Here is a 55,602-nt window from a genome sequence, read left to right as displayed (position 1 = left end):
TGGCCCGAAACAAACGTAGGAGCGAGCGCAGCTCGCGATTGCGCCGCGCGGGCGGCGCTCGATCTCACAGGCGCTGCATATCTTCTGACAAACACCAGTCAGCCCTAAGGCGATCCCTGTGGGAGCTGGCTTGCCTGCGATGGGTCGCGGAGCGGCCCCAACTGCTCAAGTGGACAGCACTACGCTCCTGGTGCCGCCCTGCATCGGTGCCAGTGCAACAACCTAGCGCTCCAGGCTGTACATCCGGCATTCCGCCAGCAAGGCCAGCAGGTTCGGCTCCCGCTCCCGCGCCTTCAGAAACACCACGCCGATATGCTGCTGCAAACGGTACTGCGGCTGCAGGGCTATCAGCCTGACGCGGTTTTCGTAGACGGCCGCGATGCGCCCCGGCAGCAGGGCAAAGCCCACGCCCGAGCTGACCATGCTCAGCAGGGTGAAGATGTCGTTGACCTGCATGGCCACCTTTGGCTCGAAGCCGGCTTGCTGGAAGACCCGGGCGCCATCGCGGTGTGTGGCAAACCCTTGGGTCAGGGTGATGAAGGTGGAGTCGGCGAGGTCGGCCAGGTCCACCTCGGCCTGCTCGGCGAAGGGGGAGTCGGTGGGTACGGCGAGGAAGATGTCGTCGGAAAACAGCGGCAGTTGTTCGCAGGCCGGGTCGCTGACGCTCTCGTCCAGGGAGACGAGAATGGCCTCCAGTTCATGGTTTTTCAGGCGCTGCAGCAGGTCGAGGTTGGAGCCCAGGGTGAGGTCGATGTTCAGTTCGCTGCGCCGCAGCTTAAGCCCCATCACCAGCTTGGGCACGGTTTTTACCGTTAGCGAGTACAGCGCGCCCAGGCGAAAGCGCTCGGCATAGAAGCCGGCAGCTTCGCGGGTCTGGCGCACCATCTGCTCGGCGTCCTGGATCAGCAGGCGGGCTTTCTTTTCCAGTACGTAGGCGCTTTCCAGCGGAATCAGCTGCCGGCCTTCGTGCTTAAAAAGGGCGCAGCGCAGGGCGCTTTCCAGCGAGTGGATGGCACGGTGCACGCTGACCGAACTGGTGCACAGTTCGGCGGCAGCGCGGCTGAGGTTGCCGCTGCGCATGAAGGCGAGGAAGGTTTCCAGCTTTTTCAGGGTGAGTTCTTCGTCGATCAGCATGGGGTGGCCTGGGCAGCGCGGTGGTTGGGATGGCTAGGGCTTCAATAGTGCTGTCGAGGATCAAGCGCGCTGGCGTTGCTCGAGCAATGCCCACAACTGGGCGTCGTTGAAATCAGCGATGACCAACTCTGCCCCCGCTGCGCGCAACCGCTCAGGCGTTTGCGTGGTGGCTACGCCGACGGTAAGGATACCGGCCGCAGTGGCTGCAGCCACCCCCGGCAAGGAGTCCTCGAAAGCCAGCGCCTGCCCGGCCGCGGCGCCCAGCCGCTGCAGCCCGGTAAGGTAGGGCAGCGGGTCGGGCTTGGGCCGGGCCAGCTCGTCGGCCACGACCACATGCTCGAAGCGCTGGGCCAAGCCCATGGCAGCGAGCATGTGCTCGGCATTGAGCCGCGGCGCGTTGGTGACCACGCACATGCCCATGGCGTGGGCCTGGGCATGCTCCAGCAGGCGCAGCAGGCCTGGCATGGGCTGCAACGCCGGCGACATCTCCCGAAACAAGGCTTCCTTGCGGTCGGCCAGCCTCGCGCACTGTTCGGTACTGGCGCCGGGGAACAGTTCGGCGAACAGCTCGCCATTGGCCCTGCCGCTGACCTGGGCCTCGAACTGGGCCTGGCTCAGCTCGCGGCCGTCATGGTCACGCAGCAGTTGCCGAAAGGCCTGCAAGTGCAGGCTGTCGGTGTCGGTAAGGGTTCCGTCGAGGTCGAACAGCAGGGCGGTGAGCATGGGGTATCCCGTTCAGAAAGACACAAGCCGGGGGATCATAACCAATGCAGACGACGAAGGGGTCTGTTCAGCACGCGGCGAAAGGAGTACAAATGTGCTCCATGAATAACCTTACCCCCAAACGCCGCGCCATTTTCGACTTCATCCGCGAGCGCATCAGCGACCACGGGCAGCCGCCGAGCCTGGCGGACATCGCCACGCGCTTCGGTTTTGCCTCGCGCAGCGTCGCGCGCAAACACATCACCGCCCTGTGTCAGGCGGGTTATATCGATGTCACGCCCAACCAGGCGCGGGGCATTCGCCTGGCCGACCCCCTGCGCCGGCCAGAAATGCTCGAAGTCCCGGTGCTCGGCCAAGTGGCGGCAGGTGCCCCGATCGGCCCGGATCTGGGCATCCACGAGCAGTTGCTGCTCGACCCCAGCCTGTTCCGGCGCACCCCCGACTACCTGCTCAAGGTGCGTGGCGATTCGATGATCGATGACGGCATCTTCGACGGTGACCTGGTCGGCATCCTGCAACAGGCCGATGCCCGTGATGGCCAGATCGTGGTAGCCCGGCTCGACGGCGAAGTCACCATCAAGCGCCTGCAACGCGTGGGCAAGCACTACCGGTTGTTGCCACGTAACCCAGCCTATGCGCCTATCGATGTGCTCCCCACGCAGGAGTTCTTCATCGAAGGCGTGTTCTGTGGCTTGCTGAGGCGTGACTGATGGGCGCGGTGGTCGACCTCGACCGGCTGTTGGACCAGCGCCGGGTATGGCGCGGCCGGCAGGCCCAGGCGCGACCGCTGGGCCTGCAGCCAACCGGCCATGCCGCGCTGGACGAACGTTTGCCGGAAGGCGGTTGGCCGGCAGCCGCATTGAGCGAACTGCTGTTGGCGAACCCGGGTTGTGGCGAATTGCAGTTGCTGTGGCCAACCCTGGCACGCCTGAGCGCAGAAGCCAGCCGCGTGGTGTTGGTGGCCCCGCCTTTCATTCCCTATGCGCCGGCCTGGCAGGCCGCGGGGGTAGACCTGCGCTGGCTGGTGCAGGTAAACGCCGAACCCGCTGACGCCCTGTGGGCCGCCGAGCAGTGCTTGCGCTCGGGCAGTTGCGCGGCAGTGCTGTGCTGGCCCGAGCGTGCCGATGACCGTGCCCTGCGGCGCCTGCAAGTGGCGGCGGAAACCGGCCAGGCGCTGGCCTTTGCCTGCCGGCCGCAGCAGGCCGCCCACAACCCGTCACCGGCAGCATTGCGCATCGCCGTGGATACCCGCCCAGCCCAATGGCGGGTGCTGAAAAGCCGCGGCGGCATGCCGCCGGCCCTGCCCATTGCCAGCCCGTGGCAGGGCTGATGCAACATGCTCTGGGCCTGCATCCTGCTTCCGCAACTGGCGTTGGACACCGTCCTGCGCGAGCGCGAAGACCCAGCCAACCCCCTGGTCATCATTGGCGGGCCCAGCCAGCGGCGGGTGTTGCAGGCAGTCAACCCGGCAGCGGCAGCACTCGGCCTGCGGGCCGGGCAAACCCTGACCGCTGCACGTGCGCTGGCCGATGGTTTCACCTGTATCGAAACAGACCCCAGGCGCATCGAGCGCATGCAGCAACTGCTGGCCGCCTGGGCCTACCGTTTCAGTGCCCAGGTCAGCCTGCATTACCCGCGTGCGCTGTTGCTGGAGGTAGGCTCAAGCCTGCAGCTGTTCGGCCCATGGCCCGTGATGGAAGCACGCCTGCGCCAGGAACTGGCTGAACTGGGCTTGCGCCAGCGCATCGTGGTGGCCAGCAACCCGGTGGCAGCGCGTATGCTGGCCAATGCCCACGATGGCCTGGTGGTCGCCGATGCCGAAGCCACCCGTAACGCGTTGCTGAACATGCCCATCCAGCGCATCGGCTTGCCGCCAGAGGCTGCCGAAGCCTTTATCGGCATGGGCTTGCGGCAACTCGGCCAAGTGCTGGCGTTGCCGCGCGACACCTTGGCCAAACGCTTTCCCGCCCAGGTGCAACTGCACCTGTATCAGTTGCTCGGCCTGCGCACCCTGGGGTTGGACTTCTACCTGCCGCCCGATCGTTTCGAGAGCCGGCTGGAGCTGAACTTCGATGTTGAATCGCACCAGGCGCTGTTGTTTCCGCTGCGGCGCATGCTCAACGACCTGGCCGCATTCCTGGCCGGTCGCGATTGTGGCGTGCAGCGCTTTTGCCTGCACCTGGAGCATGTCGAAGGCCCGGACACGTTGCTGAAGGTCGGCTTGCTGGCCGCCGAGCGCGACGCCGCGATGCTGTTCGAACTGGCCCGTGGGCGCCTGGAGCCGCTGCGTATTCCGGCCCCGGTGCGCAACCTGCGGTTGGTCGCCGAAGACCTGCCAGCCTTTGTGCCACAACACCAGGCGTTGTTCGACCCACGGGCGCAACAGGCGCAACCTTGGGAGCAATTGCGCGAGCGCTTGCGCGCGCGGCTGGGCGATGAGGCCGTCAAAGGCCTGAGCGCGGCCGCCGATCACCGGCCCGAATGTGCCTGGCAACTGGCAGAGCAGGGGGCGCTCGGGGGCATGCCGGTGGCCCCGGGCAGTCGCCCTGGTTGGTTGCTGCCCGCGCCGCTGGCGCTGGACGAGGCTGGCTACCGCTTGCAGAGCCCTGCCGAGCGCATCGAGTCGGGCTGGTGGGATGGCGGCGATGTACGCCGCGATTACTACCGCATCGAAACCCGCGACGGCCTGCGTGGCTGGGCCTACCGTGACCTGGGCCAGGCTGGCCCGCTTTGGTTGCAGGGCTGGTTCGCATGAACTCCGCCCCGTATGCCGAGCTGCATTGCCTGTCCAATTTCAGTTTCCAGCGCGGCGCTTCGAGCGCCGACGAACTGTTCCGGCGGGCCAAAGAGCAGGGTTACCAGGCCCTGGCGATCACTGACGAATGTACGCTGGCCGGTATCGTGCGCGCCTGGCAGGCGGCCAAGGTGCACCAGTTGCCGCTGATCGTCGGCAGCGAAGTGCAGTTGCACGAGGGCCCCAAGCTGGTGCTGCTGGTTGCCGACCTGGCGGGCTACCAGAACCTGTGCGCACTCATTACCCGCGCCCGACGGCGGGCGGAAAAGGGCGACTACCAGCTTTTTCGGGATGACCTTCAGCAGCACCATCACGGTTTGCTGGCCTTGTGGGTGGCGGGCGACAGGGGCGATACGGCCACCGGCCAGTGGTTGCGCGGGCTGTTTGCTGAGCGCCTGTGGTTGGCCGTGCACCTGCACCGTGGCAGTGACGATGCCCGGCACCTGCAGGGCCAGCAAGCCCTGGCGGCCGAGCTGGGTATACGCGCGGTGGCCTGTGGCGATGTGCATATGCATGTGCGCGGCCGCCGGGCGTTGCAGGACTGCATGACTGCGATTCGCCAGCATTGCCAGGTGGCCGAAGCCGGGCGTTTTCTGTTTGCCAATGGCGAACGGCACTTGCGCAGCCCGGTACAACTGGCAGAACTCTACCCGCCCGAGATGCTGGCCGAGACCCTGGCCATTGCCCAGCGCTGCCAGTTCGACCTCGGTCAACTGCGCTACCAGTATCCACGCGAACTGGTGCCTGAAGCTCATACCCCGGCTAGTTGGCTGCGTGCTCTGTGCGAGCAGGGCTTGCCCGTGCGTTGGCCACACGGGCCGAGCGCCAAGGTGCGGCAGGTGCTGGACACGGAGCTGGCGCTGATCGAAGAACTGGGGTACGAAAGCTACTTTCTGACCGTGCACGACATCGTCGCCTTCGCCCGGCGCCAGCGTATCCTGTGCCAGGGCCGCGGCTCGGCGGCCAATTCGGTGGTGTGCTTCGTGCTGGGCATCACCGAGCTCGATCCCATGCAGCACCGTCTGCTGTTCGAGCGTTTTTTGTCACGCGAGCGCAACGAGCCGCCCGATATCGACGTGGATTTCGAACACGACCGCCGTGAAGAAGTGATCCAGTACGTGTTCCGCCGTTATGGGCGGCACCGTGCTGCGCTGACGGCGGTGGTCAATACCTACCATGCTGCAGGTGCCGTGCGCGATGTCGCGCGCGTGCTGGGTTTGCCCATGGACCAGGTCGATGCCCTGGCCAAATGCTGTGGCCGCTGGAGCGACCGCATACCCGACGAACAACGCCTGGCCGAGGCCGGGTTCGAAGCTGGCAGCCCGTTGTTGCGGCGGGTACTGATACTGGCCGGCGAGTTGATCGGCTTCCCCAGGCACCTGTCGCAGCACCCGGGCGGGTTTGTCATCTCGCAGCAGCCGCTGGACCAGCTGGTGCCGGTGGAAAACGCCGCCATGGCCGAACGTACCGTCATCCAGTGGGACAAGGACGACCTCGACATGGTCGGCCTGCTCAAGGTGGACGTGCTGGCGCTGGGCATGCTCAGTGCCTTGCGCCGTTGCTTCGACCTGCTGCAGCGCCACCGTGGCCGTGAACTGACCCTGGCGACCATCCCCAGCGAAGACCCCGCCACCTACGCCATGATCAGCCGCGCCGAGACCATGGGGGTATTCCAGATCGAGTCGCGCGCGCAAATGGCCATGTTGCCGCGGCTGCGGCCCAACACCTTCTACGACCTTGTGATCGAGGTGGCCATCGTGCGCCCGGGGCCAATCCAGGGCGACATGGTGCACCCCTACCTGCGCAGGCGGCTGAAGCAAGAGCCGGTGACCTACCCGTCGCCAAAACTGAAGGAGGTGTTCGAGCGCACCTTGGGTGTGCCGCTGTTCCAGGAACAGGTGATGGAGCTGGCCATGGTCGCAGCCGACTATTCACCAGGCGAGGCCGATCAGTTGCGGCGCAGCATGGCCGCCTGGAAACGCCATGGCGGTCTTGAACCGCACCGCCAGCGCTTGCTGCAGGGCATGTTGCGCAATGGCTACGAGTTGGCATTCGCCGAGCGCATTTTCGAACAGATCAAAGGCTTCGGCAGCTATGGTTTTCCAGAGTCGCATGCCGCCAGCTTTGCCTTGCTGTGCTATGCCAGCAGCTGGCTCAAGTGCCATGAACCGGCCATTTTCACCTGCGCCCTGGTCAACAGTTGGCCCATGGGCTTCTACAGCCCCGACCAACTGCTGCAGGAGGCGCGGCGCCAGGGCATCGAGGTACGGCCGGTGGATGTCTGCCACAGTGAATGGGACTGCACGCTGGAGCCGGATGCCCAGGGCACCTTGGCCTTGCGCATGGGCTTGCGCCTGGTCCGGGGCCTGGCCGAAGCCGACGCCAGGCGCCTGGAACAGGCCCGGGCGCAGCAGCCTTGGCGCGACGTGGAAGACCTGTGCCTGCGTGCCGGGCTGGCCACCCGCGCGCGGGCCTGCCTGGCGGATGCCGGCGCGCTTCGCGCCTTGGCCAGCGACCGACACCAGGCGCGCTGGCAGGTGGCGGCCGTGCAGGCGCAACTGCCGCTGTTTGCCGATGTGCAGGCCGTGCCGGAGGTGGCGGTGCAATTGCCGGCCCCAACAGTGGCGCAGGACCTGGTGGCCGATTACCAGGCATTGGGTACCACATTGGGGCCGCACCCGTTGACCTTGCTGCGTACGCGTCTGCGGGCACTGGGCTGCCGCAGTTCTGCAGAACTGCAAGGCCTGGAGCATGGCGACAACATCGCCGTGACGGGGCTGGTGGTAGGGCGGCAGCGGCCGCAGACCGCCAGCGGGGTGACGTTCGTCACCCTCGAGGACGAACACGGTATGGTCAACGTGGTGGTATGGCGGGCGCTGGCCGAACGGCAAAGGCGGGCGCTGGTGGGTGCGCAGTTGCTCAAGGTCAGCGGGCGGCTGGAGCAGCAAAATGGCGTGCGCCACCTGATAGCACGGCGCCTGGAAGATGTGACCGCGCTGTTGCAGGGGTTGGACGTGCGTAGCCGCGACTTTCATTAACTTCGCGGGCTTCCCCGCGGCGGCGCGGCCACGCATTCACGAAAATGCCCTGGCGGACTACACCATCGCCAAGCGCTGCTTGCGGGTGGGCGCGGGGAAGGCCAGGTCGATTGCGCGCAGGTCTTCACGGGTCAAGGCCAATGCACCCGCTGCTGCATTCAGCCGAACATGCTCGGGCGCCACGGCTTTGGGGATGGCAATGATGCCATCATCACGGGTGACCCAGGCCAGGCAGACCTGAGCCGGCGTGGCACCATGGCGCTCGGCTATTTCTGCCAGCACCGGGTGCTGCAACAAGCGCCCGGCCTGGGCCAACGGGCAGTAGGCCATGGTCGGTAGCGCGCGTTGTTGGCACCAGGGCAGCAAGTCGAATTCGATGCCCCGCTGGGCCGGGTTGTACAGCACCTGGTTGGTGGCGCAGGCAGGGTTGTTCAATTCGCGCAGGTCGTCGATATCGAAATTGGAAACGCCCCAGCGCTTGATCTTGCCCTGCTCGCGCAAACGCTCGAAGGCGTCGACGGTTTCTTCCAGCGGGTGCTGGCCCCGCCAGTGCAGCAGGTACAGATCGATGCAGTCGGTACCCAAGCGTGCCAGGCTGCGCTCGCAGGCGCTTGCCATGCCCTGCCGCCCGGCATTGTGCGGGTAGACCTTGCTGACCAGGAACACCTGGTCGCGGCGCCCGGCAATGGCCTGGCCAACCACGGTCTCCGCACCGCCTTCGGCATACATTTCGGCGGTGTCGATCAGGCTCAGGCCCAGCTCGATACCCTGTTGCAAGGCCGCTACCTCTGCCGCCTTGCGCCCAGGGTCTTCGCCCATGTACCAGGTGCCTTGGCCAATGGCCGGCACGCTCGCGCCTGCCAGTTTCACGTAACGCATGTCACCTCCGGGGGCTGTGTATTGGACAGTAGAACTTCAAGCAACGCCTGCGCTGCGGTGGACAGTTTGTGCTCGCTCAGGGCAATTACGCCAATGCGCCGCTCGACCGTGGGTTCGACCAGGGGCACGCAGCGTGCACCCAGTTCCTGCATCTGGTTGATGCACAGGGCCGGCACCGCGCTGACGCCCAGGCCGCTGGCAACCATGCGGCCGATGGTCGCCAGTTGGTGGCTTTCGAAAGCCACGGCCAGTTTGCCGTGCTGGGCGGCAACATTCTGCTCCATCAACAGGCGTACCGCCGACGGCCGCTGCAGGGCCACGAAATCTTCGGCCATCAGTTGCGCCCAACTGACCTGGTTCAACAACGCCAAGGGTGAGTCAGCGGGCACCACCGCGACAAAACGGTCCATGTACAGCGGGTGGAAGTGCAGGCCGTCGGTATTGTCCGGCTCGAAACCAATGCCCAGTTCGACTCGGCGGTGGCGCACCAGTTCCTGCACCTGTTCGTTGATCACATCGTGCACGGTGACGTTGACCTTGGGGTAGCGTTGGCGGAAGACCTTGAGCGAATGGGGCAGCAGGTTACCGGCGAACGACGGCATCGCCGCCACCGAGACCCGGCCCAGTTGCAGGGTGAAGCGTTGCCGCAGCATCTCTTCGGTATCGTCCCAGTCGGCCAGCAGCCGCCGCGCCAGCGGCAGCAGCACTTCGCCTTCGGCCGTCAGGCTGACGCTGCGGGTGGTGCGGCTGAGCAGGGCGCCGCCCAGGTTCTCTTCCAGGGCCTTGATGGTCAGGCTCAGGGCCGGTTGCGATACGTGCAGGTGTTCACCGGCCTGGGCGAAGCTCTGGTACTTGGCCACGGCGACAAAGGCGCGCAGTTGCTTGACGTTCATGACGGGCCTATCGTTTATTTTGCGAAATTTATCAATCGATGATGAAAACAAAATTAACAAATCAGTCGCTTGCGGTGAAGATGGCTACACACGCTCACCGACAGCCTCGTCGGTTCAACAACTACAAAAGGCGGATCAGCATGGCCGGACTGGACAAGCGCGTTGCAACCTACGAACAGGCCCTCGACGGGCTGACCGACAACATGACGGTACTGGCCGGTGGTTTTGGCCTGTGCGGCATTCCGGAAAACCTCATCAGCGAAATCAGGCGCCGTGGCGTCAAGGGCCTGACCGTGGTCTCCAACAACTGCGGGGTGGACGGCTTTGGCCTGGGGGTGCTGCTGGAAGACCGGCAGATCCGCAAGATGATCGCCTCCTACGTGGGCGAAAACGCCGAATTCGAGCGCCAGTTGCTCAGCGGTGAACTGGAAGTGGAGCTGACACCCCAAGGCACCCTGGCCGAAAAAATGCGCGCTGGCGGCGCCGGCATCCCGGCGTTCTTCACCGCCACCGGCTACGGCACGCCGGTCGCCGAAGGCAAGGAGGTTCGCGAATTCAAGGGCCGCAAGTACATCCTCGAAGAGTCCATCACCGGTGACTTCGCCATCGTCAAGGGCTGGAAGGCCGACCATTACGGCAACGTGGTGTACCGCAACACCGCGCAGAACTTCAACCCGCTGGCGGCCACTGCCGGCAAGATCACCGTGGTCGAAGTGGAAGAAATTGTCGAGCCGGGTGTGCTGCTGCCGAGCGAGATCCACACCCCAGGCATCTATGTTGACCGGGTGATCGTCGGCACCTTCGAAAAGCGTATCGAAAAGCGCACCGTCAAGGCCTGAGCGGCCTCCACCAGAACAACAAAGAGATCCTGACCATGGCACTGACCCGCGAACAGATGGCGCAACGCGTCGCCCGTGAACTGAAGGACGGCTACTACGTCAACCTGGGTATCGGCATTCCGACCCTGGTGGCCAACTATGTACCCGCCGACATGGATGTGATGCTGCAATCGGAAAACGGCCTGCTCGGCATGGGCGAGTTCCCCACCGAAAGCACCCTCGACCCCGACATGATCAACGCCGGCAAGCAGACCGTCACCGCCCGCCGGGGTGCCTCGATCTTCGACTCGGCGCAGTCGTTCGCCATGATTCGTGGCGGCCATGTCGACCTGACCGTGCTGGGTGCGTTCGAGGTAGACGTGCAGGGCAATATCGCCTCGTGGATGATCCCGGGCAAGCTGGTCAAGGGCATGGGCGGCGCCATGGACCTGGTGGCGGGCGCCGAGAACATCATCGTGACCATGACCCACGCGTCCAAGGACGGCGAGTCCAAGCTGCTGGCCCAGTGCAGCCTGCCGCTGACCGGTGCCGGTTGCATCCGCAAGGTGCTGACCGACCTGGCCTACCTGGAAATTGAAGACGGTGCGTTCATCCTGCGCGAAACCGCACCAGGGGTGAGCATCGAGGAAATCGTCGAGAAGACTGCCGGCAAACTGATCGTGCCGGATGATGTGCAGGAAATGACGTTCTAAGGCGTTACGCCACCCAACCCTGTAGGCGCAGGTTGCACCGCTGAGTGTGTCGGTACATTACCGGCATGGTCGCGAGTCAACCTGTACCTACAGGGTTTTTGCGTTGTCTGTTTCACCTCATAAAACCAATAAAAGGAATGCCACTGTGGCCGCTGAAATTCAAGACAGCCGTAGCGCGCGCTTTGCCTTGCGCTGCTCCAACTGGGCCGAACGCTGGTTCCCCGACTCCTGGGTATTCGCCGCCTTGGCGGTGCTGCTGGTGTGCATCGGCGCGCTGGCCATGGGGGCCAAGCCGACCGACACCGCCAAGGCCTTTGGCGATGGTTTCTGGAGCCTGATTCCGTTCACCATGCAGATGGCTTTCGTGGTCATCGGTGGCTATGTGGTCGCCAGTTCGCCACCGGCGGCACGCCTGATCGACCGCCTGGCGCGTATCCCTGGCAATGGCCGCTCGGCCGTGTGCTGGGTGGCACTGATCTCGATGCTGGCTTCCTTGCTCAACTGGGGCCTGTCACTGGTGTTCGGTGGTTTGCTGGTGCGCGCCCTGGCGCGGCGCACCGACCTGAAGATGGATTACCGTGCTGCGGGTGCGGCCGCCTACCTGGGCCTGGGCGCTGTGTGGGCACTGGGCCTGTCTTCGTCGGCGGCGCAGCTGCAGGCCAACCCGGCCAGCTTGCCGCCTTCGATCCTGTCGATCACCGGCGTCATCCCGTTCACCGAAACCATCTTTCTGTGGCAATCCGGGGTAATGCTGGCGGCGCTGGTCATCGTCTCGCTGGTCATCGCCTACGCCACGGCACCCGGGCCGAACAGCGCACGCAGCGCCGAAGCGTGTGGCGTGGACCCCAGCTTCACTGCACCGGCGGCACCCCAGCGCACCCGCCCCGGTGAATGGCTGGAGCACAGCCCCATCCTGATTCTGCTGCTGGTCGCCCTGGCTGCCGGCTGGCTGTACCAGGAGTTCGCTACCAAACCGGCGATTACCGCCATCTCCGGGCTCAACACTTACAACCTGTTGTTCATCATGCTCGGTGCCCTGTTGCACTGGCGCCCGCGCAGTTTCCTCGACGCCGTGGCGCGCGCGGTACCGACCACCACGGGGGTGCTGATCCAGTTCCCGCTGTACGGTTCGATCGCGGCCATTCTCACCCAGGTGAAGGGCGTGGACGAACAGACCCTGGCCCACCACATATCGTTGTTCTTCACCCAGATCGCCACCCACGACACCTATGCCTTGCTGATGGGCGTGTATTCGGCGGTGCTGGGCTTCTTCATCCCGTCGGGCGGCGGCAAATGGATCATCGAAGCGCCCTACGTGATGCTAGTGGCCAACGACCTGCAATACCACCTGGGGTGGGCGGTGCAGATCTACAACGCGGCAGAGGCCTTGCCGAACCTGATCAACCCGTTCTACATGCTGCCACTGCTGGGCGTGCTGGGGCTCAAGGCACGCGACCTGATCGGCTTTTCCTTCGTGCAACTGCTGGTGCATGTGCCGCTGGTGCTGGTATTGCTCTGGGCGCTGGGCACCACGCTGCAGTATGTGCCACCGGTGATGCCATGAGCGGCGGCTCCACGTATCATGCCCGGGCTGCCTTGGCCTGGGAAACACGCGTCACATGTCTATCCGATTGAAACTGCTGCGCAAGAAACTGGGAATGACCCTGGAAATGCTGGCCGAAAAGACCAGCATGACCAAAAGCTACCTGTCCAAGGTCGAACGTGGCCTCAACACGCCGTCGATTGCTGCCGCCCTGAAGCTGGCGCGCGCATTGAACGTGAATGTCGAGGAACTGTTTGCCGAAGAGCAGGCCGGCCAGAGCCGCTATAGCCTGGTGCGCCACGGCGAGCGCCAGGCGCTGGTGGGTGACGGCCAGGGCCCCGGCTATGCGGCGTTGACCAGCCAGGTGGGGCAGCGCAGCCTGGTACCGTTCCTGATCCAGCCGCCTTCGGAGTTTAGCGACCCGACCTTCAAGGAGCACCAGGGCGAAGAGTTCCTGTTCGTGCACGCGGGCCAGGTGGAGGTGGACTTCATGAACGAGCGGGTGCTGCTGGAGCAGGGCGATGCCTTGCATTTCAACGCGCAAACCCCGCATCGCCTGCGCTCGGTAGGCGCGCAGCCGGCGCAATTGCTGGTGGTCGTTCACCATGCCGAGGAATGAGCCGGGCAGGGCGCTGTTGCAGGCCTGCCTGAACCTTTCACTTTCTCATCCGTGAAACGCTGGCATCCAGCAGCTGGCTGGATGCAGCACTTCCTGTCTGTCGTTTTTTTGACGAATCTGCCTGCCGCCCATTGAATTTTATTATGGTGTCGGATCATTGACGTAGTGTCACTGTGCCCATAAGCTCAATTCAACAGCGACACAAACCCCGCACTACCTCGCCAATAACTCATTGATTTTCCTGTTTAAAGGAAGGGCGTATGCGCACGACTCTGATAATCAAATCGATGTTCTTGCTGGTGCTCTTGAGTGGCGCTGCGCGCGCAGCCGATTCCTATATCAGCCAGAACAGTATCATTCCTGTTTCAACGGCTGGCTGGTTCTTTGCGTTCGCTGTTGTCGGTTTTGTGGCGGTGGCCAACCGCCGGAAAATCTGAATACCCTTTGCCGCAAGTCGCGGGGTGGGGTTTCGTCGCTGGCTTGTTAATTCACCAACCGTTGCTATATTCCCTGTAGCCCATGAAGGTCCATGGTTTCAGGCACCGCAGCCCAGGCTGCACAGCGTCAAGGTAAGGGCCTCCAGGAAGGTCGAGGCCGTCGCGGCAGTGGTGGGTCGCGAAGCGGAGCGAGAGTTGGTGCGTTGTTCTCATACAGTGCTCTTTGTCGGGCCATTTGGCCGGAGGGACCCTCATGATGCGTTCATTGTTTGCCGCGTTCTGCTTGTTGACGGTGTGGTCGAGTGCCAGTTGCGCCGATACCGGCAGCTCTGCGTATTTGCTCAGCCCTGGCGATGTGGTGATGGTATCGGTCTGGCAGGAAGACAGCTTGCGCCAGGAAGCGACCGTACTACCCGATGGCAGTATCACTTTCCCACTGGCCGGGCGCATCAATGTTGCCGGGCTCGATGTAACCGCAGTCGAAAAGCAAGTGGCTGCCAAACTTGAAAAATACCTTCCCGACCCGAATGTCAGCGTTGTCGTCAAGAGCATCGCCGGCAACCTGGTCTATGTCCAGGGCAAAGTGATCAAGCCGGGGCCAGTGCAAATGGCCGGGCCGACCGCCGTGTTGCAGGCGCTGAGCATGTCGGGTGGCCTGGACAAGTTTGCCGACGAAAGCGAGATCAAGGTAGTTCGTGGCGCAGGCGCTTCCCAAAAGATCTTGCCCGTGCGATATAAGGACCTGGTGTCTGGGCGCGATATGTCCACCAACATCCAACTTCAGGCTGGCGACACGCTGGTCGTTCCTTGATCTTGCCTTTAATAAGAACATTTAATGCCACTTCTCAGAACAACTAGCATTGCAACGGCAATCTTGGTCTTGCCGTTTACGGAATCGGCCCTGGCGGCAAATTGGCAGTCTACGGTGGTGGTGCCGACATCCGTCGAGTACGACAGCAACCCGTTGTTGCTGACGTCGGGCGAGAAGGGCATCACGCGCACGATCATCGCGCCCGATTACACCCTGATCGGCACCTTCGACCGTGACGAACTGAGACTGGGGCTGGGCATGAATGTGTTGCGCTCGTCCGACACCAACGTAGTCGATAATCGCGAGGACCCTGACATCAGCCTGGGCTGGCAGCGCACCACCGAGCGCGGGCGTTTTGGCCTGGTGGCACGCTACAACGAAAGCTCGACGCTGTCGGGCACTGTGCTGGATACCGGGGTGATCACCACCGATGGCACGCAGAAGCTCTACACCCTGACCGGCAACTGGAGCCAGGCGGTTACCGAGCGCAGTACCTTGAGCAACGAAACCACCTACAGCCGCGCCCGGTATGACGTCAGCACGCTGACGGGTTACAACGAACTGGCCAACGTTTTTACCTGGACCTATGCCTGGAGCGAGCGCGCCGATGTGTATACCCGCTTCGGCGCGCGGCGCTACGAGCCCGAGCAGGACCTGACCGCCACCGCTTCCAACAGTTACACCCCGGCTGTGGGCATCAAGTACCGACTGGCCGATGGCCTGAGTGCCGATGCCCACATTGGTGTCAACCAGGTGTCGGGCGATGAAGGCGGCCGACGCGGGGAGGGTGGGGTGGCGTTGCTCTATACCGGTGTGCGGGCCGATGCCAGCTTCACCGCCGAACGCAGCACGGTGGCCAGTGCCGAAGGCGGCTTCGCCGAGCTGGACCAGGTACGCGGGGTGTGGAGCTATGCCGTTACCGAGCTGACCCGGGTGGGCGCAGACGCTGCCTGGCAAGACAGCAAAGGGCAGTCACCGAACACACTGCAAACGTACAGCGTATGGGCCAGCCGAGAGTTCTCGCCGTATTGGGACCTGCGCCTGTCGCTGATGTACAAGGAACGCCAGCAGGACCACGTACCGGATGCAACCGCAACCATCGTGGGTTTGACGTTGACGTACAGGTACCCCGACATCTGAACTTCAGGCAGGTGGCCCCATGAAGTCTGACTACGAGCTATCCCTCAGAGATTACATCGCCATAATCAAGGACCGAGCCCTGGTGCTAGGGGTGAGTGCCGTAGTCATTCTGGCCGCGACCGTGGCGGTGGCCTTGATGGTGCCGCCGATCTACCAGTCGACCGGCACTATCCTGGTGGAGTCACAGCAGATTTCGCCCGAGCTGGTATCAACCAACACCACCAGTTTTGCCGATGAACGCATCGAGGTGATCCGCCAGCGTGTCATGACCCGCGAGAACCTGCTGCGCATCATCGACAAGTACGACCTGTTCGCCGACAAGCGTCTTGGCGAAAGCGACAAAATCGACCAGATGCGCAACGCCATCGTGGTCGAGACCCTTACCACGTTCGTGCGCGGCAGGGGCGAGGCGACCGTGGCCTTCAATGTGTCGTTCGAGCACAAGCAGCCGCAAGTGGCCAAGCAGGTCGCCGATGAGCTGGTATCGCTGTTCCTCAACGAAAACCTCAAGCAGCGTACCGAGCGGGCCAACGAAACCACCGAGTTTCTTACCCAGGAAGCCAACAAGCTGGGCGCTGAGCTGGCCAGCCTGGAAAACCAGCTGGCCGATTTCAAGCAGGCACATGCCAATGCACTGCCCGAGCACCAGACGCTGCGCATGAACATGCTGTCGCGTTCGGAGCTGGAGTTCCGTGAGGTCGACCGGGACTACAAGGCGGCGCAGGAAGAGTTGCGTTACCTGGAGCTCGAACTGTCGGCGGCCAATGCCGGCCTGGCGACCAAGGCTGCCGATGGCGCGCGCCCTGCCGCTGCCGACCAGGCCCAGGACCTGCCAAGCCTGAAGGCAGAGTACGCCCGGCTGTTGACCCGTTACAAGGAAGCCCACCCCGATGTGGTGGCGGTCAAACGCAAGATTCAGGCGCTGGAGGCCAGTGGTGGTCGCACCAGCACTGCGTCTTCGGTCAGCCTGGATGTTGCCCGGGTACGCGCCAAAATGAGCGCCACCCAGGAACGCATCGCTTCGCTGGCCGAGCAAAAGCGCGAGCTGACCCGAAAAATGGAAGGCTATGAAGCCGAGATCCTGGAAGCGCCGCAGGTCGAGCGTGGCTTGGTCACCCTGATGCGTGACCACGACAACGCACGCAAGAAATACGAAGAAATCCGCGCCAAGGAAATGAGTGCGAAAATCACCGAAAGCCTGGAGCAGGAAAACAAAGCCGAGCGCTTTGTGCTGCTGGAGCCGCCCCTGTTGCCCGAGAAGCCGATCAAGCCTAACCGCAAGAAGATCGCCGCGCTGGGGCTGGTTCTGGCGCCGGCCGGTGGCGGCGCGCTGGTCATGTTGCTGGAAATGCTCAACCAGCGGGTGCGGGGCGTTGGTGCTCTGGAGAACCTGCTGGGCAAACGGGTGTTGGTGGCACTGCCGTATATCGAGACGCGGGCCGATGTGGCCAGGCGCAAACGCTGGCGTAACCGCTTGATCGTGGCGGCCTTGGCGCTGGCGGCTATCATGATAGTGCTGGTGCACGTGTACTACATGCCACTGGATGTGCTGCTGTACAAAGTCATGTCGCGGTTCGTATAGGGAATGCAGTGATGGACAGGACCAAGCCGGCTGTTGGCAACACTATTCATCAGGTCACACCGGGTACCCCTCAGCCGCTGTCGCCGGCCCCTGGCACGGCGCTGGCGGAGGTGCCGGGGCAGTTCGACTACGTCAACACCAAGGTGGTGCCACTGCATCCAGACCACCTGGAGCGCAACCGCATTGTGGCGTTCAACAAGAACTCGAACATGAACGGGCCGATCGACCTGTTGCGCACCCAGGTGTTGCGGCTGATGGACGAGAACGGCTGGCGCACCCTGGCCATCACCTCGCCCACGCCGGAGGCAGGCAAAACCGTGTTGGCGGTCAACCTGGCCATGAGTATTGCCCACCACACCACCAAGACCGCCTTGCTGGTGGACTTCGACCTGCGCCGGCCTAAGGTGGGGAGCACATTGGGGCTGCCGATGGAGCATGCACTGAATGAGTTCCTGAACGACAAGTCGCCACTGCAGGACTGCCTGGTCAACCCGACCTTGCCGCGCTTCGTGGTGCTGCCGACCCGGGTGCCGGTGCCGTTGTCGACCGAGGTGTTGTCGTCGCCCAAGGTGAGTAACCTGATTGGCGAGTTGCGCAACCGCTACGAGTCGCGCATCTGCATTTTCGACCTGCCGCCGTTGCTGAGCTCCGACGACGCGATCACCGTCATACCCAAGTTCGATTGTGTATTGCTGGTGGTGGCCAATGGCATGAACAACAAGAAAGAAATCGAGGACTGCCTGCACCATCTGGCAGGGGTCAACCTGATTGGTACGGTGTTGAACAAGGCTGACGAACAGCCGCGTACCTATTACTGAGGCGACGCAAAGTTACCGCGGGTGAACCCGCCCCCACAATGAATAGCGCAGGCTTTTCAAATTTTCAGAAAGACAGTTGATCCTCAACGGGCGGTGTCGCTGTGGCTAGCGACGACTGTGGAGCAAATGCGGCCCGTGCTGTTCTCGGCTACCGCCCCTGGCGTATGGCCCAGGGGTACTGCAACTCCCACTGCCACGCATGCCGGACGATCTGCTCCAGCGCGGCGAACTCCGGCCGCCAGCCCAGCACTTGCAGCGCTCTGCTGGCATCGGCCACCAACCGCGGCGGGTCGCCGGCGCGGCGGGCGGCGTCCAGTGTGTCGATCTGCCGCCCGGTTACCCCACGCGCGGTATCAATCACCTGCTGCACCGAAAAGCCCAGGCCATTGCCCAGGTTGAACGCAGTACGCTCCCCACCCGCCAGCAGGTAGTCCACCGCCAACGCATGCGCCGTGGCCAGGTCCGACACATGCACATAATCGCGAATACAGGTGCCGTCCGGGGTGTCGTAGTCGCGGCCAAATACCGTGACCGCCTCGCGCCGCCCCGATGCCGCCTGCAGGATCAACGGGATCAGGTGGGTTTCCGGCTCATGCCGCTCACCCAACTGGCCCTCCGGGTCGGCCCCGGCAGCGTTGAAGTAACGCAGGCAAACCGACTTCAAACCATAGGCGCGGTCGAAGTCCTCGAGAATCTGCTCGACCATCCATTTGCTCAAGCCATAGGGGTTAATCGGCTGTTTGCCATGCGCTTCGTCAATAGGCACATACAGCGGGTTGCCATACACCGCAGCGCTCGACGAAAACACCAGGTACTTGATGCCGGCGTTGACCATGGCCTGCAGCAGCGCGAGGGTGGCAGCCACATTGTTCTGGTAATACTTGCCGGGTGCGCTGACCGATTCACCCACTTGAATGAACGAGGCAAAGTGAAACACCGCGTCGAAACGAACAACACCGAACAACACATCCAGTGCGGCTTCGTCGGCAATGTCGAGCTTGGCCCATTGAACCCCGGGGCCAGGTGAAACCAGGTCCGCCACCACCACCTCATGGCCGGCGCCCAGCAGGTGCTTGACCATGTGTGAGCCAATGTAGCCGGCGCCACCGACAACCAGGCATTTCATGCGCACCCCCTGTGACCTGCTGTTTTAGCGACGCAGTGAATCGAGCGTAGATGGCCATGTGCCCTATTTCAAGAACAGCCAGTTGGACATGTAGCTGCCGTCGAAGGTCAGGGTGTAGTGCCCGTTGTCGTAGGCCACAGGCAGCGCCTTCAACTGCGCCTGCGCATCGCGGGCGTACAGCTTCAGGCCGGCAGGCGCCTGGATGGTCAGGCGGCCTTCCAGCGGCTCGACATTGAACGGTGTCTTGTCATCGGGCTTGGGCATGGCCCGGGTGCCCAGCGCCACCAGCAGGTCCCGCGACTGCCCCAGCGGTTTGTCGTCCAGGCTCTGCACCACGACACTGGCATAGGGCGTAGTCGCCTGCACCTGCACAGCGCCCAGGCTGATCGAACGCCCCCCCAGCCAGCCGGTGGCAGCCTGGGTGAGCGGCGTGTCGATGGTGTAAAGGCCTTGTTGCCAGTTACGCCTGAGCTCGCCCGTGTCGGTGGTCGATTCGCTGGCATCCGCCGGCAATAGCGATTCACCGGGGTCTTGCAGCACGTGCGCACCGCTTGGGATGGCAGCAGGTTTCAGCCAGGGCAGCTGCGGCGTTTGCGGCAGGGCGATCTGCAAGCGGCCCTTTTCCATGGCAGTACGCAGCAGTGGTGAATTGCGCGGGGTGATTTCCTGGTTGTACAGGGTGGCTGCCGTCGGGGCGAACACATAGTCGGTAGTGGCCGGCTTCACATCGCCGCGGCGGTAGAGCAGGGCGGCAGCGGGCAGGGTGGCGAGCATGCCAGGGTCGTTGTAGGCGTGCCAGTTGTCTGCCGTGCGCCAACCCGGATTGAACGCCTGTTGGCTGTAGGCATATTGCAGCAGGGCGTCCCAGCCTTGGTGGCTGGCGGTAGCGGCCACGTACAGTGGCAGCGAGTGACGGTCTGGCAGCGGGAACGGCTCGGCGTTCCACTCGGTGACGGTCAGTGGCTTGCCGACCACCTGGGCGGCGCCGATCCAGTCGATCATGCCGTCGCTGGTCAGCGGGTTTTTCTCCAGTTGACCCATGTCCCCATAGCTATGGGCGTCGATCACATCGCCAACACTCAGTGCCGGCAGCGCACTCAGGCCGTTGCCGCCCCAGGTGCTGGTGGTGGCGATCGGCACTTTTACGCCCACGCTGCGCAGGTGGGCGATCATGTCGGCATTGAAGCGCTGCTCCAGGTCGTTGAGGAACAGCTTCGATGGCCCATGCTCCCAGGCACGCCAAGTCAGGTCGGCGGGCAGGTCGTACTGTTTGGCGAAGGCCTTGGCGGCAGCCATGTAGCGTTCGCTGTGGCGCGGCACATCCTTGTTCGGCATCAGGGCATTGCCGTAGTGCTGAGTCAGGTCGTTCTCGTTGGTGATCAGCACGGCAGCAATGGCCGGGTCGTCTTTGTAGGCCAGCCCCGTGTATGGGTTGACGTGGGTCAGGTACTGTTCGGCGAAGCGCTTCATTGCCTGCTGGATACTGCGGTTGACGTATGCGTAGCCCTTCAGGTCGATGCGCGCTTCGCCTTTGGCCAGTTCGTCGAAGTCTTCGATATTGTCGTTGGCAGTGAGCGCCCGCTGCACATGCATGTCCAGCCAGATGTAGATACCCTCGTCCTTGAGTGCTTTGATCCACAGGTCCAGCTTGCGCAGCGATTCGGCGCTGAGCTGCTGGGTGTCGCGCACCAAGGTACCGTCGCCAAACACATTGGGGCTGACCCAGGGTGAATCGTGATGATGCAGGCGGACCAGGTTGAAACCCAGGGCCGACAAGCGTTTGGCCTGCTGGCGGATCTCCTCGTCGGGGCTTTTGAACAACGCATAGGCCGACAGGTTGGTGCCCCAGAACCGCACGGCGGTGTTGTCGGCAAACACCAGTTGCTCGCCGACCGCCTTGACGAAGCCACGCTTGCCAGCGGGTTTTTCTGCTGCATTGAGGAACGACAAGTCTACCGGCGCGCTGCGCCAGTCCAACTGGTCGTCTGGCCAGCTGGCCGGGTCGGCCAGGCCGAAGCGTTCGGTGGCGGTGGGTGCGAGCTCGATGTCCCCGGTCAGGTTGAGCACGGCCTTGAGCTGTTGCTTGCCGCCAGTGATCGGGTCCTGGTACAGAAACGCGCGCAGCTCAGACGGGTTGCCACGCTCGAAATACACTTTGGCCAAGGGCGGCTCGAAGCGCATTTCGATGCGCCGGCCCTGCTCGGCGTTGCCCCACCACCAGCCGCGGTTGCCTGGCAGCAATTGCGGGGCGCCCATGGCCCCGGTGACCTGCGCAGGGTCGAACTGGAACACCATGCCGCCCCCCATCACCCCGGCCTTGCGGCTGTGTGCATCGAGGTCGAAGGTCCAGCTCAGCGTTTGCGCCTGCTCCTTGCGGATATCCGCGGCCAGGTCGAAGTCCAGTTCCTTGTTCTTGCCCAGCAGGGTGTAGTGGTACGGCCCATTGACCTTGAGGTCGGTGTAGAAGCCGGTCCAGCTCCAGTTGGCGGCCCAGAAATCGAACTTGGCTTTCATCACCGGGCCGCCACCACGGCTCACGGTGGGCAGGCCGGTGTGCTCGTCGACACTGACCTGCCAGGCAGACGCCCAGCCCGGCAATGGCAGCAAGGCCAGGCTGGCGAAGGCCGAAAGGCGGATGAAACCACGCAGGGCGAGCGCATTCATGAACATTACCTGGGTTGGAGGTCGGGTTCGGCCAGTGCCACCGCGGGGCTGGCATGCAGCCGCCGCACCATCTGGGTGTAGGCCACGCCCAGACCGGCGATCGACCAGTACACCACGGGGATGAAGGTGATGCTGCTGACGGTGAAGATGATCACCAGGATGCCGATCAGCGTTGCCAGCAACACGCGGCCGAGCTGTCGTCGTTCGTCGTCCTTGTCCGGGAAGCTGCGCATCGCCTTGCGGATACCGTGCAGCACCACGGCAAAGAACGCCACGAACAGGCCAAGCCCGACCAGCCCCACGCGCAGTGCCAGGTTGATGTAGGTGTTGACGATGTCGATGATGCCTTCACCCTGGATCATCGCCTGCATTTCCGGGGTGTTGCGGAAGTCGAACGAGCCGAACAGCGGATTGCGCTGGATGACGATCCACGAGTTGTCCATCAGCCGCTCGCGGTAGGTGATGTTTTCCTTTTCGATATTGCCGATGTAGGGCAGCAGGTCCAGCACCTTGTCACCGCCCGGTACCACCGTCAGCAACGGCAGCGCCAGCATGCCGGCCGCCCCCAGCAGCGCCAGGCGCCTGACCGCACCTTTGCCCAGCGCGATGAACACCACCACGATGACCACTGCGCCAATCCACGGCCCACGGGACAACGGCGCGAACAGGCCGGCCGCCAGCAGCAGGGCGCCCATGGCCCTGTGCAAGGGCCGCTGCACGTAACCCTGCACGAACAGGAACAGGCCAATCGCCACGCTCATTACATAGCCCAGTGCAATCGCCTGACCGGTGGTGACACTGGCGCGCAGGGCGCCGCCACGGCTCAGGTAGCCCGACATGCTCCAAGGCACGCCCATGGCATCGACCAAGGCGCTGTACAGCAACCAGTGGCGCACGTATTCGGCAACCGCGATCAGGGCCATGACGAAGGAGGTGAGCACGAACGCCAGCATCGCGTCCTTGAAGTCGCTGAGCTGGCGCAGGCCACGGCTGGCCACGTAGTACGGCAGGAATACGTCGACATACAGGTACAGGGCCTGGCGCAAGGTATCGGTCAGGGTGGTCTCGCGCAGGTACAGCACGCTCATCAGCACCAGCCCGGCGGCCAGCAGCCGGTCGGCCCAGGTGCGCCCAAAGCGCACGCTGTCGGGGTGCCGGCGCAGCTCCAGCGCAGCCGGCAGCAGCACGCACAGCGTCAGCAGGCGAATGTGGTTCAGGTCGACCAGGTAATTGACAACGCCGAAGCCTGGCACTTGCACCGAGGCCGGCGGGATCAGGAACAACAGCATGTAGAACAGCGCCATGGGGTTGTGCTCGCGGCGCCGTGCCAGCAACAGGATGGCCGCACCCGCACCCAGGTACAGCCAGAAGCTGTGCGAGACGAACGCCAGCACGGTAAGCAGGAACCACAAATTGCGCCGGCGCTTGTAATCGCTGAGCGGAATCAGGTCGGTGGCCGGCCGCCGCGCCAACAGGAAGACCACGCTCGCCAGAAACAGAATGACGATCAACGCACGAAAATGTTCAGGCATCGGCTATGTGCACCTTTCCTTCGGTGGGCAAACGGCGGCTGCCCTGTCGCGGAACTACACTGTCTTCGGGCGAGTGGCAACGCCGGCCGGGCTCCCAAGACGCCGCCAGGCGGTGAGGCGCTGAGTTCCGTGCCAGGGCACTAGCATCGTGGCTAATTGAAACTATAGTGACTTTTAGCCAATCAGTCAGAGAATGAATTCATGCCGTCGATTGATGTGTCAGCCTCCGCGAGCCTGCGCAAGCGGGCCATGCGGGCCGGGTCGTGGAACCTGGTCTCGCAGGTGGCTTCACAGGTCATGCGCCTTGGCGGCAACCTCATCATGGCGCGGCTGTTGCTGCCGGAAATGTTCGGCGTCATGGTCATCGCCACCACCGTTTCGGTCCTTCTGCATCTGCTGTCCGATGTTGGCCTGCGCCAGAACATCATCCAGAGCCACCGTGGCGACGACCCGGACTTTCTCAATACGGCGTGGACCGTGCAGATCATCCGCGGCTTCGTGCTGTTCGCCCTGACGCTGCTGCTGGCCCTGGCGGCCTGGGTGGCGCAGTACCAGCAGTTGTGGCCGGCAGACTCCACCTATGCCGCCCCTGTGCTGCCGATGGTGCTGGCGGTTACCGGCCTGTCGGCGCTGATATGGGGCTTCCAATCCACCAAGATCGATGTTGCGGTGCGTACCTTCCAGCAGAAGCGCGTGGTGCTGGTCGACCTGGCCTCGCAACTGGCCGGGCTGGTGGTGATGCTGGTACTGGGCGTGCTGACCCACTCGATCTGGGCCCTGGTCATCGCGGGCCTGGTCTCGGCGGTGGCCTGGACTGTGCTGGGCCACACCGCGCTGGAGGGCCCGCGCAACCACTTGCGCTGGGACCGTACGGCACTCACCGAACTGATCGTGTTCGGCCGCTGGATCCTGTTGTCGTCGATGGTCGGCGTACTGGCCATGTACGGTGACCGTATCTGGTTTGGCGCCAGCATGTCGGCGGCGCAATTGGGGGTGTACTCCATTGCCGTGCTCATCCTTGGCGCGGTTCAGACGGCGCTGATGAAGATCGTCGGCGCCGTGGCGCTGCCAGCGTTCAGCGAGGCGGCCAGGGCCGACGACAAAGCGCGGCTGAAGACCCTGTATTACCGCTTCCGTTTGCTGGTCGACCTGCTGGTGCTGTTCATTTGCGGGGGCTTCCTCACAGCCAGCCCACTGCTGATTGGCTGGATGTACGATGACCGCTACCAGGAAGCTGGCCAAATGCTGGCGATTCTTTCGCTGTCCTTCATCGTATTGCGCTATACCTTGGCTCATCAGGTATGGATTGCGTTGGGCCTCACCAAATACCAGGCCATGGACAACATCATCCGCCTGGTTTCGCTGTGGGGGCTCCTGCCGCTGTTGCTGGCGCTGGGAGGTGTGCAATGGGCGATCTGGGGGGTGGCCCTGCACACGGTGCCGACGCTGGTACTGGTTGTTCATGTCAATCGCAAGCTGGGCATCTTCAGCCTCAAACGTGAGCTGGTGGTGCTACCGATGCTGCTGGTGGGGGCGCTGTGCGGGGCGTTGCTCACGGCCTTCTTCAACTGGCTGTAGGGCTGCGTGCTGGGTGTAACTTTCATGGGGACAGGTCACAGGATCATGGGGAAGCTCACTTTTTGTACTGCGCAGTTGGGTCGTAGAGGCTTTCTCCAGAGTTGCGTGCTGCTGGGCGTGGGCAGCGCGGCGTTCGGCGCCACGGCGGTGTTTGCTGGCAAACCGGTTGAAAAGCCAGGGTTCGTGGTGATCAACGGCTGGGTACTGCCGTCCGGCTATTTTCGGAACCAGCCAGCATGATCCAGGACTATGAGCAGCAGAAGACGCTGCGCGATAACTACGATTTCTGCATCATCGGGGCTGGCCCTGCGGGGATCACCCTTGGCCTGCGCCTGGCGGCAGCCGGCTGGAACGTGTTGCTGGCCGAAGGTGGGGGGCGTGAGTACGCCCCGCATTCGCAAGCCCTGTACGCTTGCCCCTCGACCGGCCTGGAGCTGTATGCCGAGGAAACCCGCCTGCGTTACCTGGGCGGCACGTCCAACCATTGGGCCGGCCGGTGTCGGCCCTTCACGGCTTCCGATTTCGCCGTGGCCCCACCGGGTGAGTTGCCGGGTTGGCCGATTGCCTATGCGGAGATCGAGCCCTACCTGCCGGTGGCCATGGATATCGTCGACCTGCCCGCCGGGGCGGATTTTCGTGCACTGAACACCGCGCTCGAGGGTGGCGACTTCGAAGCTGACCGTTTCCTGCTCAGCACCCCGACCCGCTTTGCCCAGAAATACGCCACGGCGCTGGAGCAGACCAAGGGCCTGGACCTGTTCATCAATTGCAACTGCGTGGACCTGGAATTCGACCAGGCATCCGGCCACCTGGCGGCGGTGGTGCTGTCGGACTACCAGCGCAATCGCCAGCGTTTGGTGGCCCGCAACTTCATCCTGGCCACGGGGGCCATCGAGAATGCCCGACAGTTGCTGAACAGCCAGTCCCTGGTGGCTGCGGGGGTGGTCAACAAGGAAGGCCTGGTTGGCGCGTGCTTCATGGAGCACCTGAACATCGAGATGGGCACCTTCATCCTCAAGTCCGGGCAAGACCCGGAGCCGCGCCAGTACTACACCACCGATGCCTTCCTCGCCGAATACCAGGCCGGCAAAGGCAACGTCACCACAGCCTTGTTGGCCGATGTGCAAACCTATGGCCGCACTGCCGAGGTCAAGCATTTTCTCGAGAACCTGGCCTGCGACATGGGGATTTCCAGCAAGATCGAGTTCGTGGCCAAGTTCAGCTGCCCCGGTGACGGCGTGATCAGTACCATGATCGAGCAGTTCCCCAACCTGCACAGCCGCATTTCGCTGCTCGACGAGCACGACGCGCTGGGGGTGCCGAAGGTCAGCGTGAACTGGGTGCTCAGTGCCGATGACCGCCACACCGTCAAGTGCATCGGTACCGAACTGGCCAAGCAGTTCGCTGACACGGGCCTGGGCTTCGTCAAACTCAACGAGTTTGTCTATGACACCTCGATACCGCTGAAAATGGCGCCCCATGCCCACCACATGGGTACCACGCGCATGGCCGCGTCAGCGCAAACGGGCGTCGTGGACGGCAACTGCCGGGTGTTCGGCACGCAAAACCTGTATGTCGCCGGCAGCAGTATTTTTGCCAAGGGCGGCGCCTCCAACCCGACCATGCCGCTGTTGCAGTTCGCCGTGCGGCTGGCCGACCACCTTGACGCGAAGATGAGGACGGAAAGCGGCGCCGCCGCGTGAACCATGTTGTACACAGGTTGAGTGCGTAGTGGTCAGCATCTAGAAGAACGAGACCGCATCGCCTCAGGGCATTCGAGCCGTATTGATCGCGAGGCCAGGAAGGATGATGGGATGGATACGCAAGGCAGTGGCACATTACGCACATGCAACCGGGCGCGGAGGCACGTTCTACCGCCGGTTCTGCAGGCCGTCGGGGCTGGAGTGGGGCGCCTACCTCAAACGATGGGGCAACTTTCACTCGGTAGGCGACAATTTCTTCGTCAATGCCGGCTGCAAGTTCCTCGACCCGTCACTGGTGCGTATCGGCAACAGCGTGGGGTTGTCCGACTGCACGTTGATCGGCCACGACGGGGTGGTCTTGCTGATCGAACACCGGTTTGGCAAACACCTTGATTCGGTCGGTTTCATCGACATCAAAGACAACTGCTTCATCGGCCACGGTGCGATCATCATGCCGCGGGTGACCATCGGCCCCGAGTCCATCGTCGCGGCAGGGGCGGTGGTCACCAAGGACGTGCCACCGGGCACCGTCTACGGCGGCAACCCGGCCGTGTTCATCTGCACCACCGAGGCGCTGGTCAAACGGGTCGAGGCACGCTGCGAAGCCTACCCGTGGATCGACCTGATCAAACAGCGCGACGGCGCCTACGACCCCACGGTTGAGCCGCAACTGATGGCGCAGAGGCGCCAGTACTTCTTCGGGGATGGCAATAATGGCTAGCAAACCGGTCGACGTGATGGTGGTCAATTTCAACACCGCCGGGTTGCTGCAGCCAATGTTCGATGCCTTGCGCTGCGCAGGCAGCGAACACCTGGCCAGTTACCTGGTGGTGGACAATGCCTCCGTCGACGACTCGCTGCAGCGCATGGCCGAGGTTTGCCCGGAAGCAGTGTTGCTAAGCAATAAGCACAACGTGGGTTTTGGCCGCGCCAACAACCAATTGCTGGCCCACCTGCAAGGCAAGTATGCATTGTTGCTCAACACCGATGCGTTCGTGGCCGCCGATTCCCTGCAAAAAACCCTCGACTACATGGATGCCCACCCGGACTGCGGCGTGCTGGGGGTACGCCTCGAGGGCCGAGAGGGGGACCTGCAACCCAGCTGCCGCTATTTTCCCACGCCGCTGAACGTCTTCGTCGGGCGTACTGGCCTGGGGCGCCTGTTCCCTGGGCTGAAAATGGTCGACGACATGGACTGGGACCACGCTTCGGTCCGCGAATGCGACTGGTTGCCCGGTTGCTTCTACCTGGTACGCCGCGAAGTGCTGGACCAGGTAGGCCTGTTCGATCCGCGCTACTTTCTTTATTACGAGGAAGTCGACCACTGCAAGCGGGTCAAGCAGGCCGGCTGGAAAGTGGTGTTCTACCCACATACCACGGTGGTCCACATAGGGGGTGAAAGCTCCAAGTCAGTCACCGAGCTGGAAGCTGCCAGCCGGCAGATTTCCGCCTACCAGATCGAGAGCGAGCTGCTGTATTTCCGCAAGCACCATGGCTTGGCCGGGCTGGCGTTGCATATGCTGCTGGTGACCGTGGGCGACCTGGTGCTGGCACTCAAAGCGCTGTTGAAACGACGCGGCCGGGGCGCGATACAGGCCTGCTGGCGTCATTGCCGGGCGACCTGGTCACTGCTGTTGCAGACCCGTTACGCCAGCCAACCGACAAGGTAGCTACCGTCATGTTCGAGAATATTCGCGCCGACCTGCGGGCCCATGGTGGCGACTGGGGCGCCCAGGGATTCTGGGTATTGCTGGTGTACCGCTTCGGCCGCTGGCGCTACGGCGTGCGCCCGGCGCTGCTGCGCAAGCTGTGCTCACTGGTGTACAAGGTGTTGTTCAAGTTCGTGCAGATCATCACCGGGGTGGAATTGCCTTGCGAGGCGGTGATCGGCCGCAATTTCGTCATCGACCATTTCGGTGGCATCGTGGTCAGCGGCTACGCCCGGTTCGGCGACGACTGTCGCATCCGCAATGGCGTGGTAGTGGGCCTGAAAAATGTCGACGAGCCCATCGCCCCGGTGTTCGGCAACAACGTCGACATCGGTACGGGTGCCAAAATACTGGGCAGCATTCGCATCGGCAACAACGTGATCATTGGTGCCAATGCCGTGGTGCTGGTGGATGTGCCGGACAACTCCCTGGCCGTCGGTGTACCGGCAGTCATCAAGGCCCGGCACCTGGTGGCCCCGGCGGCGGTCGAGTGAGGCCCTTGGCGATGCAGACCGGCGTGGTGGTCATTGGCCGCAACGAGGGCCAGCGCTTGGAGCGCTGCCTGCGCTCTCTGGCCCATGGGGCCGACAAGGTCGTGTATGTAGACTCGGGCTCCAGCGACGGTTCGCAACAACTGGCCGCTGCCTTGGGCGTCGAGGTGCTGGCGCTGGACATGGGCACCCCGTTCACCGCGGCAAGGGCGCGTAACGAAGGCTTTGCCGTGTTGCAGCGGTTGCTGCCCGCCATGCACTGGGTGCAGTTCGTCGATGGCGACTGCGAAGTGGATGCCCGCTGGCTGGCCACCGCCCAGGCGTTTCTGGCCACACACCCCGCGGTGGCGGTGGTGTGTGGCCGGCGCCGCGAACGCTTCGCGCAGCGCTCGGTGTACAACCTGTTGTGCGACCTGGAATGGGATACCCCGATCGGCGAGGCCAAGGCCTGCGGCGGTGACGCGTTGATGCGGGTAGACGCTTTCGTCGCCGTGAGCGGTTTTCGGCCTGACCTGATCGCTGGGGAAGAACCGGAGCTGTGCGTGCGCTTGCGCGCCAAGGGCTGGAAAATCTGGCGCCTGGATGCCGAGATGACCTTGCACGACGCCGACATGACCCGGTTCAGCCAATGGTGGCGGCGCAGCCTGCGTGCCGGGCATGCCTACGCCGAGGGCGCCTATCTGCACGGGCAGACTCCCGAGCGGCACTGGTTGCGCGAGTCGCGCCGGGCCTGGGTGTGGGGCCTGGGCATTCCCGTGTCGATCGTGCTGGCCTGCCTGCTGGTGGGCGGCTGGGGCTTGGGGTTGTTGTTGATCTACCCGTTGCAGGCCATGCGCCTGGCGCAGCGGGGCAACAGGTCGCCGCGCGAAAACTGGCTGCAGGCCGTGTTTCTGGTATTGGGCAAGTTCCCCGAAATGCTCGGCCAGCTGAAGTTTCTGCGCCACCGCCTGGCGGCTGGCAAAGCGGCTTTGATCGAGTACAAGTGAGAGAGGCCCATGATGCTCGGCACCCTCGTGAAAAGCGTGTTTACCCTGCAACCCGGTTACTCGTTGCGGGCATTGCACAACAAGTACAAGTTGAGCCTGCAGATGGCCAGGCATTGGCCGCAGCTGAACACCTTCATGCAGCGCCTGACCGCGGCGCTGGGCCAGCCGGGGTTGCAGCGGCTGGGCGTTGACTGCATCGGTGTCGTGCAATGGCCCTATATCAGCCAGCACTGGCAGGCGCCGCAGCGCCTCGATGCAGTGGCCTCGCACTTCGAGCTGGTGGCCCGGCATTTTCCTGGGCTGTTGCTGTTGGGCCGGGACGACAGCCTTGCCCTGTGTGACCTGGGTAGCTATTCGCCGGGCTGCTGTCTGGTGCTCGACCGGCCGATCTGGTTCAAGCGCGAAGGCGAGCTGGTGCTCAACCTGTTCCAGGGTGACCTGCGTGTGGCATCCCTGGCGTTCACCCTGTGCCAGGGGCCGGCCGGCATCGGTTTGTACATCGGCGCAGTGCAGGGCATCCATAAAGGCATCGACAGCGACACCTCGCTGGCCATCTACCGCGACCTGACCAAAGACTTCGAGGGGTTGCGCCCGCGCAGCTTGCTGCTGGAGGCGTTGAAGTGCTTGGCCAGAACGTTGGGGGTCGCGCGGTTGTACGCCGTGAACGATGCCAGCCGGCATCACCGCCACGCTTATTTTGGCCGTGACAAGGGCCAGGAGCTGGCGGCCAACTACGATGCTATCTGGCAGGAGCATGGTGCCAGCGCTTCGGAGCATGCCGATTTCTACAGCCTGCCATTGGCGCCGGCGCAGCGTGCCGAGGCCGACATTCCGGCAAAGAAACGGGCGATGTATCGCCGTCGCCAGGCATTGCTCGACGATGTATTCACCCGCTTGCAAGCAGCTTTGCCAAGCAATGGTGCCAACCTTGGACTACAAGGAACACAGGGGGATGCATTTGCTATGAGTGCATCGGCAGTAGGCAGGCCGCCGGTAGTCGACAGCCTGAAGTAAAGGTTGCCTGGGGCGGTTGGTCATCAAGCGGGTTTGGATCTGGGTTCATATGCGCATTGCTTATTTCATCAATCAGTACCCGAAGGTCAGCCACAGTTTTATCCGCCGCGAGATCCTGGCGCTGGAGCGCCAAGGGGTAGAGGTGCAGCGCCTGGCACTGCGTGGTTGGGACGCCGAGGTGCAGGATGCCGAGGACGTGGCCGAGCGGGGCAAGACCCGCTACGTGCTGCAAGGCGGGCTGAAACAGCTGTTGCGGCCCATGTGGCAGGTATTGCGCGCGCAGCCGCGGCGCTTTGGCCGGGCGCTGTGGCTGGCACTGCGGCTTGGCCGCCGGGCGGACCGCGCCTGGCCCTATCACCTGGTGTATCTGGCCGAAGCCTGCCAGGTGCTGCAGTGGCTGCAGGCAGGGCAGGCGCAGCATGTGCACGCGCACTTTGGCACCAACTCTACCGAAGTGGTCATGCTGGCCAACATGCTGGGCGGGCCCGCCTACAGTTTCACCGTGCACGGCCCCGAAGAGTTCGACAAGCCGCAGTTCCTGCACCTAGGGGAAAAGGTCCGGCGCGCCGCTTTTGTCGCGGCGGTCAGCTCGTATGGGCGCAGCCAGCTGCTGCGCTGGGTGGCCCACGAGCACTGGGCCAAGGTCAAGGTGGTGCATTGTGGGCTGGAGCGCGCGTTCCATGCGGTGCCTGCGGTAGAGGCGCCCGCGGCGCCACGCCTGGTGTGCGTTGGGCGCCTGTGTGAGCAGAAAGGCCAGTTGTTGCTGCTGGAGGCCGCGCGCCGGCTGGCGGCCCAGTCGCAGGCTTTTGAGCTGGTGCTGGCCGGTGACGGTGAAATGCGCGAGCAGATCGAGGCCTTGATTGCCCGCCACGGCCTGCAGCAGCACGTACGCATTACTGGCTGGATCAGCAGTGCACAGGTGCGCGACGAGATCCTCGCTGCCCGCGCTCTGGTATTGCCCAGCTTTGCCGAGGGCCTGCCGGTGGTGATCATGGAGGCCATGGCCTTGCGCCGCCCGGTGCTGACCACGTTTGTTGCCGGGATCCCGGAACTGGTCAGGCCCGGCGAGAACGGCTGGCTGTTCCCCGCAGGCGCGGTGGACGAGCTGGCAGCGGCCATGGCCGAGTGCCTGGCGCAACCTGCCGAGGTGTTGCAGCGCATGGGCCAGGCGGCCTACGAACGGGTACTGCAACGGCACGACATCGACACCGAGGCGGCCAGGCTGGCCGGCTACTTCAAGGCATTCGCATGATAAGTGTATTAGCGTGGTTGCTGGGCCTGCTGACGGTCATCGTCCTGGTGCCGGTGTTGGTGTTTTCGCTGCAGGTATTGCTGGCTTGCCTGCCCGCACGCAGGCCGCCACCGTGCACCACGGCGCGGCCAACGCTTGCGGTGCTGGTGCCGGCGCACAACGAGGCCTCGATCATCCAGGCCAGCCTGGCGAGCATCGTGCCGCAACTGCTCGAGGGTGACCGCTTGCTGGTAGTGGCCGACAACTGTTCCGACACCACGGCGCAGCTGGCCCGCGAAGCGGGGGCCGAAGTGGTGGAGCGGTATGACGCCCAGCTGCGCGGCAAAGGCTATGCCCTGGACTTCGGCGTGCGCCATCTGGCGCGCCAGCCCCCTGAGGTAGTGATCGTGGTGGATGCCGATTGCCAGGTCGGCGAGGGCGCCATCGATATCCTGGCTCGGCGTTGCCGTGAAACGGCGCGCCCGGTGCAGGCGCTGTACCTGATGCGGGCACCCGTAGGGGCCGGGCTGAAAGTGCAGGTCGCCGAATTTGCCTGGCGGGTGAAGAACCTGGTTCGCCCGCGTGGCTGGGCGCGGTTGGGCTTGCCTTGCCAGTTGATGGGCGCCGGCATGGCCTTCGGCTGGCACGACCTGCGCCAGGTCAACCTGGCCAACGGCCATCTGGTCGAGGATGTGAAGCTCGGGCTGGATCTTTGCCAGCAAGGCAAGCCACCGCTGTTCTGCCCCGAAGCCTTGGTGACCAGCCAGTTCCCGCTCAGCCCGCAAGGGCTCAACAGCCAGCGTACGCGCTGGGAGCACGGCCACCTGGGGTTGATGCTGACCGATGGGCCCAAGCGGGCGCTGGCTGCCATCACCCAGCGCAATGGTGCCCTCGCGGCGATGACCCTGGACCTGGTGGTATCACCCTTGGCGTTGCTGGTGTTGGCGCTGCTGGGGTTCAACCTGCTGACCTGGCTGGTTTACCTGGTAACCGGGCTGGCGGCACCTGCAGGGTTCGCCCTGCTGGGGCTGGGGTTGCTCGGCGTGGCAGTGGTGGTGGCCTGGGCGCGCTTCTGTCGGGAGCTGATACCGTTCTCGGTGTTGCTGTACGCACCGTTCTACGCAGCCAGGAAAATCCCCCTCTACCTGGGCTTTCTGATCAAGCGCCAGGTCGAATGGGTGCGCTCGAAACGGGATGACGACTGATGAGCCAGCGGCAATGGCAGCAACGCTGGGGGCGCCTGGTCGGGCAGCTGTATGTGGTCGCCGACGAAAACGCCGTGCAGCGCCTGCTCGAGCACCTTACAACCCCGAACGAAGCGACGGTGCTGGGGTTCGTCAATGCCCACGCAATGAACCTGGTGGTGCGCGACGGGGGTTATTGCCAGGCACTGTGGGCAGCCGATGTGTTGCTGCGCGATGGCTCCGGCATGGCGATCCTTTACCGCCGCCTGGGCCTGGAGCCTGGCCTGAACATGAACGGTACCGATTTCATTCCCAGGCTGCTGGCGGCCTACCGGGGGCGCAAGGTGGCCTTCTGGGGCACGCGGCAACCCTATCTGCGCCAGGCGGTGCAGCACTGCGCCGACACCTTCGGCGTGGCGCCGGTGTCGGTTCACGACGGCTTTGCCACTGTCGATACCTACTTGCAATTGGCGCGCGAGCATCAACCCGAACTGATCGTGCTGGGCATGGGCATGCCCAAGCAGGAAGCGGTCGCCGCACAGTTGGCCGGCATCAGCGGCCCCTGCCTGATCGTGTGTGGTGGGGCGATCCTGGACTTTCTGGGCGGCAAGGTCAGCCGCGCCCCCGGCTGGCTGCGGGCGGTTGGCGGCGAGTGGTTGTATCGGCTGTGCCGTGAGCCCAGGCGCCTGTTCATGCGCTACGTGGTGGGCAACCCGCTGTTTCTGCTGCGCACGTTGCTGTATCGGCGGGCGAGCGCTGCGGCCAGGCGCACGCTGTGAATCGGCCAAAAGCTGTGGCAGCACGTATTCCGGGCCCGCCTGTGGCAGCTGGCTGCTACAGTGATATCAATGGTTTGGACGCTGCGCGCTTCGCCGCGTGCGGCGCTGCAGGGCTGTGATTCAAGACTGGTTGTTGGCTGTAAGGCACTTGCCACGCTCCAATTGATGAGGTCTGAAATGGTTTTCGAACCCAGAAGCAGTCGTTCCTTACTCCAGCGCCGAAGCAGTGTCAGCAACGCCATCCAGGCCGGCCTCGACGGCATTGCCGTGACGGGTATCGCCTGGTACCTGATCTATGACCAGTTCGGCTACATCACCTCCGATTACGTGATCATGCTGCTGTTGCTGATCGGCGCACTGGCGGTCATCTATGATCATTACGCGATCTACCGTACCAACGTCGGGCTTTCGATCAAGGCCTTTCGCCTGTTCAAGGCCTGGTCGGCCACGTTCTGCTTTCTGGTGGTCATGGCATTCCTGACCAAACAGAGCGAAACCTACTCCCGGCTGCTGGTTGGCCAGCTGTTCGTCATCGGTTACTTCGCCCAGTTGTTCCTGCACTTCGCCGTGCGTGAGCTGCAGAAGCGTTTCACCGCACATGCACGCCTGGACAATGCCCTGATCATTGGCAATGGTGACCTGGCCAACTTCCTTTACCAGAAAATCAGCAGCAACCCGTGGTTTGGCGAGCGGGTGCTGGGGTGTGTACTGGTCGACAAGGTTGAACCGCAAGCAGGCGAGGGCGCCGAGGGCAAGCAGCGCCTGCCGGTGCTCGGGCATATTGCCGAGCTTGACGATCTGGTCGCCCGCCACGGCATCCGCACGGTCTACCTGGTGACCCCGCTGGGCGGCTCGGAAGTGATCAACGACGTGTACTTCAAGCTGCTCGATAAGTGCATCGCGGTGAACTGGGTACCGGATATCTTCTCGTTGCGCCTGATCAACCACAGCGTGCGGGAAATTGCCGGCATTCCGGTGCTGACCTTGTCGGAAACCCCGCTCACAGGCATGAGCCTGTTCCTGAAAAACCTCGAGGACCGGGTACTGGCCGCGCTGATCCTGCTGTGTGCGTCGCCGGTATTGCTGGCCGTTGCCCTGGCCATCAAGCTCGACAGCCGCGGCCCGGTGTTTTTCCGCCAGGAACGTACCGGCTGGACGGGTGAGGCGTTTCGTATCTGGAAATTCAGAAGCATGCATGTGCACCAGCCCGAAGGCGGTGTGGTGCAGCAAGCCCAGAAAAACGACCCGCGGTTGACTCGGGTTGGGGCCTTCATCCGCCGTACCAGCCTCGATGAACTGCCGCAGCTGTTCAATGTGCTGACCGGCGAAATGTCGCTGGTCGGGCCACGGCCGCATGCCTTGCAGCACGACACTTTGTATTCCCAGGACATCGTGGATTACTTCGCTCGCCACAACATCAAGCCGGGCATGACCGGCCTGGCCCAGGTGCGCGGGTTCCGTGGCGAGACCAAGGACATCGAACAGATGATCCAGCGGGTGGACTCCGACATCGAGTACATCAACAACTGGTCGTTGTGGCTGGATTTCGTGATTCTGGTACGCACGTTGAATGCGTTCACCGGTAAACAGGCCTATTGATTGTCATACGGCAGGTTGCAGAACAGGGCTCATGCGGTATTCAACGGGTGCAATTCGCGAAACCCCCGTGCTTCTTCCACCAGCCAGTCATGTACCGCCCGCGCGCCCGGCTGGGTCAACCCGCCGGGCGGGTAATGCACCACGTAGCGTTTGTGGTTGGCGATCGGTACGCCAAACGGCACGATCAGCGCGCCGCGTTCCAGTTCATCGTTGAGTAGCGTGCGCCGGGCAATGGCGACACCGATACCGGCAATCGCCGCTTCGATGGTCAGGTGGTTGCGGTTGAAGGTGTGCCCGCGGCGTACGTCCAACCCCGTGGCGCCGATCCCGTCCAGGTAGAACTCCCATTCGGCATATTCCGAACTGCCACGCCAGGCGGTGATGTCGTGCAGCAGCGGGTAGTGCACCAGGTCGGCCGGCCCGTGCAGCGGGGGGCGCCCACGCAGCAGTGAGGGCGCGCATACGGGAAAGATCTGCTCGTCCAGCAGCGGCGTGGAGAGCATGCCCGGGTAGCTGCCATCGTTGAGGTCGATGGCCAGGTCGAAGTCGCCCGGGGTCAAGGCCTGGGCACTGTCTTCGGCCACCAGGCGCAGTTCGATGTCCGGGTAGCGCTGCTGGAAACGCGGCAAGCGCGGCGTCAGCCACTTGGCCAGGAACGAGGGGATGGAGCGCACCCGCAAAGTGCCACGAATCTCGCCGGCATCCAGGCGTAGCAGCTCTGCCTCGATGCTGCCGTAGGCGTCGGTCACGGTCTGCGCCAGTCGCTGGCCTTCGGCGCTCAGTTCCACGCCCCGTGCCCGGCGCAGAAACAGCCGGTAACCCAGGCGCTCCTCCAGCTGGCGCATCTGTTGGCTGACCGCCCCGGGGGTGATGTGCAGTTCCTCTGCACAGCGGGTAAAGGACAGGTGCCTGGCGGCGCAGGCAAAAACGTGCAGCCAAACAAACATCTGGCCGTTGAGTTGGCGTCGCATCGTTTAGTCCTGCTAAAGCCTTGCTTAGGAAGTTTCGTTGGTCATTTCAATCGCACAGCGTCAGTATCGCGCAAAATCGCAGCAGCGCCCAATTTCTCCAGATACCCGTGCACTGGCTACCTATCAGCGCATGGTCAGGCATTAGTATGGCTATCAGTGTTTTCGACCTTTTCAAAATCGGCATCGGCCCGTCCAGCTCCCACACCGTCGGCCCGATGCGCGCGGCTGCGACCTTTGCCCAGGCCCTGCGCGAGCAGGGCTTGCTGGGGCGGGTGACGCGCGTTGAAGTGCGCCTGTATGGCTCGCTGTCGGCGACCGGCGTTGGTCATGCCACCGACCGTGCCTGCCTGTTGGGCTTGATGGGGCAATGGCCAGACCGTATCGACCCGGCCACCATCGAATCGCGCATCGGTCAGGTGCTGCAGGAACACTGCCTGATGCTGGACGGCAGCCACCCCGTGGCGTTCGAGTATGCGCAAGACATGCTGCTGCTCGACGAAAACCTGCCGTACCACCCCAACGCCATGCGCGTAGAAGCCATGCACGGGCAAAATAGCCTGTTGTGCCAGACCTATTATTCGGTAGGCGGTGGGTTCATCGTCGAACAGGCCGAAGTCGATGCGCCGAAAACTGCAGAGAACGCCGCCGTGCTGCCCTACGAGTTCGGCAGTGGTGCCCAGTTGCTGAAGCTGTGCCAGGCCCACGGCTTGAGTGTGGCGCAACTGATGATGGCCAACGAGTGCGCCTGGCGCCCGGAAGCCGAGGTGCGCGACGGCCTGCTGCGCATTTGGGCCGCGATGCGTGAGTGCGTGGACAACGGCCTGCGCAACGAGGGCATTCTGCCCGGCGGTTTGCACGTCAAACGCCGTGCGGCGCGGCTGCACCGTAGCTTGCAGGAACTGGGCAAGCCTAATGTGATCGGGTCGACGCTCGGCGCCATGGAGTGGGTCAACCTGTACGCCCTGGCGGTCAACGAAGAGAACGCCGCTGGCGGGCGCATGGTCACTGCACCTACCAACGGTGCAGCCGGTATCATCCCGGCGGTACTGCACTACTACATGAAGTTCAACCCTGGTGCCTGCGACGCGGATGTCGTGGACTTCCTGCTTGCCGCGGCTGCGGTTGGCATCCTGTGCAAAAAGAACGCCTCCATTTCCGGCGCCGAGGTCGGCTGCCAGGGGGAGGTCGGGTCTGCCTGCTCGATGGCGGCCGCCGGCCTGGCCCAGGTGCTGGGCGCGACACCGGCGCAACTGGAAAACGCTGCCGAAATTGCCCTGGAACACAACCTTGGGCTGACCTGCGACCCGGTCGGTGGCCTGGTGCAAGTGCCGTGCATCGAACGCAATGCCATCGCTGCCGTGAAAGCGATCAATGCGGTGCAAATGGCACTGCGGGGCGATGGCGAGCATTTCATTTCGCTCGACCGGGTAATCCGCACCTTGCGTGATACCGGGGCGGACATGCATGCCAACTACAAGGAAACTTCGCGCGGCGGCCTGGCGGTTGCATTCGTCGAATGTTGAGCTAATGCGGGGGGTAGGGGGCTGCTTTGCAGTTCATCGCCGTTCAAGCCCAGCTCCCGTAGGGATCGTATGAGGGCTGACGCGTGTTTGACACAAGATGTGCAGCGCCTGGGAGATCGAGCGCCGCCCGCGCGGCGCATCGCGAGCTGCGCTCGCTCCTACGTTTGTTTCGGGCCAATTATGCCTGTGGGATTTGCGCTCGAACGCCCTGGCGCATGCCTCAATGTCGCGCCCTACAAACAAGGCGGTCGCGCGCACCTGGCACAGGGGTTACTGGCCCGAAACAAGCGTAGGAGCGAGCGCATCTCGCGATGCGCCGCGCGGGCGGCGCTCGATCTCCCAGGCGATGCATATCTTTTGGCAAATAACACCCACACATTGCTAGCCCAACACCTCACGTAACCGGTACCACAACATCCCCAGCGCCAGCAGTGGCGAGCGCAGTGCCTTGCCACCGGGGAACGTCAGATGCGGCACTGCACTGAACACATCCAGGCCGTGGCTGTGGCCCAGGGCGATGCTTTCCGCCAGCAGCTTGGCTGTCCAGTGAGTCACGTTCAGCCCGTGCCCGGAATAGCCCTGGGCGTAATACACGTTGGGGTGTTGGCTCAAGCGCCCGACCTGGGGAAAGCGGTTGGCGGTGATGCCGATCATGCCACCCCACTGGTAGTCGATGCGCACATCGGCCAGTTGCGGGAATACCTTCAGCACCTTCGGCCGCATATAGCCGGCGATGTCCTTGGGGTCGCGGCCGGAATAGTGGCAGGCGCCGCCGAACAACAGGCGGCGATCCGCGGTGAGGCGGTAGTAATCCAGGCCGACTTTCTGATCGCACAGTGCCATGTTCTGCGGGATCAAGCGGCTCGCCAGTGTTTCGGGCAGCGGTTCGGTGGCCACCACGTAACTGCCGGCTGGCAGCACCTTGCCACTCAGCCGCGGTTCCAGGTCGTCCAGGTGGGCGTTGCAGCCCAGCACCAGGCGGCCCGCGCGCACGCTGCCGTGGGCGGTATGCACGGTAACGCTGGGCCCATGCTCGATACGCAACACCGGGCTTTGCTCGAAAATGCGCACGCCCAGGGTATGGGCGGCGCGGGCCTCGCCCTGAACCAGGTCGAGCGGGTGCAGGTGCCCTGAACCCATGTCCACCAGGCCGCCGGCGTACCGGTCGCTGGCGACGATCTCATGCAACTGCCCGCTTGCGACCAGGCGTGTTTCGTGGCGGTAACCTAGCGCTGCCAGGTCTTGCAGTTCATCCTTGAAGGCGTCGAACTGCGCGGGCGTGTTGGCCAGTTCGCAAAAGCCCCAGCGCAGGTCACAGGCAATGTCGTAGCGGGCGATGCGCGCGGCGACCAGCGCCACCGAGTCGATGCCGGCCTGCTGGAGGTAGCGCACGCCATCCTGGCCGACATGCCGGGCAAAACCACTGACATCATGGCCGATGCCGCGAATCAGCTGGCCGCCGTTGCGGCCACTGGCACCCCAGCCGGTGCGCCGCCCCTCCAGCAGCACCACCGACAGACCACGCTCGGCCAGCTCCAGCGCCGTATTGACCCCGGTCAGCCCACCCCCGACCACACACACATCAGCGCTCAGGTCAGCGTCGAGGCTGGGGTAGGGGGCCGCATCGCGCGCAGTGGCTGCATAGTACGAAGCGGTGTGTTGGGTATTGAATGACATAGAGGGTCTCGGCTCAGCGGTTGGACTTGATCTTGCTCCAGGAGCGGGTCATGACGCGCATGATCTTCGGGCTGGGAGTACTGGAAATGTACAGCTTGTCCAGTACCTCCTGCGGGGGGTAGATCTCGGGGTTGTCCACCAGCGCGGCATCCATGTAGGCCTTGGCGTCCGGGTTGGCGTTGGCATAGCCGACCGTGGCGCTGACCTTGGCGATCACCTTGGGGTCGAGCAGGTAGTTGATGAAGGCCAGCGCCTGCTCCGGGTTGTTCGCATCCTTCGGAATGGCCAGCAGGTCGAACCACAGGTTGCTGCCTTCCTTGGGAATGCTGTAGGCGACCTTCACGCCGTTCTTCGCTTCCACGGCGCGGTTGGCCGCCTGGAACACGTCACCGGAATAACCGAACGCTACGCAGATATTCCCGTTGGCAAGGTCGGAAACATACTTGGAGGAGTGGAAATAGGTGATGTACGGGCGCAGCTCAAGCAAGCGCGCCTCGGCCTTGGCGTAGTCGGCCGGCTTTTCGCTACGCGGGTCCATGCCCAGGTAGTTGAGCACGGCGGGGAACAGTTCATCGGGCGAGTCCATGAAGGCCACGCCGCACTGCTTGAGCTTTTTCAGGTTCTCGGGCTCGAACAGCACCGCCCAGGAATCGATGCGGTCTACGCCCAATGCAGCCTTGACCTTTTCCACGTTATAGCCGATGCCATTGGTGCCCCACAGGTAGGGCACCGCATACTGGTTGCCCGGGTCGTTCTGCTCAAGCTGCTTGAGCAGCTTGGGGTCCAGGTGCTTCCAGTTCGGCAGTTTGCTGCGGTCCAGCGGCAAGAATGCACCGGCCTGGGCCTGGCGGGCCAGAAAATGGTTGGAGGGCACTACCACGTCGTAGCCGGTGCGCCCCGCCAGCAGCTTGCCTTCAAGGGTTTCGTTGGAGTCGAACACGTCATAAACCACCTTGATGCCGCTGCTGGCCTGGAAGTCGGCCAGGGTGGTGTCACCGATGTAGTCGGTCCAGTTGTACACGCTTACAGTGGGTGTGGCGTGGCTGGTGGTGGCGAACAGCAGGGTGAATGCCGCGGGGATCAGGGCTTGCAGATGACGCATGGGAACACCTCGTTGGTTTTGTTCTACGAGTTCAGGTGTGGTGGGGGCTGCACAGCCCCCAGGGCGGCTCAGACGCTCAGCATCAGGAACTCGCGCTCCCACGAGCTGATCACGCGCTTGTAGTTCTCGTGCTCGGCCCGTTTGACCGCCACGTAACCCTGCACGAACTGCTTGCCCAGGTACTGCTGCACGGTCTCGCAGTCTTCCATGTGCTGCAGCGCATCTTCGATGGTGATGGGCAGGCGCAGGTTGCGCCGCTCGTAGGCGCGGCCCTGCACCGGGGCGCTCGGGTCGATCTGCTCGACCATGCCCAGGTAGCCGCACAGCAGGCTGGCAGCGATCGCCAGGTAAGGGTTGGCATCCGCGCCGGGCAGGCGGTTTTCCACGCGCATCGCTTCCGGGCTGGAGGTGGGGACGCGCAAACCGGCGGTGCGGTTTTCTTCACCCCACTCGACGTTGACCGGTGCCGAGGTGTCCGGCAGGAAGCGGCGGAACGAATTGACGTTGGGGGCGAACATCGGCAGCAGCTTGGGGATGTACTTCTGCAACCCACCGATGTGGTGCAGGAACAACGGGCTCATGCTGCCGTCGTCGTTGGCGAAGATCGGCTTGCCGGTGGCGATGTCGACCACGCTCTGGTGCAGGTGCATGGCACTGCCCGGCTCGTCGGTGATCGGCTTGGCCATGAACGTCGCAGCCACGTTGTGCTTGAGCGCAGCCTCACGCATGGTGCGCTTGAACACGGTGATCTGGTCGGCCAGGTCCAGCGCGTCGCCGTGGCGGAAGTTGATCTCCATCTGCGCCGGGCCGTCTTCGTGGATCAGCGTGTCCAGGTCCAGGCCCTGGATTTCACACCAGTCATACACGTCCTCGAACAGCGGGTCGAATTCGTTGGCGGCATCGATCGAGAACGACTGCCGGCCGCTTTCGGCCCGGCCGGAACGCCCCAGTGGCACTTGCAGCGGCAGGTCCGGGTCTTCGCAGCGCTTGGTCAGGTAGAACTCCATCTCTGGCGCGACAATGGGTTGCCAGCCCTTGTCAGCGTAAAGCTTGAGCACTTTCTTCAGCACGTTGCGCGGCGACAGCTCGATGGGGTTGCCTTGCTTGTCGAAGGTATCGTGGATCACGATCGCGGTAGGTTCGATGGCCCACGGGATCTGGTACACAGCGCTCGGGTCGGGGCGGCAGACCATGTCGATGTCAGCCGCATCGAGCAGGTTGTAATAGATATCGTCGTCAACGTAGTCGCCGGTGACCGTTTGCAGCAGCACGCTCTCGGGCAAGCGCATGCCACGTTCGTGAAGGAACTTGGCGGTCGGTGCGATCTTGCCGCGGGCGATGCCGGTCAGGTCGCTGATCACGCATTCTACTTCGGTGATCCGGTGTTCTTTCAGCCAGGTGGAGAGCTGATCGAAGGGGGCGTTCATACAGACCTCTTGGTTGGTTTTTTTATGTGGGAGCCGCTGCACCCGCCAAAGCCGTTGCACAGCTTCAAGGGCATCGCGCTTCCCAGGTGACACGCTGGAGGCTATCTTGGGCTCGGCAGCCCATCGCCATCTATCCACTTTCTTCGGCATTCAATGCACCAAAAGAGTGCAATCAGGACAAAGCGTGACAACGCCCAACGCCTTGCAGGTACAAGCTTTCCACACCTCGGATGTGTCCGAGCAGGTTCGCATCACCCCCGGTTGGCAGCAGCAGTACCGGCAGATGTCGCCGGGCCATTTCAGCGGCCAGTTGCGCTGCCTGGGGCTTGACGGCGTGCAAGTCTACGAAGAACGCCTCAACACCCGGGTCGAGCAATTCTTCCGGGCGCCGAGCGGGTCGCTGGCGTTCTGCTTCGACCAGAGCGAAAACAGCCTTTACCTGCTCAACGAGCAGAGCCGCAACATCTGGATCACGCCAGAGAATTACCAGGAAGTCGCCGTCGTGTTCGACCAGGCGTTTCTCGCCAGCCACGGCCTGGACCCCCGCAGGCTTGACGGTTTGTTCATGGTGCCGCTGGGCAGTGGCCAGAATGCGTTGTTCGGCAGTTGGCTCAGTGCCACCCTGACCCGCCTGGGCGAGGCTGGGTGCCCGTTGCAGGGGCAGGCGTTGGCGGAGCAGTTGCTGGAGGACTGCCTGTTCATCCTCGACAATGCCTGCCAGCGCTTGCAGGGCATGGCCATGGGCCGGCGGGACGAGGAGCGGGCGATCATGCACCGGGTCAGCGAGTGGGCGGCTGACTGCCCGGAAGAAACCTTGAACCTGGTGGAACTGGCGGCGGTGGCGGGCGTGTCGCTGCGCCAGTTGCAGCAGGCCTTCAAGGCCTACACCGGCATGCCGCCCGCGCACTGGTTGCGGTTGCGCCGGCTCAACGGGGCGCGGCGCGATCTGTTGCGGGGCGGTGGCGTGACCGTGGCAGAAGTGGCGATGCGTTGGTCGTTCTGGCATTTGGGAAGGTTTTCAGAGAGTTACCGGCAATTGTTCAAGGAATTTCCGAGCGAGACACTCAAGCGCGTCAAGCGCTGAACCGCCGGCCCGCAAGTCCAGCAGCCGGCGCCGAAAATTGCTATCGTGCCAGCCTGTTTCGACCCGAGGTGCCGATGTTCTACCTGCCTTTGCCCAGTGACCAGGCTGACAGCCTCGCCAGTGTTCCCTTCACCGACTTCTTCAGCAGCGCCAGCCTGCTCCAGGCCGCTGCGGTGTTGTTCGTGCAAAACCTGCCTCGCCAACCGGCGACTGCCTCGGCCGATGCTCAGGAACGCCGCTTTGCCGAGATCGTGCGGATCGCCAACGACGTTGAACGTGCCGCGCCTGGGCGCTTCCAGGGGCAGGTGGCGCAGCACTTCGACCGTGAAGCCTTCGCCATGGGCCTGGGCATGCTGGGCGAAAACGGCATTGCGCTGCTCAGTGGCGAAGTGGCGTACAGCGCAGATGAATTGCAGGACGACGAGGGGCAGTGGAATTTCCAGTTCGCCGACCGCTATCGCCAGCGCGCCACGCCGCTGCACCCCGTGCACCTGCCGGCCCTGGCCAGCGACCTGATGCTCAGCGACCAGCAGAACCGGCTGTTGCGTGAATTTCTGGGGGGTATCGACGAATCGGTCGCCGTGCAGGGCTTTGCCGGTACCGGCAAGACCTTTCTGATCCACCAGTTCGCCCGGTTGCTGGAGCCGCAGCGCACCTTGTTGCTGGCCTTGACCGAGGGCCAGTTGCGTGCGCTGCAGGCGCGGGTCAAGGATGCCGCAGCCTACACCGCGCTGACCTTCGGTCAGTTGGCCGACGAGCTGTTGAACCGCGACCTGACCAGCAACGGCTGGCGCCTGCGCGACCCTTACCGCACCAAGCGCTCGTGGCGCCCGCAAGAGGCGCAGGTGGTGCGCTGGCTGGCCATACCCGACATTGGCCCGCTTGCCGCACGCGACGTGGTTACCTTGTGCATCCGCGCGGTGCGGGCGTTTTGCCACAGTGCCGACGCGCAGGTGCAGTTGCACCATGTGCCCTGGGCCGGGCCGGGCACATCGCCGCTGGACCAGGAAGTGTTGCTGGAAAAGGCACGGCTGTACTGGCAGGAGCTGATTCGCCCGTCAGCGCGGGAAATCCAGTTGCCGGTACGTGACTACCACCGGGTCAAGCTGCTGGCGCTGACCGGCCTGGTGATTGACAGCGGCTACACCCACGTCATCGTCGACGAGGCGCACGAGTTGTCGGCACCGATGCTTGCCGTACTTGACCGCAGCCCGCAAGCGGTCATCGCCCTCGGTGACGAACTGCAGAACCTGAACGGCCTCAGTGCGCACCATGGCAGCTTCATCCGCCAGCGCTGCATCGACCACTCGCTGCGCGCAGGGCCGGCGATGGACAACGTGCTCAACCCGCTGATACAGGCGCACCCGGCATCGATCCAGGCGGCCTTCAGTGGGAGCGCCGAGCACTACACCCGGGTCAGCTTCTTCGATGCGGTCACGGTGCCGGAACAGCCCACCGCGTTGATCGTCGATGACGAGTGGGGGCTGTTTGGCTGGTTCCAGCGCCTGACGCACCAGGGCGTGCCGTTCGTGCTGCTGCAAAGCGCGCGCAAGGACTTCGAACTGTTCGTGGAGGATTGCATCGAGCTGTACCGCCATGGCACCCGGCCTCGTCACCCGATGCTGTTCCGCTATGCCAGCTGGCAGGCGCTGGAGCAGGACAAGGGTGAGGACAAGGCATTCGTCGCGGTGGCCAACCTGCTGCGCAAGGGCTACACCCCGCAGCACTTTGCCCAGGCAAAGAGCCGTTACCGCTGGACCAAGGCGCCAAAGCTGTTCCTCGGGCGGGTAAGGGATGTGAAGAACATGGAGTTTGCCCGGGTGATGGTGTCGCCCGAGCTGATGGTCACGCCGCAGGTGGCCGGTAACCGCAATGAACGGGCGCGCCTGCTGGCAGGTTTGTACACCGCCTGTTCACGGGCGCGGCATGAGCTGATCGTGCCGGGGGGGATGCTGGACTGGGTCGAGGACCAGTTGCGCGATTGAGGTTGGCAGGGGCTGCAACGCAGCCCCTGCCTGACTGGGCTCAGTTCCGGTCCAGCCACACGGTCTGGGCATTGGTGAACTCCCGCACACCAAAGTGCGACAGCTCGCGCCCGAAGCCGCTTTTCTTCACGCCGCCGAACGCCACGCGGGGGTCGGATGCGCAGTAACCATTGATGAACACGCCGCCGGTATCCAGCGCGGCAGTCATGCGCTCGGCCAGCGCATAGTCGGCGGTGTAAATGGTCGCCGCCAGGCCGAACTCGCTGTCGTTGGCCAGCTCCACGGCATGCTCGGCGTCACGGGCCGTGATGATCGCCGCCACCGGGCCGAACAGCTCTTGCTTGAATGCTGTCATGTCCGGGGTCACATTGGCGAACACGGTCGGGGCATAGAAGTTGGCAACGCCTTCGACCTTGTGGCCGCCCAGCAGCAGGGTGGCACCCTCGGCCAGCGTCGCCTGTACCTGGCCATCCAGCTCGTCGCGCAGGTCGTAGCGGGCCATGGGGCCGATGTAGGTGTCTTCCTGCAGCGGGTTGCCCATGTTCAGCTGCCGGGTTGCCTCGACGAACTTGCGGGTGAACGCGTCGGCAATGCTTGCTTCCACGATCATGCGCTTGGCCGCTGCGCAGACCTGGCCGGTGTTCTGGTAGCGACCGATGACGGCTGCCTGGACGGCGGCGTCCAGGTCGGCGTCAGCCAGTACGATGAACGGGTCGGAACCGCCGAGTTCGAGCACGCATTTTTTCAGTGCGGCACCGGCCTGGGCACCGATCGCCATGCCGGCACGCACGCTACCGGTCAGGGTCACCGCGGCAATGCGCGGGTCGTTGATGGCGCGGGTGACGCCCTCCGGGGTCACGTTCAGCACTTCGAAAACGCCTTGCGGCAGGCCGGCATCCTTGAACAGTTCACCCAGCAGGTAGGCGCTGCCCATTACGTTCGGCGCGTGCTTGAGCACGTAGGTATTGCCGGCCAGGATCGCCGGCACGGCGCCGCGCAGTACCTGCCAGACCGGGAAGTTCCAGGGCATCACCGCCAGGATAGGGCCCAGCGGGCGGTATTCGATGCGGGCCTTTTCGACCTGGGTAGGCTCGGCGGCCAGCATCGCGGGGCCATGCTCGGCATACCAGCGGCACAGGCCAACGCATTTGGCGACTTCGCCGCGGGCCTGGGCGATGGGCTTGCCGATTTCACGGCTGATCATCTGCGCGAAGGCCTCGGCCTTGGCTTCAAGGGTGCTGGCCAAGGCGAGCAGGTACTCGCTGCGCTGACCCAGCGACACTTGGCGCCACTGGCGGTAGCCGGCCTTGGCACGCTGCAGCGCCGCTTCCAGTGCGGCGTCGGTGTCGAACGGGTAGGCGCCGATCTGCTCGCCGGTGTACGGATCGAGGGAGATGGCGTGGGTCAGGCTGCTGATCGCACTCATGGCAGGGCACTCTCGTCGTTATTGAACAGTGGAGCCAGACTAGTGGGCTATGGCTTTAATGAAAACTGAATAATAATGAGCGAAACATTCACGTTTGGAGAAAGGCTGTGGACCTGGTGCAACTGGAGATCTTCAAGGCCGTGGCAGAGCAGGGCAGCATCAGCGCTGCCGCGCAGCATATCCATCGGGTGCCTTCCAACCTGACCACGCGCATCAAGCAGCTGGAAGAAGACCTGGGTGTGGAACTGTTCATCCGCGAGAAAAGCCGCTTGCGCCTGTCACCCGCGGGTTGGAACTTCCTGGAATACACCCGGCGCATTCTCGACCTGGTGCACGAGGCCCGCCTGACCGTGGCCGGTGAAGACCCGCAGGGCACCTTCGCCCTGGGCTCGCTGGAAAGCACCGCAGCCGTGCGCATCCCGGCCTTGCTGGCGGCCTACAACCAGCGCTACCCCAAGGTGGACCTGGACCTGTCCACCGGCCCTTCAGGGACCATGCTCGAGGGGGTGTTGTCTGGCCGGCTGGTGGCTGCGTTCGTCGATGGCCCGGTGTTGCACCCCACGTTGGAGGGCATACCGGTGTTCGAGGAAGAGATGATGGTCATCGCACCGCTCAATCATGCCCCGGTGACCCGCGCCCAGGACGTCAACGGCGAAAACATCTACGCGTTCCGGGCCAACTGTTCGTACCGGCATCACTTCGAAAACTGGTTCGTCCAGGACCAGGCGGTTCCCGGCAAGATCCATGAAATGGAGTCGTACCACGGCATGCTCGCCTGCGTCAGTGCCGGGGCCGGCCTGGCCATGCTGCCGCGCAGCATGCTCGACAACATGCCGGGCTGCAGCACGGTCAGTGCCTGGCCCATGTCGGAAGACTTCCGCTACCTGAAAACCTGGCTGGTGTGGCGCCGTGGCACGGTATCACGCAGCTTGAGCATGTTCGTGAAACTGCTTGAAGAAAAGAACGCAAACCAATGATTTACAACTACTAGTCTACGTCTAGTCCGCACGTCTGTACGGCGCTCGCGCTGTGGTAGCGCCTCACACCGCAACGGTGTATGAGCAATAATGGCAATTTACTTCCAACTTTCTGATTATCGGACAATAATCAGAAAAGTATTACCTCGTGTGACCGGTCGGGATGAACCGGTCGCCAATTAATCGAGGGGCTACAGCCCCCGCTTGCCGTGTAGACCATCAGGAGAGTCGTAGATGAAAACCCGTCTCGCAGCATCGCTGGCCGTTGCCGTGCTGGCACTTGCCGGCGCTGGCACGGCCCAGGCCGCGCAGGTGTCCGGCGCCGTGGGCGTTACCAGCCAGGGCGACATGACCTACCGCATTGGTATGTCGTTCGACTGGGACAAGAAGTGGCTGCAAAGCGACATCGGCTATGTCAGCGGTTACTGGGACGCCGGCTACACCTACTGGGAGGGCGGCGACGCCAGTGGCGCCCATTCGCTGTCGTTCAGCCCGGTGTTCACCTATGAATTCAGCGGTTTCACCTACACCCCGTACATCGAAGCGGGCATCGGCCTGGCCGCGTTCTCCAAGACCGATGTAGGCGACCAGCGCCTGGGTTCGTCGGTCAACTTCGAGGACCGTATCGGCCTTGGCCTGAAACTGCCAGGGGAGCAGAAGGTCGGGCTGCGTGCGATCCATTATTCCAACGCCGGGATCAAGCAGCCCAACGACGGCATCGAGTCGTATTCGCTGTTCTACAGCAAAGGTTTCTGACAGTTAGGGCTGCTTATGCAGCCCCAGCCGTTCAGAAGGTGTACGCGACGCCAGCCTGTACCGTACGCGGCGCACCCGGGTAGGCATACAGGTTGAATGCGCCTTCGTCGTACGCCTTGTTGAACAGGTTCTTCACATCCAGGTTCAGGCGTATATGGTCGTTGACCTGGTAGAAGGTCAGCAGATCAACCACCGTGTATTGCTCCATGGTGTAGGTGGTCGCCTCGGTCTGGCCGTTGCGGTCATCCACGTATTTCACCCCAAGCCCCAAGCCAAGCCCCTTGGCGACACCGTCCTGGAACTCATAGGTGTTGAGCAGGCTGAAACTGTTGCGCGGGATATTGGCCAGTCGCGTGCCGGTTGGCAGGCGGTTGTCCTTGGTCACTTCGGCATCCACATAGGCGTAGCCGCCAATGACGCGCCACTCGGGGGTGACATTGCCAGCAACGTTGATATCCAGGCCCCGGCTGCGCACTTCGCCGGCCGCCACGCTGTAGTTCGGGTCCACCGGGTCGCGGGTCAACACGTTTTCCTTGACGATGTGGTAGACCGCTGCGTCGACACTCAGCTGGCGGTCGAGCGCTTCCCATTTCACGCCCAGTTCGTAGGACTTGCCCTTTTCCGGGTCGAAGCCCCCGCCGCTGGCCGGGGTTCCCGTGTTGGGTTTGAAAGAGCGCGCGGTGTTGGCGTAGACGGCGACCGTGTCGGTGAGGTCATAGACCAGGCCAATCCGGGGCGTAGCACCGTTTTCGCCTTTGCTGAAATCACCGGCATTGTCCAGCTTGTTGTCGTAGTCATGCTCGAAGCGCTCGAAGCGTACCCCTGCCAAAGCCTTCAATCGCTCGGTCAGGGCCACTTGGTCCTGGATGAAGAAGGCCCAGGTCTGCAGGTTTTCCTTGTCCCAGGTCGTGGTGCGGGTCAGCGCCGGCCGTGGCTGGCCAAGCACCGGGTCGTAGATGTCGATGGGGTAGGTGCCCGCCACCGCAGAGGACCGCTGGATGATCGAGTTGTAGTCATAGTTCTCGTACTCCACCCCTGTCAGCAAGGTGTGGCTGAAGCCGCCGGTGTCGAAGTAGCCGGTCAGGTTCAGCTGCCAGTCGCGATCGGTCCACTCCAGCTTGCGGTAGTTGAAGTTACGCTCCAGCGTTCGCCCATCCAGCGGCGCGCCGTTGGCTTCGACCGCATTGCCCTTGAGTGAGCCATCGAGGAACTGGAACCCGCCCGCCAGCGTCCAGTTGTCATTGAGCAGGTGCTCGAAACGCACCTGCGCCATGTTGTTGTCGTTGTGCAGCAGGTTATCGCTGCCTTTTTCCCAGATATAGGTGTCGCGCGAGGCGCTGCCACGCTGGGTGGCGTAGCGGGTCAGGCCGCGGTCCAGCGGGTGGTTGTTGCGCATGAAGTCGCCTTCGAACACGACCTTGGTCGTGTCGTTGACCTGCCAGCTGAGCACTGGCGCCACGTCATAACGCTCGCTTTGCACATCATCACGGAAACTGTCGCCGCCCTCGCCAAGCAGGTTCAGGCGGTAGGCCAGCGAGCCGTCCTGGTTCAGCGGGCCGGCGGCGTCGAGGGTAGCGCGGTGCATGCCCTGGTCGTCGAACTGGCTGCCCAGGGTGACCTTGGGTTCTGGTAGCGGCTGCTTGCTGACCACGTTGAAGGTGCCGCCGGGGTCGCCACGGCCGTACAGGCTGCTGGCCGGGCCGCGGATCACCTCCAGCCGCTCGACGGTATTGGCGTCTGGTGCGTTGGGGTAACCACGGTTGATCGGGAAACCGTTACGGTAGAACTCGCCGGTGGTAAAGCCGCGCACGGTGAAGGTGGTAAGACCCTGGCCACCGAAGTTGTTGGCCCGGCCGACGCCACCGGCATAGTCCAGGCCGTCTTGCAGGCGCGTGGCACCGGTGTCTTGCAGCACCGCCTTGGGCACCACGCTGACCGACTGCGGTGTTTCGTGCAGCGCGGTGTCGGTGCGGGTGGCACTGGCGGAACGGTTGGCCTTGTAGCCGAGCACTGGGCCATCAGCCCGTTCGCTGTCGGCTGTGCCAGTGATGCTCAGGGCCTGGAGTTCGATCTGGGCCGGGTCGCTGAGCGGTTCGGGCTCGGCGAGGGCCATTGGGGAGACAGCATGAAGCACACAAAGCGAAACGAACGTGCGACGCATCGACGGGACGATCCTGAAGTAGGGCGCTAGAGAAGGGTGACGAAAAGAATTAAGGCTACTACGAATCATTACCAGATGCATTAACTTTAAAGCCCCTGCAACTCCCTGGGATTCATGGATGAAGCAGCATCGGCAGCATCGGCCAGGCACGTTGCGCACGCGGCTGGTGCAATACAGGTTGTCAGGTATGATGCCGATCTTCATAACTGTCACGAGGCCTGTTCCCAATGTCCCTGAGTGCCCCACAGATTGGTGAGTTGCGTACATTCGCCGAGCAACTGGCCGACGCCGCTGCACTGGCCATCAAGCCGTACTTTCGTGCCAGCCTGGACGTCGAGGACAAGGGGGGGCGCCTGTACGACCCGGTGACGGTGGCCGACAAGGCGGCCGAGGATGCGATGCGCGCGTTGATCCAGGCGCGTTACCCGGACCACGGCATTCTTGGCGAAGAGGCCGGGGTGGCGGTGGGCAGCAGCCCGCTGACCTGGGTGCTCGACCCCATCGACGGCACCCGTGCCTTCATCACTGGCCTGCCATTGTGGGGAACGTTGATTGCGCTGAACGACGGTACCCGCCCGGTACTGGGGGTGATGAACCAGCCCTTTACCGGCGAGCGTTTCATTGGCACCCCCGAGGGGGCCTGGCGCAACGCTACACCCTTGCGTACCCGCGCCTGCGCCGACCTGGCTACGGCCACGCTGATGTGCACCACCCCCGACATGTTCGACACAGCCGAGCGCAAGGCCGCGTTCGAGGCGGTAGCCGGGCAGGCGCGGCTGATGCGCTACGGCGGCGATTGCTATGCCTACTGCATGCTGGCGTCGGGGTTCGTCGATGTGATCGTGGAGGCCAGCTTGCAACCCTATGACGTACAGGCGCTGATGCCGATCATCGAAGGGGCGGGTGGGGTGATCAGCGCCTGGGATGGCAGTTCGGCGCAGCACGGCGGCTGTGTAGTGGCCTGTGGCGACCCGGCGCTGCACGCGCAGATGGTGGAGAAGTTGCGCCACGCCATGTGAGGGTACGCCGCCGGGCCTGCGGCGGCCTTTACACTGCACTTTTTGCCATTTCCGCGCTCTATGCTTGGCCAGGCCACATCGATCCCCGATGCGGCCGCCGAATATCGACCCGGTGCCGATGGTTGCAAGCTACCCTCATCTGATTCCCCGCGTGCTGCTGGCAGGCGTGCTCACCTGCCTGTGTGCCTGCACCCAGGAACAGGGCCGCGACATGCTCGACCAGTTTGCCGACGGCAAGCCCAGCGAACTGTTCCAGACCAGTGTCGACCGCCTGGCCACGTTGTCGATGCGCGACAACCTGCAAAGCCTGTACCTGCTGATGAACAAGCTGTACCTGCGCAACCCCAACCAGTTGAAGCTGTCGGGGTACGTCGACGCCGCCACTGCCGAGCGGCAGATCCGCAAGGCCATCGAACACCGCCAGCCGCTGGCGCAGCTGGGCAACCGTCGCGACCTGGCAGCCTTGAGTTACGCGTTGAGCCCGGAGTTTCGCGGTGACCGCGTCGGCGCCTTCATCTATGCCATCGGCAGCATGCTGATCACCGCTCACGGCGGGCGCACCGAGTTCTACATGACCGACACGATCGACCCGCTGTTCATCAACAACGCCGCGCGCAATATCGAAAAGGCCACCTGGATGTTGAGCCAGCGGCAAGATGCCAATGGCGTGTTGCTGCTGTTTTCCAACGAGATTTCCGAAGAGGGCAGCAACCTGAGTTTCGCCGTGGAGTTCGGGAAGATCGTGGCGCGCCTGGATTTGCTGGCAGAGTTGCTGGACGAGCGGTATCGGCGGATCGGATTGAACTATGCACAGAGCCTGCTGCTGATGAACTTCCTGCCCGTACAGTGACTTTGGCTGTTGTATTGGCCTTGGTAGGAGCGGCCAGTAACGCTTTCAGAGCAGCGCCTGGATCGCTTGCCGATAACGCGGCCCGGCCAGGCTCATGCTGTTGTTGTGGCTGGCCCCCGGTACCAGCAGCAGGGTTTTGGGCTGCCGGGCCGCCTCGTACAGCTGCTGGCTGAAACGCGCTGGCACGAAGCGGTCATCCAGCCCGTGCACCAGCAGCACGGGCAAGCCGATATCCTGGATCTTGCCCAGCGAGTCGAACTTCTGCGACAGCAACCAACGCACCGGCAGTGACGTATTGGCTACCGCAGCGGCGACATCGCCCAACGAGGTGAATGTCGATTCCAGTATCAACCCACGCGCCGGGGCCGCGGCACCGCCCTGGCGTGCTTCGGCTGCCAGCGCGCGGGCCAGTTCCACGGCCACCGCACCGCCCAGCGAATGGCCGAAGATCAGCCGTTTGCCCGCGTCGGGTTGCAACTGAGCGAAGCGCTCCCAGGCGATGTGCGCGTCTTCATAGACAGTGGCCTCGGAGGGCAGCCCGCCGCGACTCTGGCCAAAGCCGCGGTAGTCCACGGCCAGCACCGAGTAGCCCATGGCATGCAACTGCTCGATGCGGAACAACTGCCCGGTCAGGTTCCAGCGCACCCCATGCAGGTAGAGGATGGCCGGGGCATTGGCGCGCCTGGCCGGCCACCACCAGGCGTGCAGGCTCTGATTGGCAGCGAAACTGCGCGGCCGCAGGTCAAGCTCCTGCACACCGCTGGGCAGGCCACGGAACCAGCTGGCCTGCCCAGGTTCGATGCGGAACACCAGTTCGCGCTCTTTGTGCTGGAGCACCGCGCAACTGCTGGGCAGGCCGATCACCAGCAAGGTGGCACACAACCAGGTCAGCCAGCGGCGGCGTAGGTGGGAGAGGAAAAGGGTGGGCATGTGGGCTTTTTAACAGATGCCGGGGCGTGCGTGTGAGGAAAGTGCCTCAATGGTGCGCTGGACTGGTTGCAAGCTGTTACCGCAGTGAGCGGGTGGGCAGTGCCAGCCGTTGCGCGCCTGTGAAACAGCGGCTCAGCTGCTGCCCAGTGATTCCAGCAAGGGCTGGAACTCTTCGAGCAACCAGTCGCGCAAGCGCAGGCAACTGGGCTCATGTTCCTTGTCTTCGTTGAAGGCCAGGAAGTGGAAGGTGTCCTTGAGCACCAACTCCTCTTGCACCGGGCGCACCAGCAGCCCCTGGGCGACCAGTTGTGCCACCAGGTGGTGCCAGCCCAGCGCTACGCCCTGGTTGCCAAGGGCCAGTTGCACCAGCAGGTTGTAGTCGTTGGCGTTGAAGAAGTGCGGTGCGGTATTGGCGCGGCTTTTCAGGTCAACGTCGTGGAAGGCCAGCCAGACGTTCCAGTCGACATGTTCGGCCACCTGCGAACGCCCATAAGGGCTGAGGTTGAGTAGGGTGCCATCGCGCAAGCCTTGCAGCGTCTGCACTTCGGGGTGCCGGGCCAGGTACTGTGGGGTGCACACCGGGTAGATCACGTCATGGTTGAGCGGGTGCGAGCTGTACCCAGCCTGCACCTTGCCCAGCTTGGTGATGTAGATGTCAGGCCGCACCCCCGGCTCCATCGACAGGAAGTTCTGCGTGGTGACCAGATTGATTACCCGCCATGCCAAGGAATGGGTTGCCGCCCACCGTCAGCAGTTTGACCAGTGGCTGCAAGCCTCGCGTGATGCAGCGGCCCAGGCCGGTCAGTAACCTGATCCATCAGCGTTGGCTTTTTCGCGGGCTCGCCCGCTCCCACAGGTCCGCCACAGGTTCTGAACACTGTGCAATGCCTGTGGGAGCGGGCAAGCCCGCGAAGCGGCCAATGCGATTCTCGCTGTTGAGTTAATAGCCATGAGCCACTTCGAAAGCATCCTCAAGAACACCAACCTGGCCCATCTGGAGCCCGGCTTTCGCACTTCACTGCCAATGCCCTGCCAGCGGGTGGCCTTCGTTCTGCGTGAACACTCCTCGATGATGGCCTTCACCGCTGCAATGGACAGCCTGGTGACCGCCAACCTGATGAGCGCCACGCCGTTGTTCCAGGTCGAGGTGGTGGGCGAGGGGCCGCAGGTGATGAGCGACCTGGGCATTGCCTTGCCGGTCAACACCCAGCTAAGCGATTTGCAGGTGCAAGGCCTGGGTTGCCTGCTGGTGTGCGGCGGTTTACGCGTGCGCCTGCAAGCGGCCCCCCAGTTGCGTGCCAAACTGCGCCAGGCCGACCAGCAGGGCTGCCAGTTGGGCGGCTTGTGGAACGGTGCCTACTTCCTGGCCGAGGCAGGTTTGCTCAATGACCACGACTTCGCCTTTCACCCTGATGTCCGGGCGATGATGAACGAGCTCTACCCCAAGGTGCGGATCAGCCGCCAGGCCCATGTGCTGGACCGCAGGCGCATGAGCTGCGCAGGTGCCTGCAGCGCGCTGGACATGATGCTGGCCATGCTTGAGCAGGCGGGTGGGGTGCCGTTGCGGCGGGCCGTGGAACAGATGCTGGCGTGCGACCGTTCGCGGGTGGCAAATGACACTGCGGCCGGCGTGGCGGACATTGACCCTGGCATGCCTCACGGCGTGCGCCTGGCGCTGGAGCTGATGCATGCCAATATCGAAGACCCGATCGGTATCGACGAGATCGCTGAACATGCGGAGTTGTCCCGCCGGCACCTGGAACGCTTGTTCCACCGCCATGTGCAGGCCACGCCGCCACGGTATTACCTGGAGCTGCGCCTGACCCATGCGCGGCAGCTGTTGCAACACACCAACAAGTCGTTGACCGAAGTGGCGGTGGCCAGCGGGTTTGTCAGCTTCCCGCATTTCTACCGGCGCTTTCGTGAGTTGTTCGCCATTGCACCGCGGCAGTACCGGGCACGCAGCCAGGGCTGGGCAGGGCGGCAGGATGTGGCGGTCCACTGAGTCAGAACGCTGCGAAAATTCACCGGCCCTATCGCCGGCAAGCCAGCTCCCACGGGGATCGCATCAGGGCTGACAGGTGTTTGCCACAAGATATGCAGCGCCTGTTAGAGCGAGCGCCGCCCGCGCGGCGCAATCGCGAGCTGCGCTCGCTCCTACGTTTGTTTCGGGCCA

Annotated in this window: 47 protein-coding genes and 2 pseudogenes; 34 read left to right on the top strand and 15 right to left on the bottom strand. The window is 63.5% G+C overall.

From position 1 onward, the window contains the following. Positions 1 to 222: 222 nt before the first annotated feature. Both EGJ22_RS15840 and EGJ22_RS15835 read right to left on the bottom strand, forming a co-directional pair. Positions 223 to 1,134: a LysR substrate-binding domain-containing protein gene (locus EGJ22_RS15840; protein WP_009682715.1), complete on the bottom strand. Its 912-nt coding sequence runs from the start codon at positions 1,132 to 1,134 to the stop codon at positions 223 to 225. Between the two features lie 60 nt (positions 1,135 to 1,194). Beyond that, on the bottom strand, positions 1,195 to 1,857 hold the full coding sequence (locus tag EGJ22_RS15835) for an HAD family phosphatase (RefSeq protein ID WP_029885415.1): 663 nt from the start codon (positions 1,855 to 1,857) through the stop codon (positions 1,195 to 1,197). Between the two features lie 92 nt (positions 1,858 to 1,949). On the opposite strand from EGJ22_RS15835, the gene lexA reads away from it, so the two are divergent. From lexA to EGJ22_RS15815, 4 genes are read left to right on the top strand one after another with little or no spacing between them, the layout of a single operon-like run. Beyond that, positions 1,950 to 2,567 carry a transcriptional repressor LexA gene (gene lexA, locus EGJ22_RS15830; protein WP_029885416.1) on the top strand — a complete coding sequence of 206 codons (618 nt, stop codon included), beginning with the start codon at positions 1,950 to 1,952 and terminating at the stop codon, positions 2,565 to 2,567. Further along, positions 2,567 to 3,187, top strand: a complete 621-nt coding sequence (gene imuA, locus EGJ22_RS15825) for a translesion DNA synthesis-associated protein ImuA (protein ID WP_029885417.1) — start codon at positions 2,567 to 2,569, stop codon at positions 3,185 to 3,187. Before lexA ends, imuA begins: the two co-directional genes overlap by 1 nt. Before the next feature lie 6 nt (positions 3,188 to 3,193). Next, on the top strand, positions 3,194 to 4,612 hold the full coding sequence (locus tag EGJ22_RS15820; RefSeq protein ID WP_029885418.1) for a DNA polymerase Y family protein: 1,419 nt from the start codon (positions 3,194 to 3,196) through the stop codon (positions 4,610 to 4,612). Then, positions 4,609 to 7,689, top strand: coding sequence for an error-prone DNA polymerase (locus EGJ22_RS15815; protein ID WP_029885419.1), 3,081 nt, complete (start codon positions 4,609 to 4,611; stop codon positions 7,687 to 7,689). The genes EGJ22_RS15820 and EGJ22_RS15815 overlap by 4 nt, the downstream gene beginning before the upstream one ends. Before the next feature lie 57 nt (positions 7,690 to 7,746). Here EGJ22_RS15815 and EGJ22_RS15810 read toward each other — a convergent pair whose 3' ends face one another. After that, positions 7,747 to 8,568: an aldo/keto reductase gene (locus EGJ22_RS15810; RefSeq protein WP_029885420.1), complete on the bottom strand. Its 822-nt coding sequence runs from the start codon at positions 8,566 to 8,568 to the stop codon at positions 7,747 to 7,749. Then, entirely contained in the window at positions 8,556 to 9,461 is a 906-nt protein-coding gene (locus tag EGJ22_RS15805) for a LysR family transcriptional regulator (protein ID WP_029885421.1), read from the bottom strand. The genes EGJ22_RS15810 and EGJ22_RS15805 overlap by 13 nt, the downstream gene beginning before the upstream one ends. Before the next feature lie 140 nt (positions 9,462 to 9,601). Here EGJ22_RS15805 and EGJ22_RS15800 point away from each other — a divergent pair, with 140 nt between their 5' ends. The 9 genes from EGJ22_RS15800 (at position 9,602) to EGJ22_RS15765 (ending at position 17,942) form a co-directional block, all read left to right on the top strand. Then, positions 9,602 to 10,300, top strand: a complete 699-nt coding sequence (locus EGJ22_RS15800; protein WP_009682727.1) for a CoA transferase subunit A — start codon at positions 9,602 to 9,604, stop codon at positions 10,298 to 10,300. 35 nt (positions 10,301 to 10,335) lie between these two features. Next, positions 10,336 to 10,992 carry a CoA transferase subunit B gene (locus EGJ22_RS15795; RefSeq protein ID WP_009682728.1) on the top strand — a complete coding sequence of 219 codons (657 nt, stop codon included), beginning with the start codon at positions 10,336 to 10,338 and terminating at the stop codon, positions 10,990 to 10,992. A gap of 145 nt (positions 10,993 to 11,137) precedes the next feature. Then, the gene (locus EGJ22_RS15790) at positions 11,138 to 12,556 is read left to right on the top strand and encodes a short-chain fatty acid transporter (RefSeq protein ID WP_029885422.1); all 1,419 of its coding nucleotides are present in this window, start codon (positions 11,138 to 11,140) and stop codon (positions 12,554 to 12,556) included. 55 nt (positions 12,557 to 12,611) lie between these two features. Beyond that, positions 12,612 to 13,154 carry a helix-turn-helix domain-containing protein gene (locus EGJ22_RS15785; RefSeq protein WP_029885423.1) on the top strand — a complete coding sequence of 181 codons (543 nt, stop codon included), beginning with the start codon at positions 12,612 to 12,614 and terminating at the stop codon, positions 13,152 to 13,154. A 260-nt stretch (positions 13,155 to 13,414) separates the two neighbouring features. After that, positions 13,415 to 13,591, top strand: coding sequence for an EPS-associated small membrane protein EppA (eppA, locus tag EGJ22_RS26170; RefSeq protein ID WP_009682731.1), 177 nt, complete (start codon positions 13,415 to 13,417; stop codon positions 13,589 to 13,591). A gap of 253 nt (positions 13,592 to 13,844) precedes the next feature. Continuing rightward, positions 13,845 to 14,402, top strand: a complete 558-nt coding sequence (locus EGJ22_RS15780; protein WP_029885424.1) for a polysaccharide biosynthesis/export family protein — start codon at positions 13,845 to 13,847, stop codon at positions 14,400 to 14,402. A 24-nt stretch (positions 14,403 to 14,426) separates the two neighbouring features. Then, positions 14,427 to 15,542 carry a hypothetical protein gene (locus EGJ22_RS15775; protein WP_029885425.1) on the top strand — a complete coding sequence of 372 codons (1,116 nt, stop codon included), beginning with the start codon at positions 14,427 to 14,429 and terminating at the stop codon, positions 15,540 to 15,542. A 19-nt stretch (positions 15,543 to 15,561) separates the two neighbouring features. Then, the gene (locus EGJ22_RS15770; protein ID WP_029885426.1) at positions 15,562 to 17,124 is read left to right on the top strand and encodes a Wzz/FepE/Etk N-terminal domain-containing protein; all 1,563 of its coding nucleotides are present in this window, start codon (positions 15,562 to 15,564) and stop codon (positions 17,122 to 17,124) included. An 11-nt stretch (positions 17,125 to 17,135) separates the two neighbouring features. Next, entirely contained in the window at positions 17,136 to 17,942 is an 807-nt protein-coding gene (locus tag EGJ22_RS15765; protein WP_009682735.1) for a CpsD/CapB family tyrosine-protein kinase, read from the top strand. Positions 17,943 to 18,090: 148 nt separating this feature from the next. On the opposite strand, the gene galE is transcribed toward EGJ22_RS15765, so the two are convergent. The 3 genes from galE to EGJ22_RS15750 all read right to left on the bottom strand — a co-directional run bounded on the left by galE (position 18,091) and on the right by EGJ22_RS15750 (position 23,264). Beyond that, on the bottom strand, positions 18,091 to 19,068 hold the full coding sequence (gene galE / locus EGJ22_RS15760) for a UDP-glucose 4-epimerase GalE (protein WP_029885427.1): 978 nt from the start codon (positions 19,066 to 19,068) through the stop codon (positions 18,091 to 18,093). Between the two features lie 63 nt (positions 19,069 to 19,131). Then, the gene (locus EGJ22_RS15755; RefSeq protein ID WP_029885428.1) at positions 19,132 to 21,732 is read right to left on the bottom strand and encodes a cellulase family glycosylhydrolase; all 2,601 of its coding nucleotides are present in this window, start codon (positions 21,730 to 21,732) and stop codon (positions 19,132 to 19,134) included. Positions 21,733 to 21,737: 5 nt separating this feature from the next. Next, complete coding sequence (locus EGJ22_RS15750; RefSeq protein ID WP_029885429.1) at positions 21,738 to 23,264, bottom strand: O-antigen ligase; 1,527 nt, start codon at positions 23,262 to 23,264, stop codon at positions 21,738 to 21,740. Positions 23,265 to 23,465: 201 nt separating this feature from the next. Here EGJ22_RS15750 and EGJ22_RS15745 point away from each other — a divergent pair, with 201 nt between their 5' ends. The 12 genes from EGJ22_RS15745 to EGJ22_RS15690 all read left to right on the top strand — a co-directional run bounded on the left by EGJ22_RS15745 (position 23,466) and on the right by EGJ22_RS15690 (position 35,538). Beyond that, the gene (locus EGJ22_RS15745) at positions 23,466 to 24,842 is read left to right on the top strand and encodes an oligosaccharide flippase family protein (protein WP_009682740.1); all 1,377 of its coding nucleotides are present in this window, start codon (positions 23,466 to 23,468) and stop codon (positions 24,840 to 24,842) included. Positions 24,843 to 24,887: 45 nt separating this feature from the next. Beyond that, positions 24,888 to 25,082 (top strand): hypothetical protein, encoded by a 195-nt coding sequence (locus tag EGJ22_RS15740; RefSeq protein ID WP_029885430.1) that lies wholly within the window; start codon positions 24,888 to 24,890, stop codon positions 25,080 to 25,082. Beyond that, positions 25,079 to 26,545, top strand: a complete 1,467-nt coding sequence (locus tag EGJ22_RS15735; protein ID WP_029885431.1) for a GMC oxidoreductase — start codon at positions 25,079 to 25,081, stop codon at positions 26,543 to 26,545. The genes EGJ22_RS15740 and EGJ22_RS15735 overlap by 4 nt, the downstream gene beginning before the upstream one ends. A 103-nt stretch (positions 26,546 to 26,648) precedes the next feature. Beyond that, complete coding sequence (locus EGJ22_RS15730) at positions 26,649 to 27,266, top strand: acyltransferase (protein ID WP_009682743.1); 618 nt, start codon at positions 26,649 to 26,651, stop codon at positions 27,264 to 27,266. Next, complete coding sequence (locus EGJ22_RS15725; protein WP_009682744.1) at positions 27,259 to 28,215, top strand: glycosyltransferase family 2 protein; 957 nt, start codon at positions 27,259 to 27,261, stop codon at positions 28,213 to 28,215. The genes EGJ22_RS15730 and EGJ22_RS15725 overlap by 8 nt, the downstream gene beginning before the upstream one ends. 8 nt (positions 28,216 to 28,223) lie before the next feature. Then, complete coding sequence (locus EGJ22_RS15720) at positions 28,224 to 28,748, top strand: serine O-acetyltransferase (RefSeq protein ID WP_029885432.1); 525 nt, start codon at positions 28,224 to 28,226, stop codon at positions 28,746 to 28,748. Between the two features lie 5 nt (positions 28,749 to 28,753). After that, positions 28,754 to 29,731, top strand: a complete 978-nt coding sequence (locus EGJ22_RS15715; RefSeq protein ID WP_029885433.1) for a glycosyltransferase family 2 protein — start codon at positions 28,754 to 28,756, stop codon at positions 29,729 to 29,731. A 9-nt stretch (positions 29,732 to 29,740) separates the two neighbouring features. Continuing rightward, entirely contained in the window at positions 29,741 to 30,745 is a 1,005-nt protein-coding gene (locus EGJ22_RS15710) for a VirK/YbjX family protein (RefSeq protein ID WP_029885434.1), read from the top strand. Positions 30,746 to 30,794: 49 nt separating this feature from the next. Then, on the top strand, positions 30,795 to 31,997 hold the full coding sequence (locus EGJ22_RS15705) for a glycosyltransferase family 4 protein (protein WP_009682748.1): 1,203 nt from the start codon (positions 30,795 to 30,797) through the stop codon (positions 31,995 to 31,997). After that, positions 31,994 to 33,181, top strand: coding sequence for a glycosyltransferase family 2 protein (locus tag EGJ22_RS15700; protein ID WP_029885435.1), 1,188 nt, complete (start codon positions 31,994 to 31,996; stop codon positions 33,179 to 33,181). Before EGJ22_RS15705 ends, EGJ22_RS15700 begins: the two co-directional genes overlap by 4 nt. Further along, positions 33,181 to 33,939, top strand: coding sequence for a WecB/TagA/CpsF family glycosyltransferase (locus EGJ22_RS15695; RefSeq protein WP_029885436.1), 759 nt, complete (start codon positions 33,181 to 33,183; stop codon positions 33,937 to 33,939). Before EGJ22_RS15700 ends, EGJ22_RS15695 begins: the two co-directional genes overlap by 1 nt. A 177-nt stretch (positions 33,940 to 34,116) precedes the next feature. Then, positions 34,117 to 35,538 carry an undecaprenyl-phosphate glucose phosphotransferase gene (locus EGJ22_RS15690; protein ID WP_029885437.1) on the top strand — a complete coding sequence of 474 codons (1,422 nt, stop codon included), beginning with the start codon at positions 34,117 to 34,119 and terminating at the stop codon, positions 35,536 to 35,538. Between the two features lie 29 nt (positions 35,539 to 35,567). On the opposite strand, the gene EGJ22_RS15685 is transcribed toward EGJ22_RS15690, so the two are convergent. Further along, positions 35,568 to 36,509: a LysR substrate-binding domain-containing protein gene (locus EGJ22_RS15685; RefSeq protein WP_009682752.1), complete on the bottom strand. Its 942-nt coding sequence runs from the start codon at positions 36,507 to 36,509 to the stop codon at positions 35,568 to 35,570. Positions 36,510 to 36,655: 146 nt separating this feature from the next. Here EGJ22_RS15685 and EGJ22_RS15680 point away from each other — a divergent pair, with 146 nt between their 5' ends. After that, entirely contained in the window at positions 36,656 to 38,032 is a 1,377-nt protein-coding gene (locus EGJ22_RS15680; RefSeq protein ID WP_029885438.1) for an L-serine ammonia-lyase, read from the top strand. Positions 38,033 to 38,413: 381 nt separating this feature from the next. On the opposite strand, the gene EGJ22_RS15675 is transcribed toward EGJ22_RS15680, so the two are convergent. From EGJ22_RS15675 to EGJ22_RS15665, 3 genes are all read right to left on the bottom strand, one after another. Further along, on the bottom strand, positions 38,414 to 39,709 hold the full coding sequence (locus tag EGJ22_RS15675) for an FAD-binding oxidoreductase (RefSeq protein WP_029885439.1): 1,296 nt from the start codon (positions 39,707 to 39,709) through the stop codon (positions 38,414 to 38,416). Positions 39,710 to 39,722: 13 nt separating this feature from the next. Continuing rightward, the gene (locus EGJ22_RS15670) at positions 39,723 to 40,811 is read right to left on the bottom strand and encodes a polyamine ABC transporter substrate-binding protein (RefSeq protein ID WP_029885440.1); all 1,089 of its coding nucleotides are present in this window, start codon (positions 40,809 to 40,811) and stop codon (positions 39,723 to 39,725) included. 68 nt (positions 40,812 to 40,879) lie between these two features. Continuing rightward, complete coding sequence (locus EGJ22_RS15665) at positions 40,880 to 42,238, bottom strand: glutamine synthetase family protein (RefSeq protein ID WP_009682756.1); 1,359 nt, start codon at positions 42,236 to 42,238, stop codon at positions 40,880 to 40,882. Between the two features lie 184 nt (positions 42,239 to 42,422). Between EGJ22_RS15665 and EGJ22_RS15660 the strand changes: the two genes are divergently transcribed. Both EGJ22_RS15660 and EGJ22_RS15655 read left to right on the top strand, forming a co-directional pair. Then, a complete protein-coding gene (locus EGJ22_RS15660) occupies positions 42,423 to 43,322 on the top strand; it encodes a helix-turn-helix domain-containing protein (protein WP_029885441.1) in 900 nt (299 codons plus the stop codon). A 74-nt stretch (positions 43,323 to 43,396) separates the two neighbouring features. Beyond that, the gene (locus EGJ22_RS15655) at positions 43,397 to 45,307 is read left to right on the top strand and encodes an AAA family ATPase (protein WP_029885442.1); all 1,911 of its coding nucleotides are present in this window, start codon (positions 43,397 to 43,399) and stop codon (positions 45,305 to 45,307) included. A 40-nt stretch (positions 45,308 to 45,347) separates the two neighbouring features. Here the strand turns inward: EGJ22_RS15655 and EGJ22_RS15650 are convergent, their stop codons facing one another. After that, positions 45,348 to 46,733, bottom strand: coding sequence for an aldehyde dehydrogenase family protein (locus tag EGJ22_RS15650; RefSeq protein WP_009682759.1), 1,386 nt, complete (start codon positions 46,731 to 46,733; stop codon positions 45,348 to 45,350). 107 nt (positions 46,734 to 46,840) lie between these two features. On the opposite strand from EGJ22_RS15650, the gene EGJ22_RS15645 reads away from it, so the two are divergent. Next, the gene (locus tag EGJ22_RS15645; RefSeq protein WP_029885443.1) at positions 46,841 to 47,710 is read left to right on the top strand and encodes a LysR family transcriptional regulator; all 870 of its coding nucleotides are present in this window, start codon (positions 46,841 to 46,843) and stop codon (positions 47,708 to 47,710) included. 234 nt (positions 47,711 to 47,944) lie between these two features. Then, positions 47,945 to 48,466, top strand: coding sequence for an acyloxyacyl hydrolase (locus EGJ22_RS15640; protein ID WP_029885444.1), 522 nt, complete (start codon positions 47,945 to 47,947; stop codon positions 48,464 to 48,466). A gap of 31 nt (positions 48,467 to 48,497) precedes the next feature. Here the strand turns inward: EGJ22_RS15640 and EGJ22_RS15635 are convergent, their stop codons facing one another. Next, positions 48,498 to 50,627 carry a TonB-dependent siderophore receptor gene (locus tag EGJ22_RS15635; protein ID WP_009682762.1) on the bottom strand — a complete coding sequence of 710 codons (2,130 nt, stop codon included), beginning with the start codon at positions 50,625 to 50,627 and terminating at the stop codon, positions 48,498 to 48,500. Positions 50,628 to 50,854: 227 nt separating this feature from the next. Between EGJ22_RS15635 and hisN the strand changes: the two genes are divergently transcribed. Further along, a complete protein-coding gene (hisN, locus tag EGJ22_RS15630) occupies positions 50,855 to 51,646 on the top strand; it encodes a histidinol-phosphatase (protein WP_009682763.1) in 792 nt (263 codons plus the stop codon). Between the two features lie 88 nt (positions 51,647 to 51,734). Beyond that, complete coding sequence (locus tag EGJ22_RS15625) at positions 51,735 to 52,496, top strand: hypothetical protein (protein WP_371105798.1); 762 nt, start codon at positions 51,735 to 51,737, stop codon at positions 52,494 to 52,496. Between the two features lie 45 nt (positions 52,497 to 52,541). Here the strand turns inward: EGJ22_RS15625 and EGJ22_RS15620 are convergent, their stop codons facing one another. After that, on the bottom strand, positions 52,542 to 53,426 hold the full coding sequence (locus EGJ22_RS15620) for an alpha/beta hydrolase (RefSeq protein WP_029885446.1): 885 nt from the start codon (positions 53,424 to 53,426) through the stop codon (positions 52,542 to 52,544). Between the two features lie 132 nt (positions 53,427 to 53,558). Further along, a pseudogene (locus EGJ22_RS15615) lies at positions 53,559 to 54,137 on the bottom strand (LysR substrate-binding domain-containing protein); the annotation flags it as partial. Here EGJ22_RS15615 and proX point away from each other — a divergent pair. Together proX and EGJ22_RS15605 are read left to right on the top strand one after the other, a co-directional pair. Then, positions 54,136 to 54,234: pseudogene (gene proX, locus EGJ22_RS26955) on the top strand (proline/glycine betaine ABC transporter substrate-binding protein ProX); the annotation flags it as partial. The pseudogenes EGJ22_RS15615 and proX sit on opposite strands and share 2 nt — an antisense overlap. A gap of 141 nt (positions 54,235 to 54,375) precedes the next feature. Then, the gene (locus tag EGJ22_RS15605) at positions 54,376 to 55,431 is read left to right on the top strand and encodes a GlxA family transcriptional regulator (protein WP_064314321.1); all 1,056 of its coding nucleotides are present in this window, start codon (positions 54,376 to 54,378) and stop codon (positions 55,429 to 55,431) included. Positions 55,432 to 55,602 lie beyond the last annotated feature (171 nt).

Source organism: Pseudomonas sp. p99-361, assembly GCF_003935475.1.
GTDB lineage: Bacteria > Pseudomonadota > Gammaproteobacteria > Pseudomonadales > Pseudomonadaceae > Aquipseudomonas > Aquipseudomonas juntendi.
The sequence above is the reverse complement of the archived record's forward strand: the minus strand, read 5'-3'. Positions and strand labels throughout refer to the sequence as shown.

Excerpts from the sequence above, each read along its gene's own strand:
- EGJ22_RS15605 (WP_064314321.1), top strand. The coding sequence starts at position 54,376 with ATGAGCCACTTCGAAAGCATCCTCAAGAACACCAACCTGGCCCATCTG.
- EGJ22_RS15765 (WP_009682735.1), top strand. The coding sequence starts at position 17,136 with ATGGACAGGACCAAGCCGGCTGTTGGCAACACTATTCATCAGGTCACA.
- EGJ22_RS15690 (WP_029885437.1), top strand. The coding sequence starts at position 34,117 with ATGGTTTTCGAACCCAGAAGCAGTCGTTCCTTACTCCAGCGCCGAAGC.
- EGJ22_RS15680 (WP_029885438.1), top strand. The coding sequence starts at position 36,656 with ATGGCTATCAGTGTTTTCGACCTTTTCAAAATCGGCATCGGCCCGTCC.
- EGJ22_RS15810 (WP_029885420.1), bottom strand. The coding sequence starts at position 8,568 with ATGCGTTACGTGAAACTGGCAGGCGCGAGCGTGCCGGCCATTGGCCAA.
- EGJ22_RS15640 (WP_029885444.1), top strand. The coding sequence starts at position 47,945 with ATGAAAACCCGTCTCGCAGCATCGCTGGCCGTTGCCGTGCTGGCACTT.
- EGJ22_RS15705 (WP_009682748.1), top strand. The coding sequence starts at position 30,795 with ATGCGCATTGCTTATTTCATCAATCAGTACCCGAAGGTCAGCCACAGT.
- EGJ22_RS15670 (WP_029885440.1), bottom strand. The coding sequence starts at position 40,811 with ATGCGTCATCTGCAAGCCCTGATCCCCGCGGCATTCACCCTGCTGTTC.
- EGJ22_RS15800 (WP_009682727.1), top strand. The coding sequence starts at position 9,602 with ATGGCCGGACTGGACAAGCGCGTTGCAACCTACGAACAGGCCCTCGAC.
- EGJ22_RS15725 (WP_009682744.1), top strand. The coding sequence starts at position 27,259 with ATGGCTAGCAAACCGGTCGACGTGATGGTGGTCAATTTCAACACCGCC.
- EGJ22_RS15780 (WP_029885424.1), top strand. The coding sequence starts at position 13,845 with ATGATGCGTTCATTGTTTGCCGCGTTCTGCTTGTTGACGGTGTGGTCG.
- EGJ22_RS15820 (WP_029885418.1), top strand. The coding sequence starts at position 3,194 with ATGCTCTGGGCCTGCATCCTGCTTCCGCAACTGGCGTTGGACACCGTC.
- EGJ22_RS15775 (WP_029885425.1), top strand. The coding sequence starts at position 14,427 with ATGCCACTTCTCAGAACAACTAGCATTGCAACGGCAATCTTGGTCTTG.
- EGJ22_RS15620 (WP_029885446.1), bottom strand. The coding sequence starts at position 53,426 with ATGCCCACCCTTTTCCTCTCCCACCTACGCCGCCGCTGGCTGACCTGG.
- EGJ22_RS15655 (WP_029885442.1), top strand. The coding sequence starts at position 43,397 with ATGTTCTACCTGCCTTTGCCCAGTGACCAGGCTGACAGCCTCGCCAGT.
- EGJ22_RS15695 (WP_029885436.1), top strand. The coding sequence starts at position 33,181 with ATGAGCCAGCGGCAATGGCAGCAACGCTGGGGGCGCCTGGTCGGGCAG.
- EGJ22_RS15740 (WP_029885430.1), top strand. The coding sequence starts at position 24,888 with ATGGGGAAGCTCACTTTTTGTACTGCGCAGTTGGGTCGTAGAGGCTTT.
- EGJ22_RS15730 (WP_009682743.1), top strand. The coding sequence starts at position 26,649 with ATGATGGGATGGATACGCAAGGCAGTGGCACATTACGCACATGCAACC.
- EGJ22_RS15750 (WP_029885429.1), bottom strand. The coding sequence starts at position 23,264 with ATGCCTGAACATTTTCGTGCGTTGATCGTCATTCTGTTTCTGGCGAGC.
- EGJ22_RS15665 (WP_009682756.1), bottom strand. The coding sequence starts at position 42,238 with ATGAACGCCCCCTTCGATCAGCTCTCCACCTGGCTGAAAGAACACCGG.
- EGJ22_RS15650 (WP_009682759.1), bottom strand. The coding sequence starts at position 46,733 with ATGAGTGCGATCAGCAGCCTGACCCACGCCATCTCCCTCGATCCGTAC.
- EGJ22_RS15815 (WP_029885419.1), top strand. The coding sequence starts at position 4,609 with ATGAACTCCGCCCCGTATGCCGAGCTGCATTGCCTGTCCAATTTCAGT.
- EGJ22_RS15835 (WP_029885415.1), bottom strand. The coding sequence starts at position 1,857 with ATGCTCACCGCCCTGCTGTTCGACCTCGACGGAACCCTTACCGACACC.
- EGJ22_RS15785 (WP_029885423.1), top strand. The coding sequence starts at position 12,612 with ATGTCTATCCGATTGAAACTGCTGCGCAAGAAACTGGGAATGACCCTG.
- EGJ22_RS15770 (WP_029885426.1), top strand. The coding sequence starts at position 15,562 with ATGAAGTCTGACTACGAGCTATCCCTCAGAGATTACATCGCCATAATC.
- EGJ22_RS15720 (WP_029885432.1), top strand. The coding sequence starts at position 28,224 with ATGTTCGAGAATATTCGCGCCGACCTGCGGGCCCATGGTGGCGACTGG.
- EGJ22_RS15635 (WP_009682762.1), bottom strand. The coding sequence starts at position 50,627 with ATGCGTCGCACGTTCGTTTCGCTTTGTGTGCTTCATGCTGTCTCCCCA.
- EGJ22_RS15685 (WP_009682752.1), bottom strand. The coding sequence starts at position 36,509 with ATGCGACGCCAACTCAACGGCCAGATGTTTGTTTGGCTGCACGTTTTT.
- imuA (WP_029885417.1), top strand. The coding sequence starts at position 2,567 with ATGGGCGCGGTGGTCGACCTCGACCGGCTGTTGGACCAGCGCCGGGTA.
- EGJ22_RS15710 (WP_029885434.1), top strand. The coding sequence starts at position 29,741 with ATGATGCTCGGCACCCTCGTGAAAAGCGTGTTTACCCTGCAACCCGGT.
- EGJ22_RS15805 (WP_029885421.1), bottom strand. The coding sequence starts at position 9,461 with ATGAACGTCAAGCAACTGCGCGCCTTTGTCGCCGTGGCCAAGTACCAG.
- EGJ22_RS15755 (WP_029885428.1), bottom strand. The coding sequence starts at position 21,732 with ATGAATGCGCTCGCCCTGCGTGGTTTCATCCGCCTTTCGGCCTTCGCC.
- EGJ22_RS15795 (WP_009682728.1), top strand. The coding sequence starts at position 10,336 with ATGGCACTGACCCGCGAACAGATGGCGCAACGCGTCGCCCGTGAACTG.
- eppA (WP_009682731.1), top strand. The coding sequence starts at position 13,415 with ATGCGCACGACTCTGATAATCAAATCGATGTTCTTGCTGGTGCTCTTG.
- EGJ22_RS15700 (WP_029885435.1), top strand. The coding sequence starts at position 31,994 with ATGATAAGTGTATTAGCGTGGTTGCTGGGCCTGCTGACGGTCATCGTC.
- lexA (WP_029885416.1), top strand. The coding sequence starts at position 1,950 with ATGTGCTCCATGAATAACCTTACCCCCAAACGCCGCGCCATTTTCGAC.
- EGJ22_RS15675 (WP_029885439.1), bottom strand. The coding sequence starts at position 39,709 with ATGTCATTCAATACCCAACACACCGCTTCGTACTATGCAGCCACTGCG.
- hisN (WP_009682763.1), top strand. The coding sequence starts at position 50,855 with ATGTCCCTGAGTGCCCCACAGATTGGTGAGTTGCGTACATTCGCCGAG.
- EGJ22_RS15625 (WP_371105798.1), top strand. The coding sequence starts at position 51,735 with ATGCGGCCGCCGAATATCGACCCGGTGCCGATGGTTGCAAGCTACCCT.
- EGJ22_RS15735 (WP_029885431.1), top strand. The coding sequence starts at position 25,079 with ATGATCCAGGACTATGAGCAGCAGAAGACGCTGCGCGATAACTACGAT.
- galE (WP_029885427.1), bottom strand. The coding sequence starts at position 19,068 with ATGAAATGCCTGGTTGTCGGTGGCGCCGGCTACATTGGCTCACACATG.
- EGJ22_RS15840 (WP_009682715.1), bottom strand. The coding sequence starts at position 1,134 with ATGCTGATCGACGAAGAACTCACCCTGAAAAAGCTGGAAACCTTCCTC.
- EGJ22_RS15745 (WP_009682740.1), top strand. The coding sequence starts at position 23,466 with ATGCCGTCGATTGATGTGTCAGCCTCCGCGAGCCTGCGCAAGCGGGCC.